This is a genomic window from Ectothiorhodospira sp. BSL-9 (genome assembly GCF_001632845.1).
GTDB lineage: Bacteria > Pseudomonadota > Gammaproteobacteria > Ectothiorhodospirales > Ectothiorhodospiraceae > Ectothiorhodospira.
The window spans coordinates 3,013,782-3,070,533 of the sequence record NZ_CP011994.1; the positions used below are offsets into that span (position 1 = coordinate 3,013,782).

At 58.6% G+C, this 56,752-nt stretch carries 54 protein-coding genes and 2 pseudogenes (2 of these 56 only partly in view); 11 read left to right on the plus strand and 45 right to left on the minus strand.

Annotation, left to right across the window (positions count from 1 at the left end):
* The 3 genes and pseudogenes from ECTOBSL9_RS13860 to ECTOBSL9_RS13870 form a co-directional block, all read right to left on the minus strand.
* Window positions 1–55, minus strand: partial view of a glycosyltransferase family 4 protein gene (locus ECTOBSL9_RS13860; protein ID WP_063465540.1) — the 5' portion only. It extends 1,139 nt beyond the left edge of the window; 55 of the gene's 1,194 nt are visible here — the first part of the coding sequence; it begins with the start codon at window positions 53–55; its stop codon lies beyond the left edge, outside the window.
* 796 nt (window positions 56–851) lie between these two features.
* A pseudogene (locus ECTOBSL9_RS17880) lies at window positions 852–992 on the minus strand (PD-(D/E)XK nuclease domain-containing protein); the annotation flags it as partial.
* A gap of 194 nt (window positions 993–1,186) precedes the next feature.
* Window positions 1,187–2,041, minus strand: a complete 855-nt coding sequence (locus tag ECTOBSL9_RS13870) for a DUF4351 domain-containing protein (protein WP_063465542.1) — start codon at window positions 2,039–2,041, stop codon at window positions 1,187–1,189.
* 104 nt (window positions 2,042–2,145) lie between these two features.
* Here ECTOBSL9_RS13870 and ECTOBSL9_RS13875 point away from each other — a divergent pair, with 104 nt between their 5' ends.
* Together ECTOBSL9_RS13875 and ECTOBSL9_RS13880 are read left to right on the plus strand one after the other, a co-directional pair.
* Window positions 2,146–2,355: a DUF4160 domain-containing protein gene (locus tag ECTOBSL9_RS13875; protein WP_240480994.1), complete on the plus strand. Its 210-nt coding sequence runs from the start codon at window positions 2,146–2,148 to the stop codon at window positions 2,353–2,355.
* A gap of 9 nt (window positions 2,356–2,364) precedes the next feature.
* The gene (locus ECTOBSL9_RS13880; RefSeq protein WP_063465544.1) at window positions 2,365–2,649 is read left to right on the plus strand and encodes a DUF2442 domain-containing protein; all 285 of its coding nucleotides are present in this window, start codon (window positions 2,365–2,367) and stop codon (window positions 2,647–2,649) included.
* A 118-nt stretch (window positions 2,650–2,767) separates the two neighbouring features.
* Here ECTOBSL9_RS13880 and ECTOBSL9_RS13885 read toward each other — a convergent pair whose 3' ends face one another.
* From ECTOBSL9_RS13885 to ECTOBSL9_RS16715, 11 genes are all read right to left on the minus strand, one after another.
* Window positions 2,768–3,559, minus strand: coding sequence for a sugar transferase (locus ECTOBSL9_RS13885; RefSeq protein WP_240480995.1), 792 nt, complete (start codon window positions 3,557–3,559; stop codon window positions 2,768–2,770).
* 26 nt (window positions 3,560–3,585) lie between these two features.
* Entirely contained in the window at window positions 3,586–3,762 is a 177-nt protein-coding gene (locus ECTOBSL9_RS17070) for a hypothetical protein (RefSeq protein ID WP_156500143.1), read from the minus strand.
* Between the two features lie 123 nt (window positions 3,763–3,885).
* Complete coding sequence (locus ECTOBSL9_RS13890) at window positions 3,886–4,350, minus strand: VanZ family protein (RefSeq protein ID WP_156500144.1); 465 nt, start codon at window positions 4,348–4,350, stop codon at window positions 3,886–3,888.
* A gap of 622 nt (window positions 4,351–4,972) precedes the next feature.
* Entirely contained in the window at window positions 4,973–5,968 is a 996-nt protein-coding gene (locus tag ECTOBSL9_RS13895) for an NAD(P)-dependent oxidoreductase (RefSeq protein ID WP_063465547.1), read from the minus strand.
* Entirely contained in the window at window positions 5,965–7,350 is a 1,386-nt protein-coding gene (locus ECTOBSL9_RS13900) for a nucleotide sugar dehydrogenase (protein ID WP_063465548.1), read from the minus strand. The genes ECTOBSL9_RS13895 and ECTOBSL9_RS13900 overlap by 4 nt, the downstream gene beginning before the upstream one ends.
* A gap of 121 nt (window positions 7,351–7,471) precedes the next feature.
* A complete protein-coding gene (locus tag ECTOBSL9_RS13905) occupies window positions 7,472–8,659 on the minus strand; it encodes a LegC family aminotransferase (protein WP_082829956.1) in 1,188 nt (395 codons plus the stop codon).
* A 119-nt stretch (window positions 8,660–8,778) separates the two neighbouring features.
* Window positions 8,779–9,402, minus strand: a complete 624-nt coding sequence (locus tag ECTOBSL9_RS13910) for a GNAT family N-acetyltransferase (RefSeq protein WP_063465550.1) — start codon at window positions 9,400–9,402, stop codon at window positions 8,779–8,781.
* A 4-nt stretch (window positions 9,403–9,406) separates the two neighbouring features.
* Window positions 9,407–10,549: a glycosyltransferase family 4 protein gene (locus tag ECTOBSL9_RS13915; protein ID WP_063465551.1), complete on the minus strand. Its 1,143-nt coding sequence runs from the start codon at window positions 10,547–10,549 to the stop codon at window positions 9,407–9,409.
* A 5-nt stretch (window positions 10,550–10,554) separates the two neighbouring features.
* Complete coding sequence (locus ECTOBSL9_RS13920) at window positions 10,555–11,715, minus strand: hypothetical protein (protein WP_082829957.1); 1,161 nt, start codon at window positions 11,713–11,715, stop codon at window positions 10,555–10,557.
* Between the two features lie 167 nt (window positions 11,716–11,882).
* Window positions 11,883–12,917, minus strand: coding sequence for a RimK family alpha-L-glutamate ligase (locus ECTOBSL9_RS17075; protein ID WP_063465552.1), 1,035 nt, complete (start codon window positions 12,915–12,917; stop codon window positions 11,883–11,885).
* Between the two features lie 39 nt (window positions 12,918–12,956).
* Complete coding sequence (locus ECTOBSL9_RS16715) at window positions 12,957–14,060, minus strand: glycosyltransferase family 4 protein (RefSeq protein ID WP_082829959.1); 1,104 nt, start codon at window positions 14,058–14,060, stop codon at window positions 12,957–12,959.
* A 305-nt stretch (window positions 14,061–14,365) separates the two neighbouring features.
* Here ECTOBSL9_RS16715 and ECTOBSL9_RS17885 point away from each other — a divergent pair, with 305 nt between their 5' ends.
* On the plus strand, window positions 14,366–14,863 hold the full coding sequence (locus ECTOBSL9_RS17885; RefSeq protein ID WP_371259025.1) for a transposase: 498 nt from the start codon (window positions 14,366–14,368) through the stop codon (window positions 14,861–14,863).
* Complete coding sequence (locus tag ECTOBSL9_RS17345; RefSeq protein ID WP_205631975.1) at window positions 14,782–15,270, plus strand: IS630 family transposase; 489 nt, start codon at window positions 14,782–14,784, stop codon at window positions 15,268–15,270. The genes ECTOBSL9_RS17885 and ECTOBSL9_RS17345 overlap by 82 nt, the downstream gene beginning before the upstream one ends.
* Before the next feature lie 315 nt (window positions 15,271–15,585).
* Here the strand turns inward: ECTOBSL9_RS17345 and ECTOBSL9_RS16720 are convergent, their stop codons facing one another.
* The 9 genes and pseudogenes from ECTOBSL9_RS16720 to ECTOBSL9_RS13975 form a co-directional block, all read right to left on the minus strand.
* Window positions 15,586–16,230 (minus strand): sulfotransferase family 2 domain-containing protein, encoded by a 645-nt coding sequence (locus tag ECTOBSL9_RS16720; protein ID WP_168161572.1) that lies wholly within the window; start codon window positions 16,228–16,230, stop codon window positions 15,586–15,588.
* A gap of 344 nt (window positions 16,231–16,574) precedes the next feature.
* Window positions 16,575–17,594 carry an IS5 family transposase gene (locus tag ECTOBSL9_RS13940; RefSeq protein WP_063466217.1) on the minus strand — a complete coding sequence of 340 codons (1,020 nt, stop codon included), beginning with the start codon at window positions 17,592–17,594 and terminating at the stop codon, window positions 16,575–16,577.
* Window positions 17,595–17,965: 371 nt separating this feature from the next.
* Window positions 17,966–19,330: a flippase gene (locus tag ECTOBSL9_RS13945; protein ID WP_240480996.1), complete on the minus strand. Its 1,365-nt coding sequence runs from the start codon at window positions 19,328–19,330 to the stop codon at window positions 17,966–17,968.
* A 44-nt stretch (window positions 19,331–19,374) separates the two neighbouring features.
* Window positions 19,375–19,722 (minus strand): annotated as a pseudogene (locus tag ECTOBSL9_RS13950) (hypothetical protein); the annotation flags it as partial.
* 77 nt (window positions 19,723–19,799) lie between these two features.
* Entirely contained in the window at window positions 19,800–20,120 is a 321-nt protein-coding gene (locus ECTOBSL9_RS13955; RefSeq protein WP_063466218.1) for a MarR family EPS-associated transcriptional regulator, read from the minus strand.
* Between the two features lie 240 nt (window positions 20,121–20,360).
* Window positions 20,361–20,936, minus strand: a complete 576-nt coding sequence (locus ECTOBSL9_RS13960) for a transcription termination/antitermination protein NusG (protein ID WP_168161573.1) — start codon at window positions 20,934–20,936, stop codon at window positions 20,361–20,363.
* Between the two features lie 5 nt (window positions 20,937–20,941).
* A complete protein-coding gene (locus ECTOBSL9_RS13965) occupies window positions 20,942–22,507 on the minus strand; it encodes an MraY family glycosyltransferase (RefSeq protein WP_063465556.1) in 1,566 nt (521 codons plus the stop codon).
* Between the two features lie 20 nt (window positions 22,508–22,527).
* Entirely contained in the window at window positions 22,528–24,771 is a 2,244-nt protein-coding gene (locus tag ECTOBSL9_RS13970; protein WP_063465557.1) for a polysaccharide biosynthesis tyrosine autokinase, read from the minus strand.
* Window positions 24,771–25,967: a polysaccharide biosynthesis/export family protein gene (locus ECTOBSL9_RS13975; RefSeq protein ID WP_205631976.1), complete on the minus strand. Its 1,197-nt coding sequence runs from the start codon at window positions 25,965–25,967 to the stop codon at window positions 24,771–24,773. Before ECTOBSL9_RS13975 ends, ECTOBSL9_RS13970 begins: the two co-directional genes overlap by 1 nt.
* A gap of 619 nt (window positions 25,968–26,586) precedes the next feature.
* Between ECTOBSL9_RS13975 and ECTOBSL9_RS13980 the strand changes: the two genes are divergently transcribed.
* The 3 genes from ECTOBSL9_RS13980 to ECTOBSL9_RS13990 all read left to right on the plus strand — a co-directional run bounded on the left by ECTOBSL9_RS13980 (window position 26,587) and on the right by ECTOBSL9_RS13990 (window position 29,087).
* Window positions 26,587–27,393, plus strand: coding sequence for a PEP-CTERM sorting domain-containing protein (locus ECTOBSL9_RS13980; RefSeq protein WP_063465558.1), 807 nt, complete (start codon window positions 26,587–26,589; stop codon window positions 27,391–27,393).
* A 124-nt stretch (window positions 27,394–27,517) separates the two neighbouring features.
* Window positions 27,518–28,684 carry a lipocalin family protein gene (locus tag ECTOBSL9_RS13985; protein ID WP_168161574.1) on the plus strand — a complete coding sequence of 389 codons (1,167 nt, stop codon included), beginning with the start codon at window positions 27,518–27,520 and terminating at the stop codon, window positions 28,682–28,684.
* Complete coding sequence (locus tag ECTOBSL9_RS13990) at window positions 28,650–29,087, plus strand: low molecular weight protein-tyrosine-phosphatase (RefSeq protein WP_063465560.1); 438 nt, start codon at window positions 28,650–28,652, stop codon at window positions 29,085–29,087. The genes ECTOBSL9_RS13985 and ECTOBSL9_RS13990 overlap by 35 nt, the downstream gene beginning before the upstream one ends.
* Before the next feature lie 263 nt (window positions 29,088–29,350).
* Here the strand turns inward: ECTOBSL9_RS13990 and ECTOBSL9_RS16725 are convergent.
* The 10 genes from ECTOBSL9_RS16725 to ECTOBSL9_RS14045 form a co-directional block, all read right to left on the minus strand.
* A protein-coding gene (locus tag ECTOBSL9_RS16725; protein ID WP_156500131.1) for an IS5 family transposase occupies window positions 29,351–30,204 on the minus strand; the annotation gives its coding sequence in 2 pieces (ribosomal slippage) (window positions 29,351–29,850 and window positions 29,850–30,204; 855 coding nt in all).
* Between the two features lie 225 nt (window positions 30,205–30,429).
* Window positions 30,430–32,787: a site-specific integrase gene (locus ECTOBSL9_RS16730; RefSeq protein ID WP_082829964.1), complete on the minus strand. Its 2,358-nt coding sequence runs from the start codon at window positions 32,785–32,787 to the stop codon at window positions 30,430–30,432.
* Window positions 32,777–35,068: a site-specific integrase gene (locus ECTOBSL9_RS17080; protein WP_156500146.1), complete on the minus strand. Its 2,292-nt coding sequence runs from the start codon at window positions 35,066–35,068 to the stop codon at window positions 32,777–32,779. Before ECTOBSL9_RS17080 ends, ECTOBSL9_RS16730 begins: the two co-directional genes overlap by 11 nt.
* Window positions 35,058–35,876: a hypothetical protein gene (locus ECTOBSL9_RS17085; RefSeq protein WP_156500147.1), complete on the minus strand. Its 819-nt coding sequence runs from the start codon at window positions 35,874–35,876 to the stop codon at window positions 35,058–35,060. Before ECTOBSL9_RS17085 ends, ECTOBSL9_RS17080 begins: the two co-directional genes overlap by 11 nt.
* 353 nt (window positions 35,877–36,229) lie before the next feature.
* Window positions 36,230–36,523, minus strand: coding sequence for an RES family NAD+ phosphorylase (locus ECTOBSL9_RS17890; RefSeq protein ID WP_371258983.1), 294 nt, complete (start codon window positions 36,521–36,523; stop codon window positions 36,230–36,232).
* Between the two features lie 176 nt (window positions 36,524–36,699).
* Window positions 36,700–36,906 (minus strand): hypothetical protein, encoded by a 207-nt coding sequence (locus ECTOBSL9_RS14030; protein WP_063465566.1) that lies wholly within the window; start codon window positions 36,904–36,906, stop codon window positions 36,700–36,702.
* Window positions 36,903–37,196: a hypothetical protein gene (locus ECTOBSL9_RS14035; RefSeq protein WP_063465567.1), complete on the minus strand. Its 294-nt coding sequence runs from the start codon at window positions 37,194–37,196 to the stop codon at window positions 36,903–36,905. Before ECTOBSL9_RS14035 ends, ECTOBSL9_RS14030 begins: the two co-directional genes overlap by 4 nt.
* An 887-nt stretch (window positions 37,197–38,083) precedes the next feature.
* The gene (locus ECTOBSL9_RS17095; RefSeq protein WP_156500148.1) at window positions 38,084–38,224 is read right to left on the minus strand and encodes a hypothetical protein; all 141 of its coding nucleotides are present in this window, start codon (window positions 38,222–38,224) and stop codon (window positions 38,084–38,086) included.
* 89 nt (window positions 38,225–38,313) lie between these two features.
* Window positions 38,314–39,882 carry an ATP-binding protein gene (locus tag ECTOBSL9_RS14040; RefSeq protein WP_063465568.1) on the minus strand — a complete coding sequence of 523 codons (1,569 nt, stop codon included), beginning with the start codon at window positions 39,880–39,882 and terminating at the stop codon, window positions 38,314–38,316.
* 274 nt (window positions 39,883–40,156) lie between these two features.
* The gene (locus ECTOBSL9_RS14045; RefSeq protein ID WP_063465569.1) at window positions 40,157–41,725 is read right to left on the minus strand and encodes an ATP-binding protein; all 1,569 of its coding nucleotides are present in this window, start codon (window positions 41,723–41,725) and stop codon (window positions 40,157–40,159) included.
* Between the two features lie 176 nt (window positions 41,726–41,901).
* Between ECTOBSL9_RS14045 and ECTOBSL9_RS14050 the strand changes: the two genes are divergently transcribed.
* Window positions 41,902–42,267, plus strand: a complete 366-nt coding sequence (locus ECTOBSL9_RS14050; RefSeq protein WP_063465570.1) for a DUF2007 domain-containing protein — start codon at window positions 41,902–41,904, stop codon at window positions 42,265–42,267.
* 15 nt (window positions 42,268–42,282) lie between these two features.
* Here the strand turns inward: ECTOBSL9_RS14050 and ECTOBSL9_RS14055 are convergent, their stop codons facing one another.
* The 6 genes from ECTOBSL9_RS14055 to ECTOBSL9_RS14080 form a co-directional block, all read right to left on the minus strand.
* Window positions 42,283–43,827 (minus strand): BCCT family transporter, encoded by a 1,545-nt coding sequence (locus ECTOBSL9_RS14055; protein ID WP_063465571.1) that lies wholly within the window; start codon window positions 43,825–43,827, stop codon window positions 42,283–42,285.
* Window positions 43,824–44,249, minus strand: coding sequence for a YbhB/YbcL family Raf kinase inhibitor-like protein (locus tag ECTOBSL9_RS14060; protein ID WP_063465572.1), 426 nt, complete (start codon window positions 44,247–44,249; stop codon window positions 43,824–43,826). Before ECTOBSL9_RS14060 ends, ECTOBSL9_RS14055 begins: the two co-directional genes overlap by 4 nt.
* 104 nt (window positions 44,250–44,353) lie before the next feature.
* On the minus strand, window positions 44,354–44,995 hold the full coding sequence (locus ECTOBSL9_RS14065) for an ABC-type transport auxiliary lipoprotein family protein (protein ID WP_063465573.1): 642 nt from the start codon (window positions 44,993–44,995) through the stop codon (window positions 44,354–44,356).
* Entirely contained in the window at window positions 44,995–45,933 is a 939-nt protein-coding gene (locus ECTOBSL9_RS14070) for an MlaD family protein (protein ID WP_063465574.1), read from the minus strand. Before ECTOBSL9_RS14070 ends, ECTOBSL9_RS14065 begins: the two co-directional genes overlap by 1 nt.
* Window positions 45,934–45,935: 2 nt before the next feature.
* Window positions 45,936–46,736: an ABC transporter ATP-binding protein gene (locus tag ECTOBSL9_RS14075; protein ID WP_063465575.1), complete on the minus strand. Its 801-nt coding sequence runs from the start codon at window positions 46,734–46,736 to the stop codon at window positions 45,936–45,938.
* Window positions 46,733–47,851 carry an ABC transporter permease gene (locus ECTOBSL9_RS14080; RefSeq protein WP_205631977.1) on the minus strand — a complete coding sequence of 373 codons (1,119 nt, stop codon included), beginning with the start codon at window positions 47,849–47,851 and terminating at the stop codon, window positions 46,733–46,735. Before ECTOBSL9_RS14080 ends, ECTOBSL9_RS14075 begins: the two co-directional genes overlap by 4 nt.
* Before the next feature lie 302 nt (window positions 47,852–48,153).
* Here ECTOBSL9_RS14080 and pufA point away from each other — a divergent pair, with 302 nt between their 5' ends.
* Window positions 48,154–48,351, plus strand: coding sequence for a light-harvesting antenna LH1, alpha subunit (gene pufA / locus ECTOBSL9_RS14085; RefSeq protein WP_063465577.1), 198 nt, complete (start codon window positions 48,154–48,156; stop codon window positions 48,349–48,351).
* Window positions 48,352–48,408: 57 nt separating this feature from the next.
* Window positions 48,409–48,546 (plus strand): light-harvesting antenna LH1, beta subunit, encoded by a 138-nt coding sequence (gene pufB, locus ECTOBSL9_RS14090; RefSeq protein ID WP_025281777.1) that lies wholly within the window; start codon window positions 48,409–48,411, stop codon window positions 48,544–48,546.
* Between the two features lie 114 nt (window positions 48,547–48,660).
* Here pufB and ECTOBSL9_RS14095 read toward each other — a convergent pair whose 3' ends face one another.
* From ECTOBSL9_RS14095 to ECTOBSL9_RS14120, 6 genes are all read right to left on the minus strand, one after another.
* The gene (locus ECTOBSL9_RS14095) at window positions 48,661–50,772 is read right to left on the minus strand and encodes a SulP family inorganic anion transporter (protein ID WP_063465578.1); all 2,112 of its coding nucleotides are present in this window, start codon (window positions 50,770–50,772) and stop codon (window positions 48,661–48,663) included.
* A 43-nt stretch (window positions 50,773–50,815) separates the two neighbouring features.
* Window positions 50,816–51,550, minus strand: coding sequence for an LrgB family protein (locus tag ECTOBSL9_RS14100; protein WP_063465579.1), 735 nt, complete (start codon window positions 51,548–51,550; stop codon window positions 50,816–50,818).
* Window positions 51,543–51,911, minus strand: a complete 369-nt coding sequence (locus ECTOBSL9_RS14105) for a CidA/LrgA family protein (protein ID WP_371258984.1) — start codon at window positions 51,909–51,911, stop codon at window positions 51,543–51,545. Before ECTOBSL9_RS14105 ends, ECTOBSL9_RS14100 begins: the two co-directional genes overlap by 8 nt.
* Complete coding sequence (locus ECTOBSL9_RS14110) at window positions 51,908–52,339, minus strand: DUF3617 family protein (RefSeq protein ID WP_063465580.1); 432 nt, start codon at window positions 52,337–52,339, stop codon at window positions 51,908–51,910. The genes ECTOBSL9_RS14105 and ECTOBSL9_RS14110 overlap by 4 nt, the downstream gene beginning before the upstream one ends.
* Before the next feature lie 71 nt (window positions 52,340–52,410).
* Entirely contained in the window at window positions 52,411–53,709 is a 1,299-nt protein-coding gene (locus ECTOBSL9_RS14115; protein WP_063465581.1) for an acetyl-CoA carboxylase biotin carboxylase subunit family protein, read from the minus strand.
* A gap of 29 nt (window positions 53,710–53,738) precedes the next feature.
* Window positions 53,739–55,754, minus strand: a complete 2,016-nt coding sequence (locus ECTOBSL9_RS14120; RefSeq protein ID WP_063465582.1) for a CocE/NonD family hydrolase — start codon at window positions 55,752–55,754, stop codon at window positions 53,739–53,741.
* Between the two features lie 151 nt (window positions 55,755–55,905).
* On the opposite strand from ECTOBSL9_RS14120, the gene ECTOBSL9_RS14125 reads away from it, so the two are divergent.
* Window positions 55,906–56,752 carry the 5' portion of an NAD(P)/FAD-dependent oxidoreductase gene (locus ECTOBSL9_RS14125; protein ID WP_063465583.1) on the plus strand. 398 nt of this gene lie beyond the right edge of the window, so 847 of the gene's 1,245 nt are visible here — the first part of the coding sequence; its start codon is at window positions 55,906–55,908; its stop codon lies off the right edge, out of view.

Below are 56,752 nucleotides of genomic sequence, written 5' to 3' on the forward strand. Positions count from 1 at the left end.
GGAAGGGTGTTTGTAAAAACCACACCCAGCCATACGCGGAGTCGATCAAATTCATAGGTCGGTTCCTGTGTTCGGGCCCGGAGCGATGGATATATCGCCGTGAGATGGATCACAGACCAGGAGAGAACCCAACCTAACAATGTCGACAGATACCGCGCTGGCCGACCTATTTCATATTGGTTGTATAATTTTTGATAAAAACTAAGATCATCCACTTTTAATGTGAAGTAACGCACATCGAGAGACGCTCCATGCCTCTCAGTGTGTAATTCGTCACACAAGTCCAACCAATAAGAACCATTTGACAACAGACAAGTACTGCGTGCCCCCCACGAAAAAAAGGCCCGGTGGGATATCCCACCGGGCCTTTTTTCACTTTCGACACCTTTCCACTTTCACTCAGGACCTGTCAGCCCCACAAGAGGGCCCTCTCCTCCTGGGAGAAGTAGGCAGGCAGCGAGCCCTGCAGCCAGCCCTTCTCTCCAATCATCCAACCGAGATCCCTCATGACGGCCTCGTTCTCAGCGGAATGGGTCGCCGAAAGCGCTAGCTGATTCCTCGGCTTTCTGGAGTGCCAAGCGCGCACCAAGAAAATGAATGGCATCGAGATCCAGCGATTCGGCACTCAGCAGATCCAACAGACTGCTCTCCTTGAGCAGAGGTAATTGCAAGGCAGGTCCAGGCTGCGGAAAACCCGCCCGGCGCCAATCAAGCGCCGCTCGGTGAAGTGTCGCAATACGCTGCAATGCAGTGCGACGGGGCTCGGCGTCCGCCTGCCAGGCATAAAGCGTTGAGCGGGTTACACCACAAGCGTCAGCCAAGTGACTTTGATTTAACCCGAACGTCTCGGTGTCGACATAGCCCCTGGCCTTGATCTGCTCCAGCGCCCTGCCCTCGGGGAGTTGCTCCAACACCTTGAATTCGAACAGGTAGATGTGGCCACCGAAGTCCACCGTCATGTCCACCTTGCCGTGGTAGCTTGAGTCTTCCACGTTGCCTAATGCCAGGCACCGTGGGAGCTGGCCTTGCCGGCGGGGCGAGGCATGGCGCCTTCCGTTGGGATGGGGGGCTTGTTGCTCGCGCAATACCAAAAAGGGAGGAGAATGCAGAATCACGAGACAAGGACAGCCACCAGGGCTGCCCTTTTTGCTGGTCCGATCGGGGGGAGAGACGAAGGGAAAAAGGATCAGTGCCTAAACAGCGTTTCAAGGCTTTCAGCGAAGAGAATCTCATCAGACCAAGCTTCCAGTTGGTCGACATCCGCCGCCTCCAACTGCTCTGAAACCCAATCGGGCAAGTCCCCAAAGCGCTTGCTCAGCTGCCGATGCAAAATACGCCGGGCTTCCAGCTGGCGACCCTGACCAACTCCCTGCTCAAGGCCCTGTTCAAGGCCTTGTTCAAGGCCTTGTTCAAGACCCTGCTGGAGCCCCAGCTGAAGCGCTTTCTCACGCTCAACGCGCTCAATGGTATTCACGTAAGGCATCTTCTTCTCCTCCTGTATGGCAAAGACCGCCTGCACAAACCCCGGTTCCAGCTCTCTGGGCAGTTGGATCATCCAGTCGATGATCTTGAACAGTCGCACGATCTGCTCGCGGCCATAGCCCCGTTCGTACAGCAGCCGGACCAGGGCGATCTTGACCTCCTTGCGCGTGGCACCATCCTTGATGCGCTTGGCCTTGATCTGCGCCATCACCACCAGGGCAAAGACGTTGTCGCTGGCCTCCAGATCCGCCCAGCGCTCTTCCCAATCGATCAACTTGGCCATCGGGAACGTGAAGGACAGCTTGCAGCCCCAGCGCTCATACTGGAAGGCCGAGGGCCGGAAGCTCTCGCGAGTGTCCGCCAACACCGCCAGACTCACCACATCCACCCCGTAGCGATCCCGCAAACGGTACTGGTAAGTGTACATCCGCTGGGCAAATCCTTCCTCCGGCTCGCCCTGGACTTCCACGTGAATCAGCACCCAGGTCTCGCTGCCATCCCGGGCATACACCTGGATCAGCTTGTCCGCATGGCGTCGACCACTGTTGGCTGCTCCCACAAGGGTTATTACCAAAACCACCCGTCGTGGTAGCATCATTCGCTCGGGATATCTGGAAAATGCTTATGCCTGAAATATGCCGATTCTTGGGGATAATCATCACCATGTACTTCGATGAGCATAATCCGCCGCATTTCCATGTACGCTACAATGAACACAGAGCTGTCATGAGTATCCGCAGCCTCAACATCATTGAGGGTCACCTCCCCGCACGGGTTCGCGGGTTGGTTCAGGAGTGGGGAGAACTGCATCGCAATGAGCTGATGAGCATGTGGGAGTCGAAAGACTTCCATAAGCTTGATCCGCTCGTATGAGAGGTGGTGATGATCACTGTAAAGCAAGCAAAATATATCGACGACTTCAAAATCTGGCTGCAGTTCTCTGATGGTGCGGAAGGCGTGGCCGACTTTGAGCAGTTGCTGGACCGTTACGCGGCAGCGAAGCCATTGAAAGACAAGACCGAGTTTCAGAAGTTCTATCTAGACGAATGGCCAACGCTGACGTGGCCATGCGGTTTTGACTACTCGCCAGAGGGTCTGTACTCCCTTGCGACAGGCCGCACATACATCTGGAGCATGCTGGAAGGCGAAGCCCAAGAACCGTCCTGAAACACACCAAGCAGGCCCCCACCGCACCCTTGACGGCCCCATGCGGCCCAAAACCGCGCCAAACCCGTGGGAGCTGGCCTTGCCGGCGATGCGCTGCGACAGCAGCGCCCTGCCCATGCTAAGTCCCCACCGCCACTGCCCACCTCCCAGGCAAATACCCCCGCAACGCCTCCGGCGGTGGCGGCAAATCCGGGAACACCCGCCAAAACACCCCACTGCGCGGAAACACCACCACCCACACCGTCAGCACGATCAACAAAAAATAATTCCGCAACGTGCGATGCTGCACATACCACTCCTCCAGTTGCCCCTTGTACGGCATGATCACCTCGTCATACAGGACATCCGCATTCTCGGCATCGTGCATCATCCGCTCCTCCGCCCGGAACACGATCGACCCCACCCCCGACAACCCCGGCGGCACCTTCACAATCTCCCGCTGCGACGACGCAGGAAACGCCGCAAAACACCGCAACGTCTGCGGCCGCGGCCCGATCACGCTCATATCCCCCCGGAAAATATTGATCAACTGCGGCAGCTCGTTCAGCTTGGTGGCCCGCAAGAACCTCCCCATGGGCAGGATGCGCGGGTCATCCTTCAGAGTGATCGTCCCGGTCCCAAGGTTCGGACTGTCCTTGAGCATGGTGGCAAACTTCAGCAACCCGAACGTCTTACCCCCACGCCCCACCCGCTGCTGCACAAAGAAGATCTCCCCCTCCCCCGTCAACCTCAGGATGATCACCACCGGAATCAACAACGGCGAAAGCACCACCAGCGCCAACCCCGAAAACAGCACATCGAATACACGTTGCATGGCCACACTCCGAATCGCAGACACAACAAAACACCACGGCCCCTCGCACCCGGCGAGCCATGGATTCACTGAAAAAAGAGGAAAGCGACAGCGCATCCGCCCTCAAGGAGGATGCGGCGCCGTCAAGAAATGGCGGGTGTCACGCGAAAGGCGATCATCCCCCAGCCCACACCCCCGTGGGAACTGGCCTTGCCGGCACCCCTACTGTGGGAGCTGGCCTTGCCGGCGATGCGCTGCGACAGCAGCGCCATGGCCATGCCTGGGTGCCCACCGCCTTCGCGGGCGAGGCCCGCTCCCACAAAAAGCCCCTCCCACAAAAAGCCGCCCCTCCCACAAGAGCACCCTCCCACAAGGGACTGCCACCTCAACTCAAGAGGGAAAGGTCTCTTCCCCCTATTTGCGAGGTTTCACGCGCAAGCCCATCACCCAACAAAAGGCCTCGTCCTGCGCGGCGTGAACCACAACAACACAAACCCGATCCCCGCCCCCAGCAGATTGATGCCCACATCCGTCAACGACGCATAACGCCCGTCCACCAGCAACTGCAAACCCTCGGTCCCGAACGACAACGCCACCAACAGCCCCAGCAACACCCACACCCCCAGATCCGCCCGCCACCAGCACAGCCAGGCCGACACCAGTGCAAACAGGACCAGATGCGCCCATGCACTGGTCTGCTGCGTGACCAGATCCGACTCCTGAGACCAGGGCCACCAACTGGACACCAGCCCTGCCCACTCACGGATCACCTCCGGCGGCAGGGTCATTCCCGCCAGCAGCAAAGTCATCGCCGCCAGAAAACCCAGACGCCAGAACCACGGCATCGGCCGGGCCAGATACCAGGCAGCCAGCAGCACACCCGCACAGATTACATACACCAAGAGCATCACCTGATCATCCGCCTGCAACCTTTACCATCCCAGCAAACCTTGTTGGAGCTGGCCTTGCCGGCACCCCTATTGTGGGAGCTGGCCTTGCCGGCGATGCGCTGAGACAACAGCGCCATGGCCATGTCTGGGTGCCCACCGCCTTCGCGGGCGAGGCCCGCTCCCACAAAAAGCCCCTCCCACAAAAAGCCCCTCCCACAAGAGCACCCTGCCACAAGGGACTGCCACCTGAACTCATACCAGCCCCGTGGGAGCTGGCCTTGCCGGCACTCCTACTGTGGGAGCTGGCCTTGCCGGCGATGCGCTGCGACAGCAGCGCCATGGCCATGCCTGGTTGCCCACCGCCTTCGCGGGCGAGGCCCGCTCCCACAAAAGACCCCTCCCCAAAAGCCCCCCCTCTCAAGAGCCCCTCTCAAGAGCCCCTCTCACAAGAGCCCCCCTCACAAGAGCCCCCCTCACAAGAGCCCCCCCTCACAAGAGACCCCCCTCACAAGAGACCCCCCTCACAAGAGACCCCCCTCACAAGAGACCCCCCTCACAAGAGCCCCCCCACAAAAGCCACCTCTAACAAAAGCCACCTCTAACAAGAGCCCCTCCCACAAGGCCCCCTCCCACAAAAACCTCAGTTCGCCGTCACCCCCCCACTTTCAAACACATGCTCCCGATACCAAGCGAAGGTCTTCTCAATCCCCTCCCGCAACGACACCTGCGAGGTATACCCGGTCAAAGCAATGGTCTTGCTCATATCCGGCCCCCGCCGCTCCGGCGAGCCCGGCGGTGGAGGTTCCGCACGAATCACCACCTGCCGACCCACCACCTCATGGCACGTCCGCGCCACCTCACGAATCGTCACCTCCGGATCCTGCGTCCCCAGATTCAGGGTCTCCCCCTCGCATTCGGGCAGACGCATCATGCGCAACAGCATCTCCAGGGCATCATCCACATAACAAAAGCACCGGGTCTGATCCACCGAAGGCACCGGCACCTCATCCCCATCACCGGCATCCCAAGCCTTGCGCAACTGACCCGGCACCACATGCACCGACCCCATCCGCGGACCATACACGTTATGCGGCCGGAAAATCGTATAAGGCACACCCGACGCATGGCACAACACCTCGCCCGCAATCTTGGACAACATGTAAGACGTACGCGGCCGGGAAAGCTCCGTAATCGCCAGCGGCGTATCCTCCGGCGTGGGAATGGGCAGGTCAAAATACTCCAGCGTGCCCGCATACACCTCACTGGTGGACGGGAACAGAAAACGCTTCAGCCCCGTCTGCCGACGGGCCAGTTCGATCAGATTCCCCAGCATGTTCATGTTATCCAGCAGCACGTGATACGGCCGTTCCATCACATGCACCACACCAATGATCGCCGCCAGATGGAAGATATAGTCAAAATCCGTGGGCAGCCCAGCCACCGCCTCCCGGTCCAGACAATCCAGACTGGTAAAACTCACCGCCGGATGCGCCAGCACCCGCTCCAGATCCGCATCCCGCACCGCCCGGGAAAAATTATCCACCAAGTGCACCTCAAACCCCTCGGCCAGCAATCGATTGGCCAGGTGCAACCCCATGAAACCGGCACCACCGGTCAGCAAAACCTTCTCACTCATTGTCCATCCCCCACACCAATGCTCTCGATTCTCACGCCACGCTCACGGAAGGCACGCCGCTGGGCGGCATCGAACACCATATAGGCATCCAGCACCACCGTGCGCTCCTTGTCCACCACCCACTCCCCCAGGTCCAATGCCTGATACTCACTGTGGGGGATGGCAAACATCACGGCATCAAAACCCGCCGTGCCTGGCAGGGCCTCCGGGATCTCCCTATCCAGTTCCTCCCAGTGGCGCACAAAGGGATCGTGACAGACCACCTCCGCCCCGCGCTCGGTCAGCTCCCGATACACCGTCTCCGAGGGCGAATAACGGGTATCCGCCACATCCTGGCGATAGCTCACACCACACAACAGGATCCGGCGACCCTTCACCGACCCACCCAGCAGCCCCTCCAGCCGCGTCACCCCGTGATGGGGCATCTCCGTCGCCGCCCGCACCGCCAGGCGGGAAAAGGGAAAATCCAGATCATGACCGAACAACTGCCGCGCCGCCGCCGGCGCAAAGGTAGGATCCTTGGTCAGGCAATATCCCCCAATCCCCAACCCCGGATAACGGATATTCTGATGCGTGGGCCGCACCTGGATCGCCTTCACCACCTCGAACAGGTCAATACCCACCTTCTCCGCGTAGCGCGTCCACTCACAGATAAAGGAGATGTTCACAGCCCGATACGTGTTCTCCATCACCTTGGCCGTTTCCGAAGCCGTGGTGGACGAAAGCCGGGTCAACGGGTAATCCCGCACATTGATGATGCTGGCCAGAAAAGCCTCGCAGGCATCCGCCGCCTCCGGCGTGTGCCCGGAATACACCCGCCAGAAATTGATCACCGAATCCAGATACTCCTTGCCCGGCATCACCCGCTCATAGGAATGCGCCACCCGCAACCCGGTAGCGTCCAGGCCCCGACGCTGCAGTTCCTCCGTCAAACAGGGCACCACCACCTTCTCGCAGGTGCCCGGCGGCACCGTGGTTTCCACAATCACCAGCGCATCCGGGCGCATGCGCGCACCAATGGTACGAATCGCCTTCTCAAACCCCTCGAACTGCAGCTGCGGCTCATCGTCCAGAAACGGGATATCCAGATGCACATCCACCACAATGATGTCCGCCTCCGCATACACCGCATCATCCGTGGTGGCCCGCAGGTTACCGCTGGCATGGGCACTGGCCACGGCCGGATTCAGCTTGGGATCGCTCGTCTCGAAGGGAAAACGCCCTTCGTTGAGAGCCGCCACTCGCTTGAGCCCGGCATCGGTGGGCAGGTCCACACCCCGCACGTCATAACGCGGGCGACCTTCCTCATCACGCGCCAGGGCAACGGCGGTGGCCATGGCCGAGCCGACAAAGCCCAGGCCTTGCACACAGACTTTCTGCATCAGGTCATGCTCCTTCAAACAAGGGGTGAACAGTCAGGGAAAGAATGAGAGGGCCGGCCTTCGCACAGGCCCAAGACAGGCCAGCCGGCGTGAACACCGCATAAGCAGCGTTCAGAACAATCTAAGAGGTGTGGGTATCCACGGGCGGGAGGGCACCATCCGGCACACTGGAAGGCAGATTCACCAACCTTTCCTCCAGCCAGCGAGCATGCTCCAGACCATCGTGCTGACAGTCCTTGAACATCTCCAGGCGGTGCATCAAGCGCCATGCCGGGCGCGTCATCACCCCCTGGGCATTGGTGTACTCCAGAAAGGCATCCCGCTCATCCATGGACCCCAGCACAAAGGCATTGAACCAGAAGTTCGACCGGGCGCCTTCCGGCTCATTCACGAAATGCCAGTCACGCCCTTCACAAAACGCCGCATACCCCCGCGCCACCTCCCGCTTGGCCGCCAGCATCTCCGGCAACCGCTCCATCTGCGCACACCCCAGGGCCGCATTCAGATTGGGCAGGCGGTAGTTGTACCCCACCTCATCATGCACATACTCATAGGCATGGGGCTGCTTGGCCGTGGTGGTCACATGCCTGGCGCGATGGGCCAGGGCCTCATCGTCCGTGATGATCATGCCCCCGCCCCCGGTGGTGATCACCTTGTTGCCATTGAAGCTGAGCGTGCCCAAGCGGCCAAAGGTGCCCGTGTGCCGCTCCCCCACCCAACTGCCCAGCGACTCGGCGGCATCTTCCACCACGGCAATGCCATATTCATCACACAAGGCCACGATCTCGCGAATCCGGCACGGATGCCCGAAAGTGTGCATGGGCACACAGGCCGCCAGCCGACGCCCCGTGACCCGGTTGTAACACTCCCCGCCCCGGCGCCGGGCATGGGTCTCCAGGAACCGCCGCAAGGCCTGGGGCCCCATGCCCAGGGTGTCCTGATCCACATCCACAAATACCGGCTGCGCCCCGCCATAGCGGATGGCATTGCAGGTGGCCACAAAGGTGAGCGCCTGGGTGATCACCTCATCCCCCGGCCCCACACCCGCCACATGCAAGGCCATGTGCAGGGCCGCCGTGCCATTCACCGTGGCCACCGCAAAGCGCGCCCCGGTAAAGGCCGCCACCCGTTCCTCGAACTCCGTGACCCGGGCACCCACCGACGACACAAAGTTCGAGTCGATGCACTCCACCAGGTACTGGCGCTCATGGCCCTCAAACACCGGCCGGTGCAGGGGAATGAAGCCCTCGCCATACATGGATCGAACCGTGGCCACCACGGCCGCGAAATCATCTTGCCCTGTGGGCATAAAACACACCTCATCAAACGGGATAAAAAATCAGCAATCCGGCTCGACCGAGCAGCACAGGCCCGAAATCTCGGTAAACACGATCCAAGAAAGCAGATAGCCGATTGAGCACCGTGAACTCAGTTCTGCAATACTGGTGGTTGAACTTGTCTGGTCACAAATTCGATCATCGAGTAGTCGTTTGGAAGCGACGCCAAAACCCGATAGTCGGCCACGGCTTTATGGGCTCGCACGGACGCCACGTTGTGCTCGCTGATGCTCGAGCGAGTTCGAAACCCCGCCAGCGAGGCTTGCCAATAAAGATAATGGACGAGAAACCGTCCTAGCCCTCGCCCTTGAAGCTTGGGATCGACCAGCATGCCGATGAACGCAGACCCTGTCGGTGCAAGCTTCAACAACCCGTAAGCACGCAAATCCCCGTCCACGAAAAGCCCATAGCTCATAAATGCACGCGACCGTATAACCCGCTCTACCTCACGCGACTCGAAACCGTGCGGGTGGAAGAACTGCAGATGCTCGGCCGGCATCCCTGCTATGAAATTCGTGAGTAAACCCACATCAACATCTTCGAGCGGGCGAAGCTCTGCTGGCGATTCGGCAACCGTCCCGATCATACGGGCATATGCCAGTGCCTGCCTACGAACACGACGGAAACGCAAGCTCGTTATAGCCCGAGCGAGCGCACCAATCCCGCAGAACAAAAATGGGAAACGATGCTTGATCAGGTAGGCAAATTTCTCCATGTCCTCACAACCCCATGACCTCAAGCAGCCGTGCATTCACCTTATGGACATCATACTTATCCCGCGCCAACGCTAAACTCGCCAGGGCCATCCGCTCGACCTCCGAGTCCGGTTCCTCAAGTAACCGGATCATAGCCTCTGCCAACGCATACGCATCGCGGGGCTGAACCAGGAAGCCGTTTTGCCCGTGCACAACCGTCTCACGGCAGCCTGGGGCGTCGGTGGTAATGACCGGGCGTCCAGTGGCGAGCGCCTCAAGCACCGAGCGTGGCGTGCCCTCTCTGTAGGATGGCAGGACATAGCATCGGCACCCAGCGAGCGTTGGCTGCACCGGCTGCACATCGCCAAGATACTCCACCACCCCGGAATCAACCCACTCGCGTAACTCTGCAGCTTTAACTCCGGCAGGGTTGGGATCCAACCCGCCTCCCAGACGAAATACCGCATCCGGGAAACGCCCCTTCACGAGCCGCGCTGCCTCGACGTACTCCCGCACCCCCTTGTCAGTCACCAAACGGGAGAGCATCAGAAACACCGGAGCAGCCTCCAGTGGCACGGGAGAAAAGGCCTGCAGATCAACCCCGGAGCCGTGAACGCGCACACTGCGCACCCGCTCGGGAACCAGCCCCAGATCGCAAAACAAGCGCTCATCGTCTGGATTCTGGAAGAAAACCGCCTCGGCCCCAGCAAGCGAACGCCGATAAAGCGCTTGGACGACGGCACGAAGCATCCTTCGCTTGGCCCCTCCCCCTTCAGTAAACGCATACCCCAGACCGGTAATCATTGGAAAGAAGCGAATTCCACCGATTGATGCAGCGGCTATACCCCCATAAATCACTGGCTTGGCGGTATAGCTAATCAGCACATCTGGCGATACTTTTCGCAACAGTCGTTTCAAAGCCTGAAGCGCATGCCAATCGCTTACCGGATTCGTCCCGCTACGTGACAAACACACGGGAAGAAATGGGATATCCCACTTCCCCAAGCGCACAGCGATATCAGCCGCTGAATCATCCCAAGGTGCCGCCGCAAAAACTTCGTGACCCTCCCGTTTCAAAGACTGCAGCAGAGAACCCCTAAAATTAACTAGCGATTGAGAAAGACTACCAATAATCAGGACACGGCAAGGTTCTTTTGGTCGGTCCATGATCATTACCTCGGCTTGCCACTAAAACGACGAACACGAGACGGCCGCCCAAGGTAAGACATAAACAATATCAGCAGCATTGGCAAAAACATCCATTGCTGCCTCAAAGCTATGCCCAAGTTGGCCGTCACGTTCGCCAGGAGAAACCAAGATGCCGAGACAAAGATAACAAAAAACACCCAACTAAACGTATCTAGCCTTGACCTTCGCCCTCTGATTACGAGCGTTATCACCACTATCGCCAAACTCAAGATAACCAAATTCTCGAGGCTGACGACGAGACCGAAGACACCGCTAGCATCAAAGAAAAGTGGGCGGAAGAGGTAAGTAAACAATCGTTCGGGAATAGACATTCCCTGGATGTCAACCGACGTGCCACCACCCACATTAACCGCTTGCCGTGACTCAACATATTCCACAACATCCCCAAACTCCGGTGTATCGTGGAACCCAACAAACTCAAGCCCCAAAGATATGACAAGAAACGATAACGGCACCAAAACACTCACCAGCATCCATTTCTTTACAAAACCAATTCGGGAAGAAAACACAAGTGCGAACGCGAAACTTGACAACAAAATTGCAGCCATATGTGGCCGAGCCATCAAAAACATTAATACACTTATTAAAACCGCCAAATATCTACGTCTAATATCCATGGCCGCCCAAACTGCGAGACCTGCACCCATAAACACAAGCGCATCTTTACCAATGGCCACGCTCCAAAAACTCAAACCGGGCAACAAGATAATAGCGATAGCCAAACGGCGGAACCGCACCGGAACGTCTCTCGTCACATGAAGCATGGCCGAAGAAAATGCCAGCAGTCCAATAAAACCAATGACATTAAATACTAAGAACGCTCCTCCGTACGACAGAGACAGACCTTGACTCAAAAGCGATGTAAAAAAGACAACACCAGTCTTATAATCGTATTCTGCCTCATAGTGCAATGACATAAGGTAATAATATGTTGCATCTGCGGGGTTGTTGAGCGAATAGTTAAAGTAGAACAGACAAAAAAAGGTGTGCCAGAGATACAGCAAAAACGCGATTCGGGGCGGCACTCGAAAGATATTATATTGAGCAATTACCAACCACAGCCCAAGAAAGAAAACAGCCGCATTGGAAGTGACGTGCCAGGCATTGTCCGCAAACGTCAGCATTGATAACACCTGATCATGCAATAATTCGCCGGTCTATCTCCAGCAATACTCGCCTTCCCAAAAAATACCTCAACCCGGCCGCGGCGACATGATTAACATTCCCAACGAAACTCGATCTTCTCACTTGAGACATCCTCTGCAGAGCAGGTCACAATTTGACTGACAGGCTAATATGAAACGATGAAATCCAAAATCTCAGCAGGAGCATCAAGATGGCCTTCTACCAACTCGCCATCTCTTTTCCACAAAACTCCGGCCTTGCTAACAGCACTGTGAGCATATCCGTAGCTCATCTCAATGATTTTTGACTTGTTACCGGCCTCATCGATCACTATATCGAAGCCCATGCAAACCGACTGCAATCGATCACTAACGTCAAATAACTGATCCCGAAGATCACGATCAATCAGGGAATGATCGTAAAAAATATCCCCACTGCCTGAAGCCCGAAAGTCACCATGCCTAACGCGACGTGCCAAATAACCAAGTTTTCCGTTAACCACCACTACCTTCAGGTCAAAGCCCGCATTTGGAATGAACTCCTGGATATATACATATCCTTTCTCATTCGGGAATTCCCTTGCAGCAAGCCATGTCCTAAAGAACTCTGGGACACGTCGTGCACGTTGAAAAAACATCTCGCTGCTCTTTACACTCCGAATGTTAGAAGTACTCTTAAAAAACACAGATGGGTTCGGCTTAAATCCTCGGGAAAACATTTTGTTCCCGTATTTGATCGCTGAACCACGATCATGGATCATTTTAACGTTATGAGCTCCCGACCCGGTTCGTAGCTTTGCCACTACGGGCCACTCACTATTCTGACTGACCCAGTCCTGCCAATCGCTTTTTCTATAAAATATATTCCACCGAGGAATGCTTGCATCGGCAGCTTCTAGCAGATAAGACTGTGCGATCTTGTCATCAAAATGCCAGGAGTCAAAAAAATCAGGGAAAATACGCAAACCTCTTTGCTTTGCAGCATACAAGATAGGCCTCGCATAGAGCATGTCTCGAACGCTATAATTACTAAAGTGCATGAGCAGCGCATCATGATCCATGATCGTACGAAAAGAGCCTGGATCAAACACATCTAGAATCTTGTATGGTATTCCTTGTTCTTTGCAATGCGCCTCCCAAGAAAGACTCCAGCTACTGCTGTGGGTCTTCTTATCTGAATCTCGATGTATCACCAACCTCATAGCCCCCCCTACTCATCGTTGAATAATAATTCCTCATACCTAAATAATCTGCTGGTAAACTTGTGCATGTCGTTCGACTGCACTTTCAATGGAGTAGTTGCGCGCAGTCTCATATGCATTTAAAGAAAACCTCTCACGCAGTCCAGGCTGACTCATTAATCTTTGGATTGCGTCTCGATAGGCTTCAATATCGGAGGATGGAACCACGATACCAGACGGGCCAGCTTCGACAACCTCCCTGCAACCGCCGACATCGGTGACTATGCAGGGTAAACCTGCAGCAGTTGCTTCGATCAGTGCGATGGGTAATCCTTCCCACTTTGAACTCATGAAAAATAGATCATACTCGTGAAGGATTTTCCGAATCTTTGAGGAACTTCCAAAAAATCGGACTATCTCTGGACTAATGCCAGCTTGATCCAGAATCGCTTCACAGGACCGGATAATCTTCGGATCTCCTTCGCCAAAGATATCTATCGTCAAGCGACGTCTATGGTAATCAGGTAATTTGCTAACGGCTGAAACCAGAAGCTCATAGTTCTTTTGCGGGGCAACTCGTCCTACACAAATGGCTCGCACACACTCAGATGTCAAACCGACAGATGGATTTCTCGTTGGAATTTCTGCCAAATCCACACCATTCGGAATACAGTGAATCGTAGTATCACGTCGTAGAAAATGCCGCAGATTGTTTGTACAAACTCGCGAAATACCAATGAACCCTGCAGCTCGATACTCGAAATAATCCCAATAAAACTTAGAGAATCTACTTTTCTCACTGTGATGGGTGTAGATCAGAGGGGTTTGTGGTGCACCTGCGGCAAATATATTTCCATATGCAAGATGGCTGTGGATAAGGTCAATTTTTTTCTCGCGTACAATGGACCTAACGCGCCAAGCACCAAGCCATGGCTTCCGGCGCGTCTCATGACCCAAAAAACTATAACTAACACCTTGCTCCCGAAGCCGCCGAAGGAAGTCGCGTTCAAATTCTACGCTACGCTGGAGGTCAGTAGCACGGTCAATAAACGCAATATGCACTGTGTAACCCATCGCTACGAGTTTGCAGGACAGGCTTCGCACTAGTATCTCGGCACCACCGGAAGCAGGAGCAGTGATTATTTGAAGAATCGATTTCAACATCTTACTCCGGAGATGGCCGAGGGCGTCAATAAGTTTTTTAATATCGCGAATAAGGGAAAAAGCCGGCGCCTAAAAATAAAATAGAAAAAAAATAATTTAATTTTACGCATTAATTAAAACCTGAAATATTAACCCGGCAATCAAATAGCTACGCATGTGTTATGCTTTGAGCATGAAACGAGAAGACGCTCGCACACTGCATCCGGCCGCGCAGGAAGAGAAACGCAAGACGGCTGTTTCTCTGTCGGAACGCGGTTTCACACGCCAAGAGATTCGTGAAGAATCTTGGGGTCCACCACCTTACCGTGGGGCGATGGTTAAAGAAATACCGTGAGGGTGGCTTGGACGCGTTGCTTGCCAGGCGGCGTGGTCGACGTCTTGGCTCGGGCAGGCAGTTGGATCCCGAAGATGAAAAATATCTGCAGCAGCAGCTGCGAGACCATACACCTGATCAGTTGAATCTGCAGTACGCCTTGTGGACCCGTGAGGCCGTTCAGCAACTGATCCAGGAGGAAACCGGACGGACGGTACCCATTCGCTCGATCACAGAATACCTCAAGTGTTGGGGGTTCACGGTGCAAAAGCCGAAAAAGCAGGCCTATGAGCAAAAGGCGGCAAATGTTCAGCGCTGCCTTACAGTCGACTACCCCGCGATTCAGGCGCGTGCCAAGGAGGAGAAGGCGGAGATCCACTGGGGTGATGAGACGGGTTTGAGGTCGGATTGTCAGCACGTGCGGGGTATGCGCCCAAGGGGCAGACACCGGTATTGCGGCAGAACGCCAAGCGCGCATCCATCAATCTGATTTCCACGATCACCAATCGCGGCAAGGTGCGTTTCCGAATTTATGAAGGCACTATGCATGCGGGTCTTCTGATTGACTTCATGAAGCGTCTGGTCAAGAGCTGTGACCAGAAGATTTTCCTGATCCTGGATAATCTCCGGGTGCATCATGCGTATAAGGTCAGGGACTGGCTGAGCGACCACAAAGATGAAATCGAGGTCTTTTATTTGCCACCGTACTCGCCTGAACTGAATCCCGATGAATACCTGAATTGCGATCTCAAGGCAGGCGTTCATAGCGGTCCGCCTGCGCGCAACAAGGAACAACTGAAGCAGAAGGTAATGTCTCATATGCGCAAGCTGCAGAAACTGCCCAAGCGGGTTGCCAGCTATTTCCAAGCCAAGGCGATTCAGTACGCAGCGGCGTAGCTATTTGATTGCCGCGTTAATAATGTCTCATATGCGCAAGCTGATGGCTTCTCCCATCAAGACCAAGCCCGCATTGGCGGTGAGGGTGCGGCGAGGGGACTGTTCCAGGCGAGGCGCTTGGCGGGGCATGTGGGTTCACCCAACTGGTGCAATGGAATGCGCTTATTTTCTCATGCATCTTGTTGTTTTTAAATCGGAATAATGAAACTCACCGAAAATACGTCACGGATTCAGGTTAAACCTACCGCTCAATACTTGAGAAAAGGTCAGAAACTACAACTCGTACCTAAAACCCCTTTTTTTGCAGTCCACAACCTATTCAAAACTATAATTAAAAACACTGATATCATGAGCGTAGAGCTGCTGCACAATATCGATCATCCCGGGATTCAAGTATGCATTCCGAAAGTCGTACCTGCTATCTTGTGTGACATTCGACCTAGGAATCTTTAATGAGCGGCCTAACTTATTCTCTACTGCCTTTATATCGACTTCGAGATCCTCCATCTTTCCCAAGTAGTCTACAATAATTTCCTGCGTGCAATCAGGCTCACAAACAAAACGGGTCTGCGGCTGAAACACGAAATCTGCCTTATGCAAATTTTGATAAACGAGCCATTCCTGCAGAAAGCGCTCAAAGGTCGAAAATTCGGGTATTTGATACCTTTCAGGATGAGCTATCCCCATTGATTCTGTACGACCAACCTTCGCGAAACGATAGGCAGAAAGTAATCTGTCCCAAGGATTTCTTACCACAGAAAATACAAATGAACGACTATACAACTTCGGGAATCTTGCCCTAATCTCTACTGCGGTGTAATGCCCGAGGGTGCGCCCATAGAGCGCTTTATTGATGCTGGTCCCGGCTGCCTTTGGGACATGCACAAAAACAACTTTCTCACGACGCCAGTAAGGATAGCGACGATATAAATTTAAATTTTTACGTAAATACCCCATCATGTGCATAAGTCAGCCTTTTTTACCTGAAGTGCACCTCGAGAGATTAATCCGCCGGAGCATCACAATGGTGAGCCTCCAACCCTGATGTATTTTCTCCATCTAATCCGGATTCCGTGACCTAAGACGCAGTTAAGCCCTGCTGTAGAAGCCGGATGATGCAATTTTAGGGAACCTCTATAAATCGTATTTCCTGAAAAACCCTACCGCTCCGATACGGAAACAGAAATTCATGCTCCATGATCACTCTTGGTAACAAGAAAATTCGGATCTCAAGAGCTCCATTGATGGGTCTTTCTGGGTCATTATCATCCCATCCCAGGGGCGCCCATGGCCCACCATCGGGCTCATGCGGTGATCCCCTGCAGATAGGTCCAGCGCCTGAGGTTGTAAACGATGTTGTTCAAAGCGATCTTGACCCGAGCCCGGTCCAGACCGATGGTTCTCACCAGTTGACTACCCATGGCCGCCTGGCTGGCAAAGACGTGCTCCACGCGGGCGCGTATTTTGGAGCGGCGCCGGTTGGCGACCTGTTGCCGTTCGTTGAGCGGTCGATTGGCCTGCCCCTTGGTGTGAATGTGGCTGCGATAGCCCAGAGCGGCCAACGCCTCTTCCCGATCTTTCGATCGGTAGGCGGCATCCCCCCAGAGATCGGCGCTGGTGTTGGTGTCGTCCAGCAAAAAATCCAGCACCTGGCTATCGTGGACGCTGGCATCGGTCACCTCGAAATGCCGGACCAGCTTGTGTTTGCGGTCAATGCTGACGTGGTTCTTGTAGCCGTAAAAGGTCTTGTTGTGCTTCTTGGTCCAGCGGGCGTCACGGTCTTTCTGCCGCAACTGGTGCGGCTTGTCCTCCCAGCCCTCGGGCATCTTCCCCTCCTTGATCGCCTCGTTCTCCTGGCGGCTGTTACGCTGGCGGGGTGCCTGCACCATGCTCGCGTCCACGATTTGCCCTTGCCGGGCAACAAAGCCTGCAGCCTCGATCTCGCGCATCAAGGCACAAAACAGCTCATCCACCAGATCCAACTCCTTGAGCCGTTCCCGAAACAGCCAGACCGTCTTGGCATCCGGCACTCGGCCCTCCGGTTTGAGGCCCAGGAAACGGCAAAACGAGTAGCGATCACGGATCTGGTACTCCACCTGATCATCCGACAGGTTGTACAGGTGCTGAATCACCAGCACCTTGAACATCAGCACCACGTCATATGGTTTGCGCCCGGCCTTGCTCTTGCGAGGCTTGTCGTACACCCGGGCCAGAAGCGGCCGAAACGCCTCCCAGTTCACCACCCGGTTCAGCTTCGGCAGCGGATCGCCCAGCTTCTCCAGCAGGGCGTAGCGTTCGTCCAGGTCAAACAGTCCGGGCATCATGGGCTGCATCGTCACTGTGAGGGCCTCCCCCTATCATGACGCGGAAGGATGAATTTTTCGAGGTTCCCTTTAATCGCATGGTGAACTGGTAAGACTTTTGATTACGCTTACCAAGGTTCATGACGTGATCAACTTTTGAAGATCATTCTTCTCACCAGTGCCGGAGGCAGGATTGTCTTGTGCAACTTGCGACAAGAACTCAAGTAGGTAGTCTGTGACGGCACAGATATAATGAGTCATGCATTTCCAGTATGTATAGAAAATGGCCTGATGGGATCCGGCATGTGGCACTCCTGAGGACATCATTATCTTTTCATTGAATCTGCTGCTGATCATCTGCCTCGTCTTCCGTTTCCATATCCGGAATTTTTTTATAAGGTGCGATTTTTAGATGCTCCCGAGTACAAGCCTCTATTGGGGCCGATTGCAACACTCTCAATGCCCAGCCTTTTAAACACATAATATCTCAGGATCAGATTCCAGATCAGGAGTGTCATAGCAGTGGAAATTGCCGCACCGTTTAGTCCGAATGGAGGGATCAGCACAAGATTCATAACAACATTACATACAGCAGCAATCGCCACGCCTCGTACCGTATCTCGCTCGTGCCCAGTCATGTTCAGCAGCATACCCACTGAACCCATGGCAGCATGAATGAGCTGTCCAATAGCGAGGATACCGAGCGCGAAAACACCAAGGCGATACTCAGCCCCAAACAGCAACTCTAGCAATGGCCCGCCAAACACTACCATCACGAGGACCGGGGGAAGAGCGAGTAATAGAATAATACGTGCGCTCCTTGTAACTAATCGTTGTAGCCGCGCCAAGTCATTCTGCGCGTACAAGCGAGCAAAATGTGGTTGCAGTACTTGATTCATGGCGTCCAGGCCGAACACAACCAATGTAGCCACCTGGAGAACAATGCGGTATACACCGACCTCTTCGTCGGTTCGAATCGTGCCCAGCATGATTATGTCGGTATGGGAATTAATAAGGTGCAGTCCCGCAAGCATAGCGAGCGGCACAGCAGCACGGCGCCAATAAGCCGTCTCATACTGGGGCTTCGGGTTTGCGCGTAGCGCTATCGGTCTAGCACGTAGGAGCAATACAACTCCAACCAAAAAAGCCGCTAACGCCGCTATTCCGTGCAAACCCATTACGCCGGCCGGCGTCAATACCTCTGCGTTCCACCACCACACGACCGCCATAAGCATGGCGAGGAGAAGCCCGGGGCGCAGTATGCTCTCCGGCAGTTGTCCCAGGACAACACGACGCAGCCCCCTGAGTGCCGCCCCGCGCACATTCCCCAGCGCGATTAATGGCACCAGCGCAAACCCTACTACCAAGGTCTGCCAGCGTTGATCACCTAGCCATTCGCTGCCCAGCCAGAATGCCATTCCCCCGATCGTCAACACCACTACAGAAAAAAAGGTTACAAAGAGGTTGCTCCATCGCCACAGCCCCCGCATGAGTCCCCAGTTAACGTTCGCTTGAGCCTTGGCGGTTTCTCGCACAACAAGCTGCGGCAAACCAACCTGTGCGGGGATGGCTAGGAGCATGATTAGCGACAGAACGAACGCATAAATACCGTAGCCTTCCGCACCTAAAGTCCTAGCCAGCACGACGGCTGTAACGAAAGCTAAGGCTACACTAGCAAGCTTGACACCCATGCTGCCTGCACCGCCTCGGATCAGTTGCTGCCGCAACGTTGCCGTGACAGATTGACGTTCGCCCAAGCAATTCTCGTTCACAGCATGAGGACCAAGGATGAAGCGGGGGCAAGTAACTGCTTGCTGTCGCTGTGGCGGCGCATCTCGATGAAGCGGTTCATCGCGTAATGGGTGAGGATGCGGAACACGGCGGAGACGAGCATGAGGGTGAACACGGCGCCGCCCAGAGCCATGAGGAAGTTCTGGGTGCTGGTGAAGCCCAGGCCTTCGTAGAGGCTGGAGAGGACGGCATTGGTGTGCACCACCTCGGGATTACCGAGCACGGCCAGGAAGGGCATGATGGAGGCCACGCCGGCGGTTTCCAGCAGGGCCATGAGGATGACCATGGCGAGTACGAGGCTGCTGCGGCGGCGTTCTCGGGGGGTGAGTAGGGCCAGGGCCTTGGAGAAGACGGTGATCAAGGTGTGTGGTCCGGTTTTATTTGGGTTGGGTGCACGCCGCTTTTCGCTGGCGGGGCCAGCTCCCACGGGATCCTTTAGGGGGAGGATTTCGGTTTTGTTTTTACGTCCTCGCCCAGTTCTTTCTTCAACGCTTCGATCTCCCCTTGAATCGCCTCGCATTCCTTTTGCTTGCGCGCCAGGAAGGCGCGGGTGATGTGCAGCTTTTCCGTGAGGCCCTTGGGGGTGAGCAGGTAGGCGTAGGCGCGTTTGTTCTGGTTGTTGCGGAAGTTCTCGGCCTTCACCAGGCCCTTGTCGATGAGGGCGCGCAGGCTGTAGTGGGTGGCGCCCAGGCTCACGCCCAGCGCTTGTGCCAGTTCCCGCTGGGTGAGCTGGGGGTTGTCGGCCAGCAGGCGCAGGATCTGCAGGCGAATGGCGTCGCTGGAGTGCCTCAGGATTGGAGCCTTTTGGATGCTGCCTTGCGGGATGTTGCAGTGCTTTGGGCACGCTCCCGCCATTTCCGCACGTTTTTTTGGGTGCGGATGGAGGCTTGGGTCCGTTCAGGAGGTGAACGGAAGTGTGTTGTGCCCAGTATTGATGGGGGTGGTCGGGATAGCCAGCGGGTTTAGTTCCAATCTGGAAGTTTTTTTAGGGGGTGGTCAAGGGGGATGGGTGACCGTGTGCAGGGGCACAGTCACCGGGTTGTTTTGGCCCAGGAGGCTCATCATGACGGTCACTCGGTCCTTGGCGCAGCTGGAGATGATGCCGGTCTGGCCGGATAGGGGGCCATCGGCCAGGAGTACGGTGTCGCCGGATTTGAAGAGGGTGGCCGGGGTGTCGGGGTGCTGCCGTTGCAGGCTGTGTTCCAGGGTGTGGAGTTCCTGGAGGATGTGGGGGGCGATGGTGGCCGGGGTGTGGCCGAAGCAGATCACCCGGCTCACGCCGCTGGTGCTGCGCACGGGGGCGATGCTCTGCTGGTGGTGCGCGGGGCTGAAGAAGGCGTAGCGCGGGAAGTAGGCTTCCTGCACGCGGGTCCAGCGGCGCTGGCGGCGTTTCCAGCAGGCCAGCAGGGGCAGGTAGGTGTGGTAGCCCTGCTCTGCCAGGTGGTTGACGGCCAGGTGTTCCTGGCGGGGCTTGGTTTGCACCACGTACCAGGGGGTGCCGGTGTTGAAGTCCCGGGGTTGGGGGTGGGCATCGCGGGCCCTGGCGGGGGTGGCGGTGGGGCTTGAGGTCATGGGCATCAGGACTCTCCTTCTGTCTTGACGCTTTTCCGTGGGGGCTGGGCCAGCCAGTCCATGTCCCGTTCCTGGCCATCCACGATCAGGCCGCGCTGGACGAAGGCGTGGGCCTCGAACACCAGGGTGCAGGCCTTGTGGTTGCGCCGGTCGAGGCGGCGCTGTCTGGCGTGGCTAGCCAGGCGTTCCTTGCGGGGGTCGTTGTCGTGCTTGCGGACGGTGAGGGCCCGCACGGTGAGCCCCTGGTGGATGCTCAGCTTGATCTTCAGGGCCCGGGTGTAGCGGGTCACGGCATCGGAGTTGGCTTCTTCGTCTTCCAGGGGGATGTCCACCAGGGCGAAGCGGGTGCCGGCGTCGGGGGTGTCGGGCGCGTGTTCATACACCCGCAGGCAGAAGGTTTCGCTGGGGTCCAGTTCCTCGGCCAGGGCGCGCATGAGGGCCCTGGGGTCGCGGGCGGCCTCGTTGCCGATGTAAATGCCGGAGGTGGTGGCGGGGATGAGCGCCATGCGGGTGTGCAGCCGCCGCAGGGCGGGAATCACCCGCCAGGGGCGCACGGTCAGGTAGAAGTATCCGGCAAACAGCACCAGGAAGATCATCAGCATGATCCAGTCCGGCATGCCCATGCCCAGCAGCATCAGGCCGGTGCAGGCCAGGGTGAGGTGCAGCAGGGTGATCACGACCACCGCGTGGTCCACCCGGAAGCCGGCCCGTTGCAGCAGGTGGTGCAGGTGGCTGCGGTCCGGCGTGAAGGGGGATTTGCCCAGCCACAGGCGGCGCAGGATCACGCTGAGGGTGTCCAGCAGCGGGATGGCGAATAGCCAGACGGCGGCCACCGGCTGGATCACGGCCTCTGGGGCCTGGGAGAGGTCCACCAGGATCCAGGCGAACAGCAGGCCCAGCAGCATGCTGCCGTTGTCGCCCATGAACACCAGGGCTTGGGGCTGGCCGTTGTGGCGCAGGTTGAAGTACAGAAAACCCGCCAGCCCGCCCATCAGGCACAGCACCAGCACGTAGTAGGGGGAGCCGCCGTCCAGGGCGATGAGCACGGCGATCAGGGCCATGGTGATGAAGGACAGGGCCCCGGCCAGGCCGTCGATGCCATCCATCATGTTGAGGGCGTTGATGCCGCCCACGGTGGCGAATACGGTGAACGGGATGGCCATGAGGCCCAGCACCAGCGGGATGCCGAACAGCAGCGGGCCCAGGTCGTGGAGGATGATGCCGGCTCCCAGGGTCATCACCAGGGCCACTCCCAGCTGTATGAGCAGGCGGATGCGGAAGTTGAGGCGGATCAGGTCATCAATGAGGCCGGTCATGAAGAGGGTGAACCCGGCCAGGGCCATGAGCAGCCACTGGGGCCGCAGTTCCGGGTGAGTATGGTCGAGGATGATCACGCCCAGGGCGAAGGCGCCGAGGATGCCGAAGCCGCCCACGAAGGGGGTGCTGCGTTTGTGCAGCTTGTGGTCTCCGGGGTGGTCCACCAGGCCGCAGGCCTCCGAGAAGGCCATGGCCAGCCGGATGGCGGCCACGGACAACAGCGCGGCAGCGGCGATGATCAGCAGATCGAGCACGTTCTGTCTCCTTTACAGACTCACGACCGATAGCCGTAGCGATACACGTGGCCGCGATACCCGTAGCGGTAGCGCTGGCGGTTGACGTCCAGGTCGTTGAAGATCACGCCCTTCACGCTCACCCCGGCCTGGGAGAGGCGCTTGACCGATTGTTCGATCTCCTGAATGGGGTGCCGCCCTGCCCTGGCCACCAGCAGGGTGGCGCCGCCCAGGTTGCGGGCGATGATGGCGGCGTCGGACACGGCCAGGATGGGCGGGGCATCCACGATGACGATGTCGAACCTGTCCGTGAGGCTGTCCAGCAGGCTGCTGAACCGCTCGTGCATGAGCAGTTCCGAGGGGTTGGGCGGGATCTGGCCGGTGGTGATCACCTGGAGGCCTTCCTGCGGGGTGTGGCGGATGATCCGCGTCAGTTCGCTGGTGCCGGCGATGTATTCGGTCACGCCGGGTTCCCGGGCCAGGGCGAACTCCCGATGCAGGTGGCCCTTGCGCAGGTCGGCGTCCACCAGCACCACGGTCTTGCCGGACTGGGCCAGGACCACGCCCAGGTTCTTGGAGATGAAGCTCTTGCCCACTTGCTGGGAGGGGCCGGTGATGAGCAGGGAGCCGCGGGCGGCGTCCAGCAGGGCGAAATGGATGGTGGTGCGCAGGCTGCGCAGGCTTTCCACGGCGTCGTCGTCGGGGTGGGTGGTGGCCAGCAGTTCACTGGAGAGACGACCCCGGCGCAGTTGCCGGGAGAGGGTTTCTTCGGCCTTGCTGTGGGGCACGGTGGCGTACACGGGCAGGCCCAGCTGTTTTTCGATGGTTTCCGGGTCTTCCACCACCACGCGCAGCACCCGGATGAGGAACACCAGGCCCAGGCCGGCCATGAGGCCGAGGATGCCGCTGATGAGGATGATGCGGTTCTGGCTGGGGGCCACGGGGCTGCCGGAGACCACGGCGGAGTCGATGATGCGGGCGTCGCCCACGGTGCCGGCCCGGGCCACGCGCAATTGCTGGGCGCTGTGCAGCAGGCCGGTGTAGAGGGCGGTGGACACTTCCACGTCGCGGCGCAGGCGCAGGGCGGTCTGCTGGGTGTCGGGCAGTTCGGCCACCTGCCCTTCCAGCTGGGTGCGTCGGCTGCCGAGGCGCTGGATCTGGGCATCCAGGGCCATCATGCGGGGGTGTTCGGCGGTGAATCGCTGGCGCAGTTCTTCCCTTTGCTGCTGGAGGCGGATGGTGTCGTTTTCCACCTCGACGATGGAGCTCAGCACGCTGCGGGTTTCCATGGTGAGGTCCACGGAGCCGCGGGTTTGTCGGTAGTTGTTGTAGGCGGCTTCGGCGGCGTCCAGCTGGCTTTTGAGCAGGGGGAGCTGGGTTTCCAGGAACATCAGGGTGTTTTCCGCCTCGGCGGAGCGGTGTTCCACGTTCTGGCGCACGTAGGCGTTCATGATCTCGTCCAGCACCGTGGGCAGGCTGGCGCGGTCGGGGCCGCGCAGGGCCAGTTCCAGCATGCCAGACCCTCCCCTGCCCCGCTCCAGCACTTCGAACTGGCCTCGCAGGGCGTTGATGGCGGCGCCCCGGCTGCGCCGGGTGACGGTGAACTCCGTGCCGGGGCGGGCGTGCAGTTCGGAGATGAAGATGTGCATGTCGCTGCCGGTGGCGGGTTCTCCCACCCGACCGGTGACCAGGATGCGACCGCTGGCGTCCCGCAGGCTGTAGGTGCCGTTCTCGCCGGTGATCAGGGTCACGCGCTGGCCGGTGCGCTCGGGGGGCACGTCCAGCCTTTCCACGTGGATGCGCTCGCCGCCCCAGGCGTAGCGCTGCAGGCCGAACCGGGGGCTGGCCAGGTCGCTGCCGCCGTGGCGGCGGGCGAAGGCGTCGCCGAACACGGGGGGGTATACGGGCTGGGCGTGGATTTCCAGGGCCAGGCGGTCCACCACGCGACCGAGGATCATGCGCGAGCGCAGGATTTCCAGTTCGGCGCTCACGGTGACGTTGTCGGACATGATGGCCTGTACGTCCTGCAGGGCGCTGATGCTCTTGCCCTTTTCCTCCACCTGCAGGAGGGCGTCGGCCCGGTAGATGGGGGTCGCGGTGAAGGCGCTGAAGAGGCCGCCGCTCAATGCCAGGGCGGTGATGGCGGCGATGAGCCATTTGTAGTGCAGGACGGTGGAGATGAGTTCGCCCAGGTCGATGGTGTCGTCATCGTCTTCTGGCGCGGCGGGTGAATGGCCCAGGTGGGGGGGTTCGTTGATGGAGGTGGGCGGCGGGGGACGGTTCATCACTGACGCCCTCCGAACAGCGGATAACGCACGCCGCTGACGGTGTTCAGCAGGGTCCAGGTGGGCTGGATGTTGGCGATTACCCGATTGAAACGGACGATGTCGGCCACTTCCACGTAGATGATGTCCCGGGGCTGCAGGTGGAAGCGTTCCGCCAGCAGCAGGGCGTCGGGGGATTTGGCGTTGAGGTGGAAGAGCTGGGGTTGGCCGCCCTCTTCGTCGCGCATGACGAAGATCCAGCCGGGGTTGGCGCGGTCCTGGTTGACGAAGCCGGCGTCGCTGAGCACTTCGGCCAGGGTGGCGCGGCGACGGTTCATCACGTAGGAGCCGGGGTTGCGGACTTCGCCGAGGACGAAGATCTTGTTGAACTGGCTGTCGAGCACGTTGACGATGTCGCCGTGCTCGAGCAGCGGGTTCTGGGTGATGTCGCCGTCTTCGTACAGGGCCTGCACGTTGACCCGGTAGGTGGTGCCGTCGCGGGTGAGCAGGACGTTGCCGTGGTCGGCCTGATCGCTGAAGCCGCCGGCGCGGTTCACGGCTTCCAGCAGGGTCATGGGGATGTCGTCGATGGCCTGAATGCCGGGTGAGGCCACCTCCCCCACCACGTAGATGCGCTTGCTGCGAAAGGAGACCACGCGCACGTCCAGCTGGACCCGTTCGATCACCCGGGAGAGGTGGCGGATGAGCACCTGGCGCAGTTCGCGCACGGTCATGCCGGCCACTTCGATCACGCCCACGTAGGGGTAGAAGATGGTGCCGTCCTCGGCCACCAGGGTGCCGGCCTGTTCGGCGGAGCGGAAAGAGCCGGCGGGGATGGTGAGTTCGGGGTGGTCCCAGACGATCACGCTGATGATGTCGCCGGGGCCGAGCCGGTAGTCCTGGTGTTGCAGGCCGAAATCCGGCAGGGCGGCGCCCATCACCTGTGTCTGGGCGGCGGCAGCGCGCCCGGGGAAGGCGCCGATGCCGTTGTTGAGTTGTTCGATGATCAGTTCGGCGGTGATGGGCTGCACGGCCACGTTGGCGGCGATGAGCTGGTCGTCCTGGATCACCGGCAGGGGGGTGGCGGAGCTGTCCCGCATGCCACTGGCGTTGGTGCCGGGTGCCAGGGCGCAGGCGGACAGGCTGATGCTGAGCGCGATCGTGATGACGAGGGCGAGCCAGGTTTTCCAGTCCCGACCATGGGTATTCCCGGGCATGCCCCATGAGGTCGCCGCTTGCCCGGGACAGTGTCTAAGCCACATCCAAGCACTCCGCATTGAGATGTTTCCATCAGGCTGATGCAGAACCGCCCCCTGCCCTTCGGAGTCCACCCGGACTTCGGTTCATGCCGTCATTGGCCAGGGCGGAAGGGCCACTTCCTTCCTTTGCAAGGCGAAATGGCGCGGTGGTTCTTCGGTGAGTTCGGAGTTGTGCACAGCAAAACGCGGGCCATTTTTGGGATTGGCTGAGGAATTTATAAGTTTTCAGTTATTTAGGTTTTGGTGATGATTTGGAGGGGAAGCATGTTGGGGATGAAGTTTTGATTTTTTGTAAAGTATTTCGACCGTTATCTATTTTGTTTTATCTATTTTTAAGGTTTGATGGATCAGTTATGAGTGATGATTTTGCCTCTTTATTGAGCATTGTCAACATATAGCACTTTTCCTGGATTATTGTCGATTTGAGGGTGGCATTCGAGTCGGAAATATTTACATTTTTTTACTTTTTGCGCCTGCTTGTGGTGGCCGGATAGGTGGAAAGTGTTTTTATTTCAATGCTGGTGGGGCAGTGGTGCATTTTTTGCTTTTGGGCATGCGTGCAAGGTGCTTTGGCTGAATGATCATCAACCAGATAAGGACGAAACTGATGAAAAGGCTCTTGACTGCGGCATGCATGACCACCGCCCTGGCCCTTGCGGGCCCGGCATCGGCGGGTTGGATTCCGGTGACGGAGAGTTTGACTGGGAACTTGGTGATTTCGGAGCTGGGTGGCACACCAGGCTTCAACATCACGGCAACGAATCTTGACGGGGATGTCAATTTTGTTGCCCTGCCGGAGACCCAGTTGAAGGGGATGTATGTGAGGGGGGAACTGGATTTGTATGCGCCATCCCCATTAACGCAAACAGAGCCGATCTTTCAAGTAACCTCCACTGGCTTCACGAACATCTTCAAGGGGCTGCTTGGGATTCCGGATGCCGGACTAAGTGGCGTGGAGATTTTTCAGCTATCATTTGGTGCCACTTCAACCCAAAGCGGATTCGGCTCTTTCGATATTGTTTATGATGGTTTCACAAGCGACGCCTTCATCAGTGCGATCAACAATAGCATCGGGACCACGCTGGTCAATACACAGGGATCAGGGGTCGTGACGGTTGAATACGGTTACGACGGCAGCTCGGTGAGCATGGGGATTACCGAGTCGTTTGAAGGCTGGATGGGGTTTGAAAGCCTGCTGAATCTTGCGGGCCAGTCTCTGGCGAACACGCTAGGCGTTGGCGATTTCTATGGAGGCACCATCGCCGGCAGATTCGAGCTGACCAATGCAGACATCAAGTTCGTGCCCGAACCTGGCAGTCTGGCCCTGTTTGGCCTGGGCATGGCCGGTCTGGCGGCTGTGGGGATGCGGCGGCGGCGCATGTAGGAAGTGTTCTTGTGTGGGAGCGGGCTCTGCCCGGGAATGGGTGGCCAGGATCACCCCATGAGTGCTTCCCGGCATGGCTCTCGCGGGCAGGTCTCGTTCCCACAGGGAGAAGAAAAACAAGCTGATGACTCAGGAAAGTCGCAAGAACATTCCCCGACGCAGCGGTCGTTCCAGGTATTCCAGAAAGCGCCCTCCCCTCTGGCGGCGATTCCTCGGCCCATTCATCACCTTGAGCCTCATTGCCCTGGTCATCATGCTGTACCTGGTCCTGCTGGTTCCGGATTCCAGGATTCAGGTAGGCCATCACCACGATCCCCCCATGCCACCAGCAAGGGAACGTACCCTGGATCTGCCACCTCTCGAACTCCCAAGGGATGAGGCCCCCCATGTCAGCGCCACCGAATGGTGGTACTACAGTGGTCATCTGTTCGGTGACCAGGGCGAGCATTACAGTTTTCATGTCACCGTTTTCCTGCGCGACGGCCTTGTGCGGCATACCGTTTTCCACGGGTCGCTGACCGATCATGACAATGGTCAGCGTCATGGCGGCCAGCACCGGACCGCCGGCATTCCATCCTCAGCCAACGCTGAGGGCTTCGACTTCCATTATGCGAACTGGCAGGTATCCGGATCGGGTGACGAGCATGTGATCATCATGCAGGAAGAGGATTTCCAGCTGACCCTGGCCCTGACGGATCCCTGGCCGGCCGTCCTTCACAAGGCCCATGGTTCCGCCCCCCCCGGCCTGGTGGATTTCGGGGAGGCAGGCATCAGTTATTACTACTCTCGTCCGCGCATGCGGGCCCATGGGCAGGTCCGGGTGGGTCGGGAGGCGCCGGTCTCGGTGGCCGGTGAAGTGTGGTTCGATCACCAATGGGGAGATTTTGAGGCCTCGAGACTGGGCTGGCACTGGTTTGCCCTGCACCTGGAAGATGACTCGGAGCTGATGATTTATGTGCTTTATGATCAGCATGGCGAACATCTGACCACGCTGGGCACGCGCTCCCGCCAGGGGCGTTCGGAGGCGATTGCTTCTGACCAGGTCCGGGTGCGCGGTCGCGGGGAGTGGATCAGTCCCCAGTCGAATCTGCGCTATCCTGCTGCCTGGGACATCGATCTACCGGAAGGTCGATTACACATCGAGCCCTTGCATCAGGACAGTGAGTTCGACGGCCGGGAGAGCATCTTCACGCTCTACTGGGAGGGCGGGGTGGAAGTCAGTGGGGCCCTGGAAGGTCTGGGTTTTGTGGAGATGCATGTTCAACCATTTGCTGATCGTCTGTACCGGTAATATCTGCCGAAGCCCGTTTGCGGAGGCGTGTTTCAGGCAGCGGTTGCGGGAATCGGGTCGTGATGTCTGCGTTCAGTCGGCGGGCACGGGGGCGCTGGTGGGTCATCCAGCGGATGAGGTCACCCGGCGACTGGCGGCAGACAGGGGGTTGTGCCTGGAGGGTCACAGGGCGGTCCAGGTGACCGCGGACCAAGCCCTGCAAGCGGACCTGATTCTGGTGATGGAGCCGGCTCACCGCCACCATCTGCTGGAGCTCTGCGCCCCGGCCCGCGGCAAGATTTTCCTGCTGGGCCATTGGTCGAACCAGGTCATCGAAGACCCTTACCAGCGCGCCGAGCCGGTGTACCTGCGTGTGCATGAGGAGATCAGTGAAGCAGCGCAGGAGTGGGTTTGGCGGATGTAAACCTGTCAACTAGTGTCCTGATTCAAAAATGCACAGATCAAACTGAAGGCGTAGAGTGGATGGTACACCCAGAACCTGGGAGAGTGTCAAAGATCTCCAGGATTCCATCCGCCATTACCTGAAGATCTACAACGAGGATCCCAAACCCTTCGTCTGGCACAAGGACGCCGACAACATACTCCAGTCTGTGGGCCGGGCTGCTGACGCTTTGGTGGGGCAGGAGTCGAATAATGCTTATAGCTAGTTATTTTTGAATCAGGGCACTAGGTTCTGTCTGAAAAGTATGATCGGAAGCAAAGGACAACACATGCGAGACAAACCATGGCTCGAAAGCTCTTGGCAAGCTTGTCGTATCGAGTGCCTATACGCCGCATTTCCTTCATCCAGCCAAAAAGGCGCTCCACAATATTTCGTTGTCGATAGCGTGCCTTATCAAAGCCCCGACTCCGGCCACGACGCGGCCGTCTGTGCATCTTCCGGCTGGCAATCACTGGCTTCATGCCGTAGCGATCACAGTATCGTCGGAGCGCGTCACTGTCATAACCCTTGTCGGCCACGATGTGATCACAGCGTTTTACTGGGCGACCCACAGGTCCGGGCAAATGAACACATTCCATCACTGTCGTGAACCATCGGGAGTCCGCATGCTGACCCGGCGACAACTCGAACGCCAGCGGGTGCCCACAGCCGTCGCACACCAGGTGGATCTTGGTGGTCAGGCCGCCTCGACTGCGCCCCAGGGCATGGTCTACGGGTTCTTCAGACCCCCCTTTTTACCGCCTCCAGAGGCGGCTCGAGTAGCGCGAGTCGATGTCGAATCAAGCATCCAGGTCCCCAGATCCATCAGGCCATCCTCGCGAAGCCGTAAATGCAGGCGCGCCAGTACCGCCTCGAAAGTCCCGTCATCCCGCCAGGTCCGGAAGCGGTCGTACACAGTTTTCCACGGGCCAAATCGTTCCGGCAGATCACGCCACTTGGCGCCGCTGCACAGAATCCAGAAGATACCATTGAGCATCTGGCGATCATCACGCCGGGGACGCCCCATGCGCTGTGGTGTTGATACGATATCCTTGACCAGCTCCCACTCTGCATCGGAAAGCTCGTACCGCTCTGCCATGAGTCCTCCTGTACAGATTCATCATGGTAAAAACTTAGCAAAATCACTTTTCAGACAGAACCTAGTGTCGTGGTGGGCCTGGCGATGCTCCAGTGGGATTTGTTCCATTCTGGATGGGTTTACTCAGACCTGGAAGAACCTGAAACCTCTACGTTCACCCCCGACAGGGTGATCAAGGATGCACTCGAAACAATTCTTGCGGAACAAGACTTTCGATAACGGTGACTACCTCCCTTGCTTTTCTTCCGTATGGCAACCGACGTTTATCCTATTTGCATGAACGACCCATTCATTGGCAGATCGTAAAGCATGACTTTGTATCGGGCCAAGCGTATGCGTATAGGTCAAAATCAGGGTTCTCAGGTTGGCATGCCCTATGATCTTTGCGATATGCACAAGAAATTTTTCTTCACCTACGGATGCTTGAGGCTCATAGGTCTCGAATAAGCCGCGAAGACGTTCTAAACAGATATCGCTAAAGATGGCATGATCAGCATGACTCAGGCTCTCTCGTATATCGGAGTGATAAGCAGCGTAACCACGTAATACCAACCAGGAAGCTGCACAGTGCCTCAGCCCATGGAAATCGATATCGGCTTGCAAGGCCTGTCTCAGCACTTGAATGGGTTCTGCTATCACTTCCTGCCAACTGGGCCTACGATTGGCGACAAGGGGCCCGACCATTGGAATTCTTCTCACGCTCGCGCCGCCCTCTTCCCCCTTGGCGATATCAAAGCGATCACGGCACCAGGACTTGAGGATACGTAGTGTTTCTTCTGGAAGAATCCGGTGAAATGGTACAGATCGTCTCCCGGCCGGTGTCTTTGTCTGCCGCACGAGCACATAAAACTCGTCGATACCACTGACCACATCCGCAACTGTGAGATTCAGAACTTCTGACGACCGTAATCCGCCATAAAACCCCAGAATGAGTACCGCCTGAAGTTCCTGCCTTTTTTCTTTTGTCAAATCCTGACGGTCATCCAATACTCGAAGCACGAAATCAAACTGAAACGGCGTAATCAGCGTCCTGCGACCCACATGGATTTCTGGATTATGTTTCTGGTTATCCCATCGCGGCAGGTCGCTGGGCGATATCACGCCGATATCTTCCCGAGCACAATATCGAAGAAACTGCATCCATTTATCGAGAAACTCTTGCTGTGTCTTGTGGGACCATTTTGGATTTTCGAGTAGCTGCAGCGTAATGTGCTCGATGAATTCGTCATCCCATGACGCCATGTCGATGCTTTCCGAAACATCAAACAAGCGGGGCTGGAAAAGCCTCCCGACATACGTACGTGCAGTGCTCAGTCGTATCTCGCGTTTCCCAAGCTTTTCAGCCAGCCAGTGCAGCGCCATATGAAGGACGCTTCGCGTCGATGACTGTAGCCGATCGGCCCTTTTCAGAGCCGCCAAGACCAAGCTCGCGAACACCTTACCTCTGGACGCGACCAACGGACCTCCCTCCCGATTTGCGCAGCTTTCCTGGGATTGACGGAGAAACCGTTGCAATTCAAGGCGAGCAGCGGCGCTCCAATCCCCCAAGGGCTGATCGCCAGAGATACTCAGTTTTGGCAGAGGAGCCGACACCTGCGCAATAGACTCCTCAAGATAAGTCTCGGAACCGTATTCAGGGTAGTGGCGCCTTGAAGGAATGGAGTTCGGCGTGCGATGAAGCTCTAAGTCCAGAGGTGCCACTGGTAGTGGGTATACGGCAAGAATTTCCAGGACAGCCGGGGGTACACCATGCCGTCGGGCCAACCAGCGCCCCGCCAGGGATACCCCCGTCCAGGTACGAGGTAAGGAGATACCCATCTCACGCGTCGTCGGTGCGTTTGCGATGACTTTGAGATATTGGTTCAGGATTTTGCGAACGCGCTCATCAAGACATCCGTCCTCTACCTCATCGCCCCGAAGTGCCTCGTGAAACAACAGCCGCTCGGTACCAGACGACTTAACCCGACGATGGTGCTGTAGCAACAAGTCCTGCAGGGGCCTTGGCGGGTTGAACCAGTGGCAGCTATCGTAGCCAGCCGCCCCATGGATGGGTGTGAAGATTCTCCCCTTGGTCGGTGGCATCGTATCCACATCGCAGACCCGTAGCCTCGAGAGGATACCGGCAGCCACTTGACCGCTGGCCCCACAGCGCGTCACCAGCAGCAAGGCTGCCAGAAACAGACAGCCCCGTGGATCCCGGGAGTGGTGGCGCCATTCGCGTCTCATCAGACGTTCGAGGCGATCCACCTGAAGGGACTGCGCAGCCAGTCGTTGGCTGGACGGTATGGCAATCGGTCGAGGGGGTTTGATCGGGCGTGGTGGCAATACACACTGCCAACCTTGTCGATTCAGCGCGGTAAGAAGTTGTCGCAAATGACGGTCGTTGACCGTACCTTTTGTTTTCGGGTTGGCGCGCCGTAGCGCGTCCAATTCCTCGGCACCAAGCACGTTGTCCTGATTCGCATGTCTCATCACCAGAGACAGGAGGTGACGTTGCCTTTGCAAGACAGTGGGCGATGTTTTGGACTCCGTAATACCCAACGAGGCGAGAGCGCGATCCAGCTCTTGGTCGCTAACAGACATATCGCTCCATGGGATTTCTTGCGCTGAATCCCCCTGATTCAACAAATTCGGATAGCACCTGCCGGGTATGCTTCGAATACGGCGTGGAGGTCATTGAGATAGTCGATTCACGAAACCAACCTCCCCCAGAATGACCAAGCATGGCATTCAACTCAGACTCTGAAACACGACTGCGCAGGGTGGCGACGAACGTATGGCGCGTAGCACGCGGCGCCAGTCCATAATCAAACCCAACAGCATCAAAATCCTTTTGTTGCATGCGCCGGGTTCGGATGCCCCCGGACGTTTGCTCCATCCAAAGGGGCAAATCCTGCTCTTTGTCATAACAACTCTCCTGTCGCATTCGCTTCAGTGAGGGCGCTCGCCGCAGCAGTTCTTCGGTCAGCTGTCGATGCCACAATACCTGAGAGACCACCGACCGTAACGCGGGAATCACTCGGCGTTCCTCATAATCAGTACTATCCTTATCCTGAACATGCCAGCAATCATCAATCAAGCGTAGTTGCGTACGCTTAACGATGGGACGAATACCGGTACTGAACAGCAAAGCCAGGTACGTCAGCCGCGCATGCGTCTGCTGGAGTTTCAGCAGAGTTTCTACGGTGACGCCAGTACTCCCTATCTCCCTGTGAGTTTGGGCTGCGGCTTTATCCACCTCAGATTCAAGGTGTGCAAACACACTTTGAAAATACTCAGGCGGTAATGCCTTGCTGGACCCCACGAATCCAACTGGCCCTTTGTCTACAGCCTCCTGATCCGTCACCTGGACGGGGAAAGCTCCCACATCATGTAACCCGTGCGCTTTCGCCAGTTCCCGAAGGTGGCTCGTTACCCGTGAAAAGAGAAGACTGAGTTCCCCATCTTCGAGTCGGCGATACGCTGCCGCACCCCTGGATGCATGCCCGAACTCTCCCCTGAGTGCCAGTGCCGCCGTATTGTCTTGTGCCATACCCTGGATCAGCGCTTCCCCGGTGGATCGGATGCGATTAGCCGTCGGCGGCAACCCTGAATGTCCTTGAAATGCGCGCCGCAGTGAATGATCAATGTAACCAGGGGTCTGCCTGAATGGATATTGTTGCCCCGAATCCAGCAGGACCGCACCTATTCCAATCGGGATGGCCAGGCGCACCACCCGATGCTCGGCACCGACTGGACCGCTCGGCCCGTCAGAAAGATGTATCTCGAGCAAGCCAGTGTGCCGACAATATCGGCAGCTGCTTTCACTCCAGACCTTGTCGACACCCGCATCCACCACTACCAGCTCCTTGATCCGGCGGGAAGGAAGGCCTGTTGTGCACATCAGCCACGCACAGGCCCACTCGCGCCACTTCGAAGACCTGTACAAATGATGAATTGCCTGAATCAGCAAGGTGAGTGGGAGCCGGTGGATATCGGCCTCACTACGTACACCGCGTGTTGTCTGAATCCAGGGAAGAATGGATGCGATGCGCCGATCATCACCCGGAGTACGCAGGTCCGCCACACGGCGACAGTAAGAGACTGGAATATCAGGATCCGACGGTTCAACGCCTGATAATTCCTTAGTCATATCCTTTAGCGCCTTGGGAGCAAACTCGGGGATATCCAAACCCACTGGATCCTCCTCCCAAACGCTTCTTTTCCCACCCGAAACGACTGGATAGGTGTGAAGGTCTGACTGACTCAATGTAGTCGGTCGCTTGATCTTCGCCGTATGTGTGTTCGAGTCATATGCAGTATCTCTTGTCGCCCGAGGAACACCAGGCACCCTGTCTCCTGTGACGAGTCCACGGGCTCGTGTCCATTCGGCATGAGTCAGAGAATTCAGGGATCCTTCCGTTTGCACGCGTTTTTTAAATTCATTACGCAGCTGGCCCGGCCATGGAGACGCTCTCAGGATTTCCTTCAGCGCCTTACGAACGACCAAGCAGTCGTTATAATAGGTATCCGGGCTAGTCAAGTCGACATCTTCCCCAATGGCCTCTCTCCCCAGATAATGAGTAATGACCTCATGCGCCTCAATAACCGGGCCAAAATCCTTACTGATCGCCAGATGCGCCGCAAAAAGCGGATACGTCGTGTATAGGGCCGATGGCTGATCCTGTTGGATGTGTGCTAAGCGGTCCACCACTTCATTTAATTCAGCCCCCCTTCCTGTCCATTCTGTTACCTTTTTCAGACAGGACCGGCTCACGGGGACACCAAAATCGAAAATGAATTCGATTATGATATTTGGTGGATCTTCAAGCTCTTTCTCCCAGAGTTGCAATACTTCGCTTGGGGTATGGGCGTTAGTGCTCATCTCTTGACCGCCTTCTGCTACTTATCCAAGTAGCCAAGGACATCGCTATGGACTTTAACTCTTCAGAGTCCTGCTTATCACACGCATGCTCCCAATACTTATTAGTTAGACGTTCAATCCACTGGTTTTTCTTCTCTTCGAAGATTGTATCCAGCTCGCCCATAAACTCTTTAAATGAAGGTAGCTTAGGCTCGAAATCTTCCTTTGAATTAAAAATTTTAAGCCTTTCGTAAAGCAAGCGCGCACTTTCTAAGTTCTTAATACTGGCATCCCTATCCAGCTGCAAGCTTCTTGGGCTAAATCGTCCAAGCATTAATGCGCCAAGGTGTTGAGGTTTTATAACCTTGTCCTCACTAACTCCACCCAGTACATATCTTCCGACCAATTCCCGGAGCTGCTGATCTGTGAATAGCGGCCTTAATACATAACGGCGACAGTGAGAGTCGAGTATTCCAGAGGCGGCTTGAGCGAGATCATGGAGTAAAAATCGGACCATTCTTTCCATACCAGACACATTAAAGAAACTAGTGTCATTGATAACCCAAACGTACAATCTATCCGACATAGAAAGACAAGGCGACGGGATGCTGGGAAGCATCCAGTTTAGCTGCTCATCAACCTCATCAATGCGCAAAATAATCGGCGGTGAAGAGAGTAATACTGGTTCGGGTGAAGGTGGGCGAGATGTATCGATCCATTCCCCTGGAATCCGGCATTCTGCCGCTGAGCGAAGCGCTATCTCTCCAGAAAGAAATAGCTGTCCAGCAATGTGGATACGTACATTCCCTGATAGCTCCTGCGACAACATAAATTCTCCCGTAGTTCTCTTGGCTGCCTTCCTTGGCGACTGCAGTGCTTATTCACGCGAACCCAAGGACACTTGGGCCGGCATTATTACTGAGCAGATGGACCATAATCCTTCCGACGCTAATCATCACCACACCTCATGGGTGAATATACAGTCAGCGCCAAAATAAATCAAAGCCCGCCGATCGGACGTCGCGGCACCAGTGGCGCGACAAGTATCTTTCCCGCCAACACTCATATCTCAGCTGCCCCACGATGTGCCACCATGTGGATGGCTGGCACCGATTTATGGGTGAATCATACCTTTCGTCTACGGAATGGACGTCGGCATCGATGCTGAAAGCTACGTTCGTTTCAACAGCATTCGACAAACTCACCTCGCGAAAGGCTTGCGTCGAGGTGAAGTGGGTTGATCAGTACGTTGCGCTCGACACGCGCGACAAAGGAGGGAACGAAAAGAACCGCCGTACGTTGGTCCGCAGTCCAGCAGACTCCGTACTCCCGGGCAGCCTCGCAGTCCGGATCCGCCCAGTCGGGCAATAGGTCTGCGTTCACCATCTCGTAACTGAGCCCACGAGGGAGCGTGATCCGAATGAAGTGCTGGTCCGGGGGCATCAGGCCATCGGCATGAACCAGTTTTTCCAGCATCGCCGTTGAGTAATTGTTGTTTCCCAGATTATTCCCCGCCCCTTTTCCCACGCAGATCCTGGCTGCAGGCCGAGGCTTTTCCCGGATTATGCCCTCGCGCGGAGGATTCCTGGAAGGTGAACGGATGCGGGAGAGCGTAGGCGCGAGCCTTTGGTGACTCGCGCCCGGGAGAGGGTTCAGAAGGGATCCTGCTCGTCGTCGAACAGGGAGGTCTGGCGCAGGCTGAGGGATTGACGCTCGGCGGCCATGGCCTCATGCAGGGCGATGGCGTAGCGATGGCCGATGTGCTCGGTGAGGATCTCCAGCAGTTCCCACACAGCCAGGACCTGTTCCGGGGTCCAGTGAGCCGGCAGGGGGATGGCGAGGGTGTGATGGTGGGTCATGGTCGCAACTCCTCCAGGGCGGTCTGCAGGTGGTCGGCGCTGACCCGGTGGACCTGATCCTGGGCGGCGCAGGTCAGGGCGTAATGGGCCAGGCGGCCGACGGGGCGTGGCATGCCGTGGGTGGCCTGGTAGAGGCCTTCGATGGCCTCGGGTTCGAACAGGGGCAGTTCGCAGCCGACCCGGCGCAGGCGGTGGGCCAGATAGTCGGGCAGTTCCTCGCGGGAGCCGGCATGGGCACCGCGGGAGCTGGCCCTGCCGGCGATGCGCTGCGGCAGCAGCGCCATGGCCATGCCAAGTGCCAGCCGCTTTCGCGAGGGGCCCACTACTCCGCCCAGCCGCGCCACCGATACACCCACAACCCCAGATACTCCTTGATAGCCACCGCCCGCGTACTGTCCGCCAGGGCCTGAGCACCCGGCAACCAGCGCAGCAGATCCTGCAGGCAGTGGCTCCACCTCAAAATCCGTGGGTGCCCGATCAGGTCGTGCGGGAACGTATTGTTCGCCGGTAAAAGATGTCCTCAGGCTGATAAATTAAAAGCTCATTTGCTTCAGGTTTTTATAAAATCTTTTCCCTATAAAAGACCATAAAATAAAGATGCTGATTATGATAAAAACCACTCAACTAGATATATATGAGTCGACCACGATCGTTGACTTTCAGGTCAATCCAAAAGTGATATTATTTTAATAATCGACTTAGTCTTTGGGCGCAAAGAAAGCCGGCTTTATCTCCAGAAAAAACACGCCGGCCACCCTAAAATCACCCCAAATTCACGCAAATGCGCACGCTAATACATGCATATCTCCCCTTGCTGGCGCGCATAAATGCATTAGAATTCGGATTTATACGCAGATTTGCGCATCCAAGCGTCATTACCTAAGCGGCAATTTATGAGGTGGTACTCATTCTTTTGAGTTATTTTCAATGGAGGTCTGAGCCCAAGTGAGCCCAGGGTAGTGCCCAAAAAAACGCACCCAAGCTGGCCTTAAATGACCATACATGAGCTAATGTGCTGATTTTGCTAGAGAGGGATCTCTGGAGGGGTGTGTGCGCAGAAATGCGCGAACCATGTCAAGGTAGTGCTCTAACCAGCTGAGCTACGCGCCTGTCGTGTTCGAGTTGGGCATTATACAGGCTGTCAGTAATGTGTCAAACGTTTTCTCAGAATTTTGATTTAAAAGGATTTTTTCGTTTCGCAACCCGCCAGCCGACCCGATGAGCACGCCAGTTCCACCAGGTTGCGTGAAGGGCCGTCGGAGGCACCGTAGGAGCTGGCCTTGCCGGCGATGCGCTGCGACAGCAGCGCCATGGCCATGCCTGGGTGCCCACCGCCTCGCAAAAGGGGACAGACACCTTTTCCCGGAAAGGGAAAAGGTGTCTGTCCCCTTTTGCGAGGCGGCAGCCTTAGAGGGTCTCTATGTCAAACGCCACGATCTGCCGCTGCTCGCTGGAGAACTCCACACCAATGAGGTGGATCGGCTTGCCGCTGGCCCGGTACTTGTCGGCATAGCCCCTGGCCTTGATCTGCTCCAGCGCCCTGCCCTCGGGAAGCTGCTCCACCACCTTGAACTCGAACAGGTAGATGTGGCCACCGAAGTCCACCGTCATGTCCACCTTGCCATGGTGGCTTGAGTCTTCCACCGTGATCTGGAGCCCCAGGGCGGCAAAGTGGCTGTAGAACACGCTGGCATAGTGCCCTTCGTACCGGGCAATCGGGTTGTTGCGATACCAGTCATGGGGCAGGCCGGCGTACAGGGCCTTGAGGTGAGCCTCCAAGCCCGCCAGATCGTGTCGCTGCAGAATGTCCATCAGGCTCAGCTGGTGGGTCTGGGCCTCGCTGTGGCCGATGCCCAGCACCGGAAGCAGCAGGTCGTTGAGGCTGCTCTCCACCTCCAGGTTGGGGAACCCCAGCGTGTAGAGCCGGTAACCCAGCATGGGCTCCTGCATCTCCTTGATGGTGATATAGCCGGTTTGGAACAGCAGACCTTCGGTGGTGATGTCATCCACATCGAAACGCCCGAGCAGCTGGGCCCTGGCCTGGAGCCGATCCAGCTGGGGGGTGAAGATGCCGCGCTGCTTGAGCAGATCAATGAGGAAGGTGGGCGTGGCGCTCTCGAACCAGTACGGGCCGAACTCGCGCTTCTGGAGCAGCAGCAGCACATCGAAGGGATTGTAGACCGATGTGACCTCGGAGCCGCCCCAGCGGTAGCCGTTGTACCAGGTGCGTATCGCCTCGCGGTCCAGGCCGGGCAGCTCCGGAGCAAATACCGTGTCGATATCCTCATCGGCATAGCCGCAGATCGTGCTGAAGGGCGCATCCAGGGTAATGTCGTTGAGGTTGTTCAGCCCCGAGAACAGACTGACCTTGCTGAATTTAGACACCCCGGTGAGCAGCGCCAGGTGCAGGTGGGGGTCGGCATCCTTGAGAACGCTGTAGAGGTTCTTCAGCCCCTCGCGCAGTTCCCGGGCACGCTCCGGTTCCAGGATGTTGTCCAGGATGGGCTTGTCATACTCGTCAATGAGAACAACGACACCCTGGCCGTAGTGAGCGTGAGCCTGGCGAATGAGCGATGAAAACTCGGCGGAGATCAGCTTGGCAGGGGGATGGGGCAGCCCGAGTTTTTCACGCTGCGTGTTCAGTTGATGCCAGATGTGGTCATCCAGTTCCTGACGGGTCTTGTGGACGCCATCGGCAAAGCTCAGGCGAATCACCGGGTGAGTGTGCTGCCAGTCCCAGCGGTCATGAATGTACAGACCCTCGAAGAGTGACTGACGGCCCTCGAACAGGCAGCGCAGGGTGTCCAGCAACAGGCTCTTGCCGAATCGCCGGGGCCGGGAGAGAAAGTAGTACTTGTTCTGGTGAACCAGGCGCTCAATGATCGGCGTCTTGTCCACATAGTAGTAGCCCCCCTCGCGAATCTCGGAGAAGGTTTGAATGCCAATGGGGAGTCTGAGCCGCTGATGGTCAGCCATGCCTGGCCCTCCGGGGACAAGTCGTGTGCCGGCGGCAGTCTATCATGGCCCGGAAGGCCCTTGTGGGAGCTGGACGGCACCGTGGGAGCTGGCCTTGCCGGCGATGCGCTGCGACAGCAGCGCCATGGCCATGCCTGGGTGCCCACCGCCTTCGCGGGCAAGGCCCGCTCCCACAAAGGCCTGCCACCTCGCAAAAGGGGACAGACACCTTTTCCCGGAAAGGGAAAAGGTGTCTGTCCCCTTTTGCTGCTCCTCCTGGGAGAAGGAGGCAGCCTTAGAGGGTCTCCATGTCAAACGCCACGATCTGCCGCTGCTCGCTGGAGAACTCCACACCAATGAGGTGGATCGGCTTGCCGCTGGCCCGGTACTTATCGGCATAGCCCCTGGCCTTGATCTGCTCCAGCGCCCTGCCCTCGGGGAGTTGCTCCACCACCTTGAACTCGAACAGGTAGATGTGGCCACCGAAGTCTACAGTCATGTCCACCTTGCCATGGTGGCTTGAGTCTTCCACCGTGATCTGGAGCCCCAGCGCGGCAAAGTGGCTGTAGAACACGCTGGCATAGTGGCCCTCATACTGGGCGATGGGGTTGTTGCGGTACCAGTCATGGGGCAGGCCGGCGTACAGGGCCTTGAGGTGGGCCTCCAGGCCCGCCAGATCGTGTCGCTGCAGAATGTCCATCAGCATCAGCTGGTGGGTCTGGGCCTCGCTATGGCCGATACCCAGCACCGGAAGCAGCAGGTCGTTGAGGCTGCTCTCCACCTCCAGATTGGGGAACCCCAGCGTGTACAGCCGGTAACCCAGCATGGGCTCATCGACCTTGCGGATCGTCAGGTAGCCGGTCTGGAACAGCAGCCCTTCGGTGGTGATGTCATCCACATCAAAGCGCCCGAGCAGCTGGGCCTTGGCCTGGAGCCGGTCCAGCTGGGGGGTGAAGACCCCGCGTTTCCTGAGCAGATCAATGAGGAAGGTGGGCGTGGCACTCTCGAACCAGTAGGGGCCGAACTCACGATTCTGGAGCAACAGCAGCACATCGAAGGGGTTGTAGACCGATGTGACCTCGGGACCACCCCAGCGGTAGCCGTTGTACCAGGTGCGTATCGCCTCGCGGTCCATGCCGGTCAGCTCCGGGGCGAATACCGTGTCGATATCCTCATCGGTATAGCCGCAGATCGTTGAATACTCGGGCAATAGCGTGATGTCGCGCAGGTTGTTCAGCCCCGAGAACAGACTGACCTTGCTGAATTTTGACACCCCGGTGATCAAGACCAGGTGCAGGTGGGGGTCGGCGTCCTTGATCACGCTGTAGAGGTTCTTCAGCCCCTCGCGCAGTTCCCGGGCACGCTCGGGCTCCAGGATGTTGTCCAGGATGGGCTTGTCGTACTCGTCGATCAGCAGCACGACCGGCTGGTCCGTTTCCTGGTGGGCGAGCTCCAGCAGGTCGGAGAACTCACCGGGAATATCCGTCTCGGCAGCGGTGGCCTGGGTGAAGCGCTCCCGCTCCTTGCGCAGCTGATGGCGAATGCGCGTGTCCAGCTCCTCGCGATTGCGCATCACGCCGCTGCCGAAGCTGAGGCGAATCACGGGATGCGTCGTTTGCCAGTCCCACCTGTCATGGAGGTACAACCCCTCGAACAGCGCCTGACGGCCCTCGAACAGGCAGCGCAGGGTATCCAGCAACAGGCTCTTGCCGAATCGCCGGGGCCGGGAGAGGAAGTAGTACTTGTTCTGCTGAACCAGGCGCTCGATGATCGGCGTCTTGTCCACATAGTAGTAGCCCCCCTCGCGAATCTCGGAGAAGGTTTGAATGCCAATGGGGAGTCTGAGCCGCTGATGGTCAGCCATGCCTGGCCCTCCGGGGACAAGTCGTGCGCCGGCGGCAGTCTATCATGGCCCGGAAGGCCCTTGTGGGAGCCCAGCTCCCATAAAGCCCCTCATCAAAGAGCCTGCCACCTGCGCAGGCCTGGAAGAAAGCGTATGTATGTAGGTTAAAATCAGGGCTCTCAGGTTGGGGTGTGCTGATGAAACGAGTGTACAGCGCCGCGGATGTGGCTGCCGCCGGCTTTATTCAGGGGGTTTTGGAGAGCGAGGGCATTCGTGCCTACGTCAAGCATGCGCTGTTATGCGGTGCTGCCGGGGAACTGCCCCCCACGGAATGCTGGCCAGAGATATGGATCATGGAGGATGGCGATGAGGGCCGTGCCCGGGAGATCATTGATGCGGTCACCATGACCGTTACCGACGGCAAGGGCTGGACCTGCCAACGCTGCAGTGAGCCCATGGAAGCACAGTTCACCCAGTGCTGGAACTGTGGCGCACAACGGCCTGACAGGGAATGGCCCTCGTCACCGCCGCCCGGGAAGGACCCTGGCAGCCTGAAGGGTTGAAGCCGCCCTGCCCCATCACCCCCAGGGGGGATTCACTCCCTCCACCCGGTATTCCCGGCGCAGCGCGCGCGTCAGGCTGAAGCAGCAGAACCCCAGGATGATCGCCACCGGCAGACCGGCCGTCAGCGAGCCGGTCTGCAGGCTGTCCAGAGCCCGTTCGCCACCCACGATCAGCAGCGTGGCGGCCACTGCCCCCTCGGTAATCCCCCAGATCACCCGCTGGCGTTTTGGCGAGTGTTTCGAGCCGCGCGAGATCAGCGCATCGATCACGTAGGTGCCCGAGGCCGATGAGGTGATGAAGTACGTTGCAATCAGCAGCGTGGCCACCCCCGAGGCCAGGGTGGTCCAGGGCAACTGGGCCAGCATCGCATACAGGGCGACTGTGGTGTCCTCGGCAACCGCTGCCGCAATACCGGCGTTCTCGTCGAACAATTCCATGTGCAGCGCGCTGCCGCCGAAGATGGCCATCCACGCGAACACGAACAGCGAGGGCAGCGCCAGCACCCCGAAAATGAACTCGCGGATGGTGCGTCCGCGAGAGATACGGGCGATGAAGATGCCCACAAAGGGCGACCAGGCAATCCACCATGCCCAGTAGAACATGGTCCAGTCCTTCTGCCACTGGGAGCCGCCGATGGCGTCGGCATGCAGGGACATTTCAACCAGTTGCTGCAAATAGGTACCGGTGGAGTCCAGGAGGAAGCGCAGGATGAACAGGGTGGGGCCAGCAAACAGCACGAACAACATGAAGACGACCGCCAACCCCAGGTTGAACACGCTCACCCACTTCAGCCCCCGGTCCAGGCCCGACAACACCGAGAACACGGCCACCAGGGTGATACCGGCAATGATCCCCACCTGATACCAGTGCGACACAGGCAGGTCGAAAAGGACATTGAGCCCGGTATTGAGCTGCATGGCGCCGAAGCCCAGCGATGTGGCCAGACCAAACAGGGTGCCGAACACCGCCAGAATATCGATTACATGACCGATCGGACCATAGATGCGATCGCCCAGCAGCGGGTAGAAGATCGAGCGAATCGTCAGTGGCAGGCGGTGGCGAAAGCTGAAATACGCCACCGACAGCCCCAGCACCACATACACAGCCCAGGCGTGAAGTCCCCAGTGGAAGAAGGTGTAGACCATGGCCTGGCGCGCGGCCTCCACGGTTTCGCCCTCACCCGTGGGGGGGTGTTGATAGTGCAGGATGGGTTCGGCAACGCTCCAGAAGACCAGCCCGATGCCCATGCCGGCCGAAAACAGCATGGCGAACCAGGCACCGTAGCCGAACTCCGGCCGATCATCCGGCTGCCCCAGGCGGATGGACCCATAGCGGCTGAAGGCAAGCCAGATCAGGAACACCAGAAAGACGGTCACCGCCAGCAGATAACCCCAGCCCAGATACTCGGTGATGAAGCCCTGGATCCCCTCGAACACCTGGCTGGCGGTGGCGGGAAACGTCACCCCGAAGCCGACGAACGCCAGCACCATGATCGCCGAGGCGATGAAAACCGTGGGATTCACGGTGGCGAAGAATGCTCCCGGACGATACTGCCTCATGATCCGCGATCTGCCTCCGGAGTTGGCATGCATAACGCGCCCGTGAGGCTGGCCTCGGCCAGCACGTGCCCCGACGCGGCGTATTCGAATTGCGAACGGGTGGCGCCTGCCTGCAATTCAAGCTCGGCATCCAGCGCCAGCAGGCGAAAACGATAATGATGACAACCCTCCGGCGGCACCGGCCCCAGATAACCCACCTTGCCGAACGCATCCATGCCGGTCCGGGCCTGGATGGGCAGGTGCAGGGCATCCACGCGTTGGGTCGCCGGGGGTAGATTCCACACCAGCCAGTGGGTCACTTCGCCCAGAGGGGAATCCAGGTCCTCCAGGAGCAGCGCCAGACTTTGCGCATCTCCCGGCACATCATGGATCTCCAGCGGAGGGAGTTCGTTGGCGTGGCGGGCCGAGACATCCACGGGCATGGCACCACCGTCCGGGAATGAAGGACTTGTTAGCTGCATGACTGTTCCGCCCAAGCTGCCCTCTCAGCCTCGCATCGTCCCCATTCGTGGCTGCGGGGTCAACTTCATGAGCCCTGCTCCAGGCTGTGGCGGGGGGTCAATTGCTCTACCACCCAGTCCACCACCTCACGACTCAAGACCTCCATGGCCTGGTTCATGGCGTCCACCACCGCCTCGATGTCCTCGCCCTCGCTGGGCTGGCGGGCCTGAAAACGCCGACTGGCGATGATGTCGCGATTGACATCTTCCATCAGTTGTACGTCCAGTCGAATAAAGGCCTCGGGGGGGCCATCAGTGCCCTGAGATGGGTACTCACTCTGCAGGGCGCCAAGCTGACTTACCAGAGAGACCTGGCTGCGCGCGGAGCTGGAATCGCTGATCACCGAGGCCACGCGACCGTCCTGGCGCAGGGCCTCCACCATGTAGGCCGCCACCAGGGGCGGCGTGCGATCCGCCCAACGGGCACCCCCATAAAAGCTGATCTCCTTGCCGGTGGGCGACACCAGAATGCGGGACGTGGTCAACGGGAAGGGCGCCTCGGGCTTCTCCACCCTGAGCACCTTGTCATGCACTACCTCGGACGCCGTGTCCTGCTCGGCCGGCGACAGCAGAAACACCCGTTGCGGTGTCTGTTCAGGCAACAGGGTGCAGCCCGTCAATCCCAAAAGCCAAAGGGCCAGCACGAACACAATGAAGAGTCGGGACATCACGGGTTGAACTCCTGAATGCTGTCCTGACCGATCAGGAAGCGGGTCGGGTTGTCTTCCAGTCGACGGATCACGCGGTTGAGGTTGCGCAGGGTGCTCTTGAGCTCACGCATGGCTGGGTCCAGTTCACCAAATGACTGCAACCCCTGGTCCAGCGAGCCCTCATGGGTGGCCAGCAAGGACTCCATACGCGAGGCCGTGGCCTCCATCGAGGCCATGGTCTTGCGGGCATGATCGAGGATGGCCCTGCCCTCCCCGCCCAGCAGGGTGTGGGCCTCATCCCCCAGTCGCTGCAAGGACACCAGGGTCTTTTCCGCCTGCAGGCTGGCCTGTGTGATGGCCCCCATGGCGCTGGCCAGATCACCACTTTGACCCGCCAGGGCGGAGGTGACCTTTTCCACGTCATCAAGGATACGGGTCACCGTATCGGCGTTATCGGTGGAGACCATTCGATTGGCGTTGTGCAGCAGCTGCCCCACGGCCTCGATGAGTGTCTCGCTTTCGTCCAGCAAGGTATTGAGCGGCGAGGGATCCCCTTCAATCCGGGGTGGACTGGAGCGACTGCCCTCCAGCCGCGGGGTATCCGGCGTGCCACCGTAGAGCTGCACACTCATGGCGCCAGTGATGTTCACCAGCTTGAGCGTGGCCCGAGTGTCAGCATGTACCGGGATCTCGCTGTCAACCCGAACCAGTACCCGCACCTCGTTGGGATCATCGGGGTTCAGGCTCAGATCCATCACGTCACCGACGCGAATGCCGCTGAACTGCACCATGTTGCCCTCGGCCAGGCCGCTCACCGCCCGCGTGAAGACAATCTCGTAATAGTCATATTCCCGGTCCGAGGCGGTCTTGTGCAGCCACAGCCCGAACACCAGGGCCGCCAGAAAGGTGAGCAGGGTGAACAATCCGATCACTACATGATGAGCTCGGGGTTCCATGATCAGCGATTCTCCAGAACATCCGCCGCTTCACGGGCGGCGCGGCCACGGGGGCCATGGAAATAGTCACGAATCCATTCATCATCGGTGTTCTCCACCACATCCAGGCGGTCCGCCACCAGCACCCTGCGCTGCGATAGCACGGCCACCCGATCACAACTGGTATACAGCGTATCCAGATCGTGGGTCACCAGGAATACACTCAATCCCAGGGCGTCGCGCAGCGTCATGATGAGCCGGTCGAACGCCGCAGCGCCGATGGGATCGAGCCCGGCGGTAGGTTCGTCCAGAAACAGCACTTCCGGATCCAGCGCCAGGGCCCGGGCCAGCGCCGCCCGTTTGACCATGCCGCCGGAGAGTTCAGCCGGATATTTGAGGGCGGCCTCCCCCGGCAATCCCGCCAGGGCCAGCTTGATGCGTGCCAGATACTCGGCATCCCGCCGCGACAGGCCGGCGTGCTCCATCAGCGGCAGGGCAATATTCTCCTGCAGGTTCAGGGAAGTGAACAACGCCCCCCCCTGAAACAGCACGCCAAAGCGCCTTTCCACCTGGGATCGCTCCCGATCCGGCAGGCTTTGCAATTCCTTTCCAAACACCTCGATGCGCCCCGCCGAGGGCCGCATGAGTCCGACGATGCTGCGCAGGAGCACTGACTTGCCCGTGCCTGATCCACCCACCACGCCCAGGATCTCGCCGCGGCGGATGTCCAGATCCAGCCCATCGTGTACCACCACGCTGCCAAACCGGTTCTGGAGCCCCCGCACGCGGATCAGTGGAGGCTGTGTACCCTGATCGTCCGTCACCAGCCCATCTCCATGAAGAACAGCGCTGCCAGGGCATTCATGAGAATGACGATGAAGATGGCCTGCACCACGCTGGAGGTGGTGTGTTCACCCACCGATTGAGCGCTGCCGCTCACCTTGAACCCCTCCAGACAACCCACCACGGCAATCAGAAAGGCAAACACCGGCGCCTTGACCATGCCCACCAGGAAATGCTGGAGGGGGATGTCACGCTCGAGAATGATGAAGAACTGGCTGAAGGGGATATCCAGTGAAACAGCGCAGACCACCGCCCCACCCATGATGCCGCTCATCATGCCGATGAAGGTGAGCAGCGGCAGGCTGATCATCAAGGCCAGCACCCTGGGTACCACCAGCAGTTCCATGGGGCTCAACCCCTGGGTGCGGATGGCGTCGATCTCCTCGTTGGCCTTCATGGAGCCGATCTGGGCGGTAAAGGCACTGGCCGTGCGCCCCGCCAGGAGGATGGCCGCCAGCAAGACGCCAAACTCCCGCAGAAAGGAATAAGCCACCAGGTCCACGGTGTAGACGGTGGCCCCGAATTCCGCAAGCACCGTGGCCCCCAGAAAGGCTACCACGGCGCCCACCAGGAAGGTCAGCAGGGCCACGATGGGCACGGCGTTCAGCCCGGTTTGATGGAGATGGACCACCAGGGCGGTGAAGCGCCAGCGATGCGGGCGCGGCAGCAAAGTCAGGATGGTTACCAGCGTCATGCCGATAAACCCCATCAGCAGCCGCTGCTGATGCCATAGTGCCTCGACTGCCTGACCGGTGTCGGCCAGAAAGTCACGGACCGGTCGCGAAGGGGGAGGCTTGGGCGGGCGGGTCGTCCCCATGGCGCGGGCCACCGTCTCCAGCAGCGCGCGCCGCTCCTGTGGCAGATAGGCCGCCTCGGAGGCCAGGGCCTCCAGGCGCGCAGCCCCCAGCAATTCCACCAGCAATGCGGCTCCAGCGGTGTCCAGCTCGCCCAGACGCTCAAGACTGACCGCACCACCGGCCTCGGTGGTGGCTGATCGCTCCACTTCGCCGCGCAGATCGCGGTAATGGGCCAGCACCCAGTCGCCGACGATACTCAGGCGGTCTCCTTGCTGGTCGATGCGGCCGGGCGTGGACATCAGGCGGTTCATTCCTGTGTAAAGGCATGGGGAATCTGGGATGCTACATGACCGACACCAATGTATGTAACCCGCACCCGCAAGCCCTCCTGGGGGCTAAACCTGATCTTGCTCAACTTTCTCATCCATTCACGAAAGCGAAGTGTTCCGTTACCTTGACATCCAACCCTGTCAACGTAGACTCACACCCAACGCGACAGGCAGGCCGCTGGAACCAAAGGCCACCCGGTCGCAGAGCTTTGGAGTTTTCCATGTCCGGGTCTTGGCGAGAGGCCTGGTTACAAACCAAGAGGGTGTTATCAATGAGCGAATACAGAGCAAGCAAGCCCAGCAACCCCAAGGACGACTGGAAGCTGTGGCTGGTAGTGAATCCTGGCACCTGGCTGATGCCCATTCTGATGACCGTGCTGGTTGTCGCCCTGGTTGTACACGCCTTTGTGTACTCCAACGACAGCTACAACCCGCTGACCTATGATGCGTCTGCGGAAGTCTCCGAGTAATCTCGAGCTCTAACGGAGCTTTAGACTGACTTTTGTCCTAATTAGAGGATATATACCATGAATGACAGCATTTCCGGTCTGACCGAAGAACAGGCCAAAGAATTCCACGAGCAGTTCAAGACCACCTTCACCGTGTTCATGGTGCTGGCTGCCGCCGCTCACTTCCTGGTGTACCTGTGGAGACCCTTCTACTAAGAAGGCGTTTCCCGCTGCACCACTGAAGTAGCGGTATCAAGCAGAGGAGGGGTTGGCACATGCCACCCCTCCTCTGCTTTTTTGTGTGCGCTGGTATCGACCTCGTGCCAGACCTCAGGCGCGCTCGTTGTCACCCTCTTCCCGGTCTGCCTTACCCTCTTCGGCCTTTTGCCTGGCCAGCCGATCCCGAATGGTGGCAATCGCCCCTTCGGTGGAATGGAACACATTGTCTTCGCCCATGAAGTCCACCAGGTGGGTGCGCTTCATCACCATCAACACCTGTGGCTTGATGCCGGCAAACACCAGGGTGGTGCCCCGTGCCCGTAGTCGCTGCACCAGGGAGCGGATCACCTCCTCTCCGGAGGCGTCGATCTCGTTCACGCCCTGGGTGACCACGATCATGTAACGGGCGTGGGGATAACGGGCGGCCTGCTCCAGCACGGCGTCCTCAAAGTATCCGGCATTGGCGAAATACAGTGAGCGGTCGAACCGCAGCAACCCGATCTCCTCGTCAGCCCTGAGGCCGTAGCGACGTGCCTCGCGCAGCGTGCCGTCCTCGTAGCGTGTCAACTCGGATACGCGCGGCCGCATGGTGCGGTACAGGAACAGGCCTACCGCCAGGGCCACACCAATGAGGATACCCACATCCAGATTCGGCGCCACCGCCAGGGTGGCCACGAAGGTCACAATGGCCGCAATACCGTCATGCCGGCTGGCCAGCCAGGCATGCTGGATGGCCTTGAAATTGATCAGCCCCACCACCGCCATCACAATGATTGCGGCCAGGACCGCCTCAGGCAGGTGATAAAACAACGGCGTGAAGAACAAGAGCACGAGCAGGATGAATACCGCGGTGAACACGGAAGACAGACCGGTTCGAGCCCCGGCATTGAGGTTCACGGCCGATCGGGAGAAGGATCCGCTCACCGGGTAGCCCTGGCTCACGCTGGCCGACAGGTTGCCCAGCCCCTGGCCAATCAACTCCTGGTTCGGATTCAGCCGCTGACCGGTTCGTGCCGCCAGGGCACGGGAAATGGCGACGGCCTCAGTAAACCCCACCAGCGCAATGACGAAGGCAGCGGTAAAAAGGGCCGCCAATGTAGCGGGCGAGAGATCCGGCATGGCGAGGGACGGCAGACCCGCCGGGATACTGCCGATCACCCGCCCTCCCGCGTCCATGCGAATCTGTGACCCATCCACCTGAGTCACTCGCCAACTGGGGCGGACCTCCTCCCCCTCATCCAGGGCTTGCGCCGCCACGAAGGCGTCCGGCTGCCCCTCCTCCCCGGGAAGGCGAGCAAAATGCACATCACGCATCTCTTCCCGGTATCGCTTGAGCACCCGTGCCACATGTTCCTGCCGCAGCGAGAGCAGCTCCATCTTATATCTCAGCGCTGCCGCCTCGGGGGACTCCGCCGCCTCCAGCCGTGCCTTCTGCTCGCGGATCTGCAGTTCCAGATCGGCTTTCTCTTTCTTGAAATCGCCCCATTTGAGCAGTTGTTCCGCCACGGCCGGGGGCGACACCTGATCCAGGTGGATATCCGCCTTGCGCTCAAAGCCGATCAGCCAGCTGATGGCAGTGGTGAGGATCACGGCGGCCAGCACGCCGGGCACCCGGGGAATGAATCGCTTGAGCCCCACCATGATGAGGATGGCCCCCACGCCAAACAACAGGGTAGGCCAGTGCAGATAGGCCACATCTCCGAGCATGTCCCAAAGGCCCATGAGGAAATGCCCCCCGGTGTCCACCGGGATGCCCAAAAGCTTGTTGAGTTGCGACAGGCCGATGACCAGGGCCGCTGCATTGGTGAAGCCCACGATCACCGGATGAGAAATGAAGCTCACCAGGGCGCCCATGCGCAGGATACCCATGGATAACTGAACCACCCCTACCAAAAAGGCCAGCGCCACGGCCAGGGCCACGTATTCGCTGGAACCCGGCGCGGCCAGAGGGATCAATGCCGTGGCCGTGAGCAGTGAGACCACCGCCACCGGCCCCGTGGCCAGCTGATTGGAAGAGCCCCACAGGGCCGCCACGATCACCGGCAGGAGGGAGGCATACAGGCCATAGACCGGCGGCATGCCCGCCAACTGGGCATAGGCCATGGATTGCGGCACCAACACCAGGGCCACGGCAGTGCCTGCCGCCAGATCGCTCTTGAGAATCTCGCGGCTGGGCTTTTGCCAGCGCAGGAAGGGAAACAACTGGTAGTGAATGGACCTCATTGAACAAGCATATCAATATTCGCTTATGACATATAGGTCCTTTTTAACCGCCGATGAGGATCGGTAGCCAGTTGACCGAGGCGGGCAGCAGGAAAGCTGTCATGATGCCCGCCAGGGTCAGGCCCAGGCCGGCGAAGGCTCCGGCCGTGGCGCTGATGCCGAAGGCCTGGGCAGTACCGAACCCGTGGGCTGACAACCCCATGGCGAATCCCTTCACCCGATCATCCCGGATACGCAGCAAGCGGATCAGCCCGGGGGCCAGAATGCAGCCGATGGCTCCGGTCAATAGCACCAGGGCGGCCGTCAGCGAAGGCAGCCCCCCCAGCTTTTCGGACACCCCCATGGCGATGGGTGATGTCACCGACTTGGGCGCCAGCGACATCAGCGTGATCCATTCCGCGCCCATCAGATAGGCGATCATCACCGCGCTCAAGGCGGCCGTCGCCGCACCCGCCAACCCCGAGACCAGCAGTGGCAATAACAGCGCCTTGATCTGCTGGCGATTCTCGTAAAGGGGAATGGCCAGCGCCACCGTGGCCGGCCCGAGCAGGAAATGGATGAACTGGGCACCATCGAAATAGGTGTCGTAATCGGTGCCGGTGAGCAACAGGATGCTAATCAGAATGGCCATGGAGATCAGCACCGGGTGCAGCACCGGGCTGCCCCCCAGACGCTTGTTGATCCAAAGGCTGCCCTGAAACACCACCAGGGTCATGGTGAGCCACAGCAAGGGGCTGGCGGCCAGAAAGGCCCAGATATCCGTGATCTCTTCAGCCATCTTCTGCGCGCCGACTCCGCAGCCGGATCAACCGACTGAGCAGCAGCATGGTCACCCCCAGTGCCAGGGCCGTGCTCACCACCAGTCCCAGCAGGATCGGCAGCCAGTCCCGGGCCACCAGGCCAAAATGGACCATCAGGCCCACACCGGCCGGGACGAACAACAGGGCCAGGTGACGCAACAGGGTGTCAGTGGTTTTTTTGAGATGCTCGGGCACGCCGCCACGAATCAACAGCGCCCCGAACAGGATCAGCATACCCAGCACCGGCCCCGGAAAGGGCAAATCCAGCCACAGCACGATGACCTCTCCCGCCAGTTGGCAGGTGAGCAGAATGATGATGGCGGTGATCAGTGAGCTCACTCACACTCGCCGATGCGCTCCCCCGTGATGTCCGTGCGCATCACCAGCGGACCCATGGGGCTCTCCAGATTGGCCGTCATGTGACCTTCCATGCGATCCCCCATGAACTGCAGTTCGGCACGCATGTCCACTTCCATGCCATCCTCCACACAGACCATATCGTAGGTCATGCTGGATGAGGTCATGTCCATATTGGACACCTCGCAGTTTTCCTCCACCTGAAGGAAGTCCGGCCCACGGGCCACGTCCTCGGCAGTGATGCATTCCGTGCTGGTGTGGGTCTGCTCCGGGAATGGGGTATCACCCTCCACGCTGGTCACGTTGGTGAATTCCCATTGGCCGGGCTGGATATCCAGTTCGTCGGCCTGAACACCCAACGGCAACAGCAAGGCGACGGCGGCGGTCAGGATCAGGGGGCGGATGCGCATGAGCTTTCTCCGATACATGAATGTCGGGTCATGGTAGCAGTGAGGCCGGATACTGGCCACCGAAGCCCCCATCAGGTAATCACCGGATCCGGGTCCTTTTCGATATCGAACTGCAGCACCGCCAGTGCCTCGTCGTACTTGTCCAGCATGTCTGTCTGATCGCGCCCGCCGATGAACACGTTGGCGATCTCGAAGCTGTACATATCCTGCCCCTGCAGGTCCTTGAGGTGCTGCCCCGGCTTCACCGGGATCTTCACATAGGTGCCCGGTTGGCGCTGCCGCAGCTTGTCGATGGCCTTGGCACTGGGAACCCGCACCACCTTGCCGCTCTCCACGGTGCGGAACATGAAGTGGCCAGCCACGTTGAACTGGCCCTTGCGCTCCATGGGCTTGGGCTTGCGACCCAGGGCCAGATCCACCATCACCGACAGATGCGACACACCGTGCACCTTCTCGAAGATATCCGTATGGGCCTGGGACACCCGGGGGTTGATCTCCAGGAACCACACCTGATCGGATGTCTGGTCGTAGAAGAACTCCGCATTGAAAGCGGAATTATCCAGCCCGAACTGCTGCACCACCATGCGTGCCACGTCCATCATGCGATGCTGGATCTCCAGCGGCAGTGAGGAGGGGTATTCATAGCGGGCAAAGGATGAACTGTCCTGCTCGTGCACCGAGTCCACCACGCCATAGATATGCACCCGTCCGTTGTAGCTATAGCCCTCCAGTGTGCACTGCCAACCGCCGATGGGGCTTTCGGCCACGAAGCGCTCGGGCATCTCGGCGATTTCGGGTGGGGCGCCGAAATGACGCATCAGATAAAGGAAGGGTTCGCCCATGAACCCCACCTTTTCCCGGCACAGGGGCATCACCGCCCTGAACTGACGCTCATCGTTGATCTGGAAGGCCAGGTAGGAGCGGAAGGACTTGATGGGCTTGATCCAGAACGGCGGCAGCAGACCCAGCCCGGCATAGGCCTCATCATCAAAGGGATCGAAGGCCCGGAACTGGGGAATGTGATCCGGGATCACCTTGCGCTGTTCCAGGCGACTCCAGTACTTGTTCTCGCACTTGAGCACCGACTCCAGGGTGGGCCCGGGCAAGCCGAAGCGCTCGGCAAGAATGGGCGTCATCACCGTGCCGGGGAAGTCGTAATAGCTGGTGATCGCATCCACCGTACCGTCAAAGGCCTCCATGGTGCGTGTGGCCTTGTCGATCAGGTGCTTGATGTCGTACTGATCCACATTGCGGATGTCACTGATATCCAGTGCCGCATGGAATTCACATTCCTTGGCCTGGGGCAAGCGCTCCAGCTTGTCCCGGTTGAAGTCATCCAGACCGATGATGAAGACGTTTTTCTTGGGCACTGAGTGAATTCTCCGAAAAAGCGCTGGGTTTACACCAGATCCCGGGGGACCGTCTCGTCCCAGGTCTTGGAAAAGACACGAACATCCCCTTCGTAGGCGTCCAGGGTGGCCCGGATCACGAAACGGGTTCGTGTCGACGTGAGCACCGTGCGGGTGACCGTGCGCACATCCCAGTCGCCGCGGGCAAACTGGCGTTCGTGCGTCACCTCACCGCGCAGGGTGTCGTAACGCTCGTTGCTGTAACTGTAACGCTCATGCACCTGACGTCCAAAAGTGAGGTCGATATCGTCCAGGCGAACCTGCGGATCATTATTGACCACATTCAGGGCTACCTGATTGCTGGCCAGGTTGTGTACCACCTGCCACTCCCGGTGTGCCGGAGCCATCAAGGTGTTGGGGGGTGTGGGGGCCTGACGGGGCTGCCCCAGTCCTGGCAGGCTGGCATCGTCGAACCCGGAGCAGCGCTGAGGCAGGCGCAGGCGGCAACCGGCGGTATGCAGCGTCAGCCTGGCCGGCTCGGGGGCCGGCCAGGCCAGTGGCCAATAGGAACTGGAGATGGCCAGACGGATGCGATGCCCCGCATGAAATCGCTGAGCCACCTCATTCAGGCGCACGGTCACCCGGTAAGGACGACCCGGCTCCAGCGCCTGTGGGTCTTCATGGCCCTCTCGATGCGTCAGGTTCAGGATGCCGAAGGTCACCCGCGTGGCGCGGTCATCCGGGGCCAGATCCGAAATGCGCACCGCCACCATGGCCACGGGCTTATCGGCACTGATTTCCAGATCCACCTCGGCGGCCCCCAGCATCTGTACATCTTCATGCAGGGGCTGTGTGTCGAACACCAACGCGCCACCGTCCTCCAGACGCTGATCCGAAGGCAGGTCGGTGATCTCGGCATAGGAACACCATTTACCGGCGAACAGGCCCACGCTCAGGGGGCTCTGGATGGTCAGCGTCTCTGACTCGCCCACAGCATCCTCCGCCGGGACAAGGCGCCCGTTATTGAGCTGGTAATCCCGGGAGCGAATGGCCGGGCTGGGCCAGTGTGGCTCGGCCACCCAGCCTCCGCTGGTCTCGGGCAGCAGAGGGTTGCGTCGGTCATGCATCCACACCCGCAGCATCGGATCCTGCTCCACCTGCCTGTCGATGCCCTTGAGCCAGTGATCCCACCAGCGCACGCATTCCCCCAGGAAGTCGATGGTGGGCCCTGGACCGCCCATATGGGGATACTTGTGACCCCAGGGGCCTACCAGACCGCGACGCGGCCCCTTCAGGTGGCGCATGAGACGGAACACGGTATTGGAATAGCCATCGGCCCAACCGCTCACCGCCATCACCGGCACCTGTATGGCGTCGTAGTTCTCGCACACCGAGGCGTGACGCCAGAAGTCATCACGGCGCTGATGCTGCAACCAGTTGTGAATCCACAGACCACTGCCCTCCAGCCGCTCCAGCCACATGTCGCGCCAGCGCTCACCCACCACCTGGGGATCGGGCGGGCAGGAGTTGAAGCCGAACATGGTGGAGGCCCAGGAGAGGTTGTCGGTGAGCAGGCAGCCGCCCATGTAGTGCACATCGTCGGCGTAGCGGTCGTCCGAGGAGCACACGGAGATCACCGCCCCCAGTTCCGGGGGCTGCAATGCGGCCAGTTGAAGGCCGTTGAATCCGCCCCAGGACAGTCCGAACAGCCCCACCTTGCCGGAGCACCAGGGCTGCGCGGCGATCCAGCGAAGGATTTCCAGGCCATCATCCAGCTCCTGCTGCAGGTACTCGTCCCGCAGGATGCCCTCTGAATCGCCGCTGCCACGAATGTCCACCCGCACGCCCGCAAAACCCTGGGTCGCAAAAAAACCATGGATTTCCGCATCCCGCAGCGCCTTGTGATCCCGCTTGCGATAGGGAATATATTCCAGCACCGCTGGCACCGGATGCTCTTCGGCGTCCTCCGGCAGCCAGATTTTTGCCGCCAGACGGCAACCGTCCGCCATGGTGATCCAGGTGTTTTCGATGAGATGTACCCGGCGCTCGGATGAGGCGTCGTTCATGGTGAGGTTCCTTGACGCGGCGTGTTTGGCTGGCCCGGCGGGCAATGACAGGGCGCGTTCCAGCGTTATATTATCCTTTAAATGACTCAACACAAATGCCTGGACGCCATGTCTGCTGCCTTGATGATCATTCAGCCTGCGGGAGCACCCCATGAGCATTGATGTGGCCATCATTGGCGGCGGCCTGTCCGGGCTCGCATGCGCCCTGACGCTGCGTGAACACGGACGCGAGCCTGTCATCCTTGAAGCCTCCGACAACGTGGGCGGCCGAATCCGCACGGATCATCACGACGGGTTCCTGCTGGATCGGGGGTTTCAGGTTCTGCAGACCTGGTATCCGGAGGCCCAGCGGTTCCTGGACTACGATGCGCTGGATCTGCGTGCCTTTCAGACCGGCGCCATGGTGAGGATCAATGGACGCGCCCACCGTGTCAGTGATGTCTGGCGTCAACCCACCCGGTTGCCGGAAATGCTCTGGTCTCCCGTGGGCCATCTGAGCGACAAGATCCGCTTGCTGCATCTCCGGCACCGCTGCCTCCAGGGCGATCTGAACGATCTTTACCAGCGCCACGAACGGGATGCGATCACTCACCTGGAGGAACTGGGATTCTCGCAACGGATCATCGACCGTTTCTTCAAACCCTTCTTCAGCGGTGTGTTCTTCGAGCCGGAACTGCATGTTTCATCCCGGGCCTTCGAGTTCGTGTTCAGGGCGTTTGCCCTGGGTGATACGGCCCTGCCGGCCAGAGGCATGGAACAGATCCCCCAACAACTGGCCGCCCGCCTGCCGGAGGATACGATACAACTGCACACCCGTGTGGAGCGGATCGAGAACAACCTTCTGCACCTGACCTCAGGCGAGGTACTGCGGGCCCGGGTCATCGTCATTGCAACGGAAGGCCCGGAAACCGCTCGACTGCTGGGGCAGAATGCCGCCGATGTACCCACCCGTGGAACCACCTGCTTTTACTTCTCCGCCAACCAGGCTCCCATCGACG

Excerpts from the sequence above, each read along its gene's own strand:
- ECTOBSL9_RS13875 (WP_240480994.1), top strand. The coding sequence starts at position 2,146 with ATGTACTTCGATGAGCATAATCCGCCGCATTTCCATGTACGCTACAAT.
- ECTOBSL9_RS13880 (WP_063465544.1), top strand. The coding sequence starts at position 2,365 with ATGATCACTGTAAAGCAAGCAAAATATATCGACGACTTCAAAATCTGG.
- ECTOBSL9_RS13885 (WP_240480995.1), bottom strand. The coding sequence starts at position 3,559 with ATGCGCTGTCGCTTTCCTCTTTTTTCAGTGAATCCATGGCTCGCCGGG.
- ECTOBSL9_RS13890 (WP_156500144.1), bottom strand. The coding sequence starts at position 4,350 with ATGCTCTTGGTGTATGTAATCTGTGCGGGTGTGCTGCTGGCTGCCTGG.
- ECTOBSL9_RS13895 (WP_063465547.1), bottom strand. The coding sequence starts at position 5,968 with ATGAGTGAGAAGGTTTTGCTGACCGGTGGTGCCGGTTTCATGGGGTTG.
- ECTOBSL9_RS13900 (WP_063465548.1), bottom strand. The coding sequence starts at position 7,350 with ATGCAGAAAGTCTGTGTGCAAGGCCTGGGCTTTGTCGGCTCGGCCATG.
- ECTOBSL9_RS13905 (WP_082829956.1), bottom strand. The coding sequence starts at position 8,659 with ATGCCCACAGGGCAAGATGATTTCGCGGCCGTGGTGGCCACGGTTCGA.
- ECTOBSL9_RS13910 (WP_063465550.1), bottom strand. The coding sequence starts at position 9,402 with ATGGAGAAATTTGCCTACCTGATCAAGCATCGTTTCCCATTTTTGTTC.
- ECTOBSL9_RS13915 (WP_063465551.1), bottom strand. The coding sequence starts at position 10,549 with ATGGACCGACCAAAAGAACCTTGCCGTGTCCTGATTATTGGTAGTCTT.
- ECTOBSL9_RS13920 (WP_082829957.1), bottom strand. The coding sequence starts at position 11,715 with ATGCTGACGTTTGCGGACAATGCCTGGCACGTCACTTCCAATGCGGCT.
- ECTOBSL9_RS17075 (WP_063465552.1), bottom strand. The coding sequence starts at position 12,917 with ATGAGGTTGGTGATACATCGAGATTCAGATAAGAAGACCCACAGCAGT.
- ECTOBSL9_RS16715 (WP_082829959.1), bottom strand. The coding sequence starts at position 14,060 with ATGTTGAAATCGATTCTTCAAATAATCACTGCTCCTGCTTCCGGTGGT.
- ECTOBSL9_RS16720 (WP_168161572.1), bottom strand. The coding sequence starts at position 16,230 with ATGATGGGGTATTTACGTAAAAATTTAAATTTATATCGTCGCTATCCT.
- ECTOBSL9_RS13940 (WP_063466217.1), bottom strand. The coding sequence starts at position 17,594 with ATGATGCCCGGACTGTTTGACCTGGACGAACGCTACGCCCTGCTGGAG.
- ECTOBSL9_RS13960 (WP_168161573.1), bottom strand. The coding sequence starts at position 20,936 with ATGACCTCAAGCCCCACCGCCACCCCCGCCAGGGCCCGCGATGCCCAC.
- ECTOBSL9_RS13970 (WP_063465557.1), bottom strand. The coding sequence starts at position 24,771 with ATGAACCGTCCCCCGCCGCCCACCTCCATCAACGAACCCCCCCACCTG.
- ECTOBSL9_RS13975 (WP_205631976.1), bottom strand. The coding sequence starts at position 25,967 with ATGCCCGGGAATACCCATGGTCGGGACTGGAAAACCTGGCTCGCCCTC.
- ECTOBSL9_RS13980 (WP_063465558.1), top strand. The coding sequence starts at position 26,587 with ATGATCATCAACCAGATAAGGACGAAACTGATGAAAAGGCTCTTGACT.
- ECTOBSL9_RS13985 (WP_168161574.1), top strand. The coding sequence starts at position 27,518 with ATGACTCAGGAAAGTCGCAAGAACATTCCCCGACGCAGCGGTCGTTCC.
- ECTOBSL9_RS13990 (WP_063465560.1), top strand. The coding sequence starts at position 28,650 with ATGTTCAACCATTTGCTGATCGTCTGTACCGGTAATATCTGCCGAAGC.
- ECTOBSL9_RS16730 (WP_082829964.1), bottom strand. The coding sequence starts at position 32,787 with ATGTCTGTTAGCGACCAAGAGCTGGATCGCGCTCTCGCCTCGTTGGGT.
- ECTOBSL9_RS17080 (WP_156500146.1), bottom strand. The coding sequence starts at position 35,068 with ATGAGCACTAACGCCCATACCCCAAGCGAAGTATTGCAACTCTGGGAG.
- ECTOBSL9_RS17085 (WP_156500147.1), bottom strand. The coding sequence starts at position 35,876 with ATGTTGTCGCAGGAGCTATCAGGGAATGTACGTATCCACATTGCTGGA.
- ECTOBSL9_RS17890 (WP_371258983.1), bottom strand. The coding sequence starts at position 36,523 with ATGCTGGAAAAACTGGTTCATGCCGATGGCCTGATGCCCCCGGACCAG.
- ECTOBSL9_RS14030 (WP_063465566.1), bottom strand. The coding sequence starts at position 36,906 with ATGACCCACCATCACACCCTCGCCATCCCCCTGCCGGCTCACTGGACC.
- ECTOBSL9_RS14035 (WP_063465567.1), bottom strand. The coding sequence starts at position 37,196 with ATGGCCATGGCGCTGCTGCCGCAGCGCATCGCCGGCAGGGCCAGCTCC.
- ECTOBSL9_RS17095 (WP_156500148.1), bottom strand. The coding sequence starts at position 38,224 with ATGGCCATGGCGCTGCTGTCGCAGCGCATCGCCGGCAAGGCCAGCTCC.
- ECTOBSL9_RS14040 (WP_063465568.1), bottom strand. The coding sequence starts at position 39,882 with ATGGCTGACCATCAGCGGCTCAGACTCCCCATTGGCATTCAAACCTTC.
- ECTOBSL9_RS14045 (WP_063465569.1), bottom strand. The coding sequence starts at position 41,725 with ATGGCTGACCATCAGCGGCTCAGACTCCCCATTGGCATTCAAACCTTC.
- ECTOBSL9_RS14050 (WP_063465570.1), top strand. The coding sequence starts at position 41,902 with ATGAAACGAGTGTACAGCGCCGCGGATGTGGCTGCCGCCGGCTTTATT.
- ECTOBSL9_RS14055 (WP_063465571.1), bottom strand. The coding sequence starts at position 43,827 with ATGAGGCAGTATCGTCCGGGAGCATTCTTCGCCACCGTGAATCCCACG.
- ECTOBSL9_RS14060 (WP_063465572.1), bottom strand. The coding sequence starts at position 44,249 with ATGCCCGTGGATGTCTCGGCCCGCCACGCCAACGAACTCCCTCCGCTG.
- ECTOBSL9_RS14065 (WP_063465573.1), bottom strand. The coding sequence starts at position 44,995 with ATGTCCCGACTCTTCATTGTGTTCGTGCTGGCCCTTTGGCTTTTGGGA.
- ECTOBSL9_RS14070 (WP_063465574.1), bottom strand. The coding sequence starts at position 45,933 with ATGGAACCCCGAGCTCATCATGTAGTGATCGGATTGTTCACCCTGCTC.
- ECTOBSL9_RS14080 (WP_205631977.1), bottom strand. The coding sequence starts at position 47,851 with ATGTCCACGCCCGGCCGCATCGACCAGCAAGGAGACCGCCTGAGTATC.
- pufA (WP_063465577.1), top strand. The coding sequence starts at position 48,154 with ATGAGCGAATACAGAGCAAGCAAGCCCAGCAACCCCAAGGACGACTGG.
- pufB (WP_025281777.1), top strand. The coding sequence starts at position 48,409 with ATGAATGACAGCATTTCCGGTCTGACCGAAGAACAGGCCAAAGAATTC.
- ECTOBSL9_RS14095 (WP_063465578.1), bottom strand. The coding sequence starts at position 50,772 with ATGAGGTCCATTCACTACCAGTTGTTTCCCTTCCTGCGCTGGCAAAAG.
- ECTOBSL9_RS14100 (WP_063465579.1), bottom strand. The coding sequence starts at position 51,550 with ATGGCTGAAGAGATCACGGATATCTGGGCCTTTCTGGCCGCCAGCCCC.
- ECTOBSL9_RS14110 (WP_063465580.1), bottom strand. The coding sequence starts at position 52,339 with ATGCGCATCCGCCCCCTGATCCTGACCGCCGCCGTCGCCTTGCTGTTG.
- ECTOBSL9_RS14120 (WP_063465582.1), bottom strand. The coding sequence starts at position 55,754 with ATGAACGACGCCTCATCCGAGCGCCGGGTACATCTCATCGAAAACACC.